The sequence below is a fragment of the Pseudoflavonifractor gallinarum genome, assembly GCF_014982855.1.
Lineage (GTDB): Bacteria > Bacillota > Clostridia > Oscillospirales > Oscillospiraceae > Pseudoflavonifractor_A > Pseudoflavonifractor_A gallinarum.
Map to the genome: position 1 here is coordinate 54,799 of NZ_JADCKF010000004.1, position 54,856 is coordinate 109,654.

At 53.2% G+C, this 54,856-nt stretch carries 68 protein-coding genes, 1 tRNA gene and 1 pseudogene (2 of these 70 running past the window's edge); 4 read left to right on the forward strand and 66 right to left on the reverse strand.

Annotated features, from left to right (window positions below):
• The 16 genes in view from INF37_RS05475 to INF37_RS05550 are tightly spaced (at most 44 nt apart) and all read right to left on the reverse strand, a layout consistent with a single transcriptional unit that may run on beyond the window.
• On the reverse strand, positions 1-279 hold the 5' portion of the coding sequence (locus tag INF37_RS05475; protein ID WP_193536972.1) for a hypothetical protein. 45 nt of this gene lie to the left of the window's left edge; the window shows 279 of its 324 coding nt (coding positions 1-279); it begins with the start codon at positions 277-279; its stop codon lies beyond the left edge, outside the window.
• Positions 269-772, reverse strand: a complete 504-nt coding sequence (locus tag INF37_RS05480; protein WP_193536974.1) for a DUF2004 domain-containing protein — start codon at positions 770-772, stop codon at positions 269-271. The genes INF37_RS05475 and INF37_RS05480 overlap by 11 nt, the downstream gene beginning before the upstream one ends.
• Before the next feature lie 13 nt (positions 773-785).
• Entirely contained in the window at positions 786-1,625 is an 840-nt protein-coding gene (locus tag INF37_RS05485) for a DUF2262 domain-containing protein (RefSeq protein ID WP_193536976.1), read from the reverse strand.
• A gap of 14 nt (positions 1,626-1,639) precedes the next feature.
• Positions 1,640-2,230, reverse strand: coding sequence for a hypothetical protein (locus tag INF37_RS05490; protein WP_193536978.1), 591 nt, complete (start codon positions 2,228-2,230; stop codon positions 1,640-1,642).
• A 13-nt stretch (positions 2,231-2,243) separates the two neighbouring features.
• Positions 2,244-2,864 carry a hypothetical protein gene (locus INF37_RS05495; protein WP_193536980.1) on the reverse strand — a complete coding sequence of 207 codons (621 nt, stop codon included), beginning with the start codon at positions 2,862-2,864 and terminating at the stop codon, positions 2,244-2,246.
• An 11-nt stretch (positions 2,865-2,875) separates the two neighbouring features.
• A complete protein-coding gene (locus INF37_RS05500) occupies positions 2,876-3,361 on the reverse strand; it encodes an SMI1/KNR4 family protein (protein ID WP_193536982.1) in 486 nt (161 codons plus the stop codon).
• Positions 3,362-3,405: 44 nt separating this feature from the next.
• Positions 3,406-3,750, reverse strand: coding sequence for a hypothetical protein (locus INF37_RS05505; protein WP_193536984.1), 345 nt, complete (start codon positions 3,748-3,750; stop codon positions 3,406-3,408).
• Positions 3,751-3,787: 37 nt separating this feature from the next.
• A complete protein-coding gene (locus INF37_RS05510) occupies positions 3,788-4,927 on the reverse strand; it encodes a hypothetical protein (RefSeq protein WP_193536986.1) in 1,140 nt (379 codons plus the stop codon).
• Between the two features lie 10 nt (positions 4,928-4,937).
• Complete coding sequence (locus INF37_RS05515) at positions 4,938-5,525, reverse strand: hypothetical protein (RefSeq protein WP_193536988.1); 588 nt, start codon at positions 5,523-5,525, stop codon at positions 4,938-4,940.
• On the reverse strand, positions 5,516-5,911 hold the full coding sequence (locus INF37_RS05520) for a hypothetical protein (protein WP_193536990.1): 396 nt from the start codon (positions 5,909-5,911) through the stop codon (positions 5,516-5,518). The genes INF37_RS05515 and INF37_RS05520 overlap by 10 nt, the downstream gene beginning before the upstream one ends.
• On the reverse strand, positions 5,908-6,120 hold the full coding sequence (locus tag INF37_RS05525) for a hypothetical protein (protein WP_055270385.1): 213 nt from the start codon (positions 6,118-6,120) through the stop codon (positions 5,908-5,910). Before INF37_RS05525 ends, INF37_RS05520 begins: the two co-directional genes overlap by 4 nt.
• Positions 6,121-6,133: 13 nt before the next feature.
• Positions 6,134-6,367: an Imm17 family immunity protein gene (locus INF37_RS05530; RefSeq protein ID WP_193536992.1), complete on the reverse strand. Its 234-nt coding sequence runs from the start codon at positions 6,365-6,367 to the stop codon at positions 6,134-6,136.
• Between the two features lie 19 nt (positions 6,368-6,386).
• Complete coding sequence (locus INF37_RS05535) at positions 6,387-6,665, reverse strand: hypothetical protein (RefSeq protein ID WP_087170179.1); 279 nt, start codon at positions 6,663-6,665, stop codon at positions 6,387-6,389.
• A gap of 31 nt (positions 6,666-6,696) precedes the next feature.
• Positions 6,697-7,539, reverse strand: coding sequence for a DUF2262 domain-containing protein (locus INF37_RS05540; protein WP_193536995.1), 843 nt, complete (start codon positions 7,537-7,539; stop codon positions 6,697-6,699).
• 10 nt (positions 7,540-7,549) lie between these two features.
• The gene (locus INF37_RS05545) at positions 7,550-8,932 is read right to left on the reverse strand and encodes a DUF6138 family protein (RefSeq protein WP_193536997.1); all 1,383 of its coding nucleotides are present in this window, start codon (positions 8,930-8,932) and stop codon (positions 7,550-7,552) included.
• Positions 8,933-8,945: 13 nt separating this feature from the next.
• Entirely contained in the window at positions 8,946-10,061 is a 1,116-nt protein-coding gene (locus INF37_RS05550) for a hypothetical protein (RefSeq protein WP_193536999.1), read from the reverse strand.
• Between the two features lie 451 nt (positions 10,062-10,512).
• Between INF37_RS05550 and INF37_RS05555 the strand changes: the two genes are divergently transcribed.
• From INF37_RS05555 to INF37_RS05565, 3 genes are all read left to right on the forward strand, one after another.
• The gene (locus INF37_RS05555) at positions 10,513-10,848 is read left to right on the forward strand and encodes a helix-turn-helix domain-containing protein (RefSeq protein ID WP_055270373.1); all 336 of its coding nucleotides are present in this window, start codon (positions 10,513-10,515) and stop codon (positions 10,846-10,848) included.
• Positions 10,849-10,975: 127 nt separating this feature from the next.
• Complete coding sequence (locus INF37_RS05560; protein ID WP_193537001.1) at positions 10,976-11,533, forward strand: SLOG family protein; 558 nt, start codon at positions 10,976-10,978, stop codon at positions 11,531-11,533.
• A gap of 168 nt (positions 11,534-11,701) precedes the next feature.
• Positions 11,702-12,037 (forward strand): helix-turn-helix domain-containing protein, encoded by a 336-nt coding sequence (locus tag INF37_RS05565; protein WP_055270369.1) that lies wholly within the window; start codon positions 11,702-11,704, stop codon positions 12,035-12,037.
• 148 nt (positions 12,038-12,185) lie between these two features.
• Here the strand turns inward: INF37_RS05565 and INF37_RS05570 are convergent, their stop codons facing one another.
• From INF37_RS05570 to INF37_RS05805, 50 genes and pseudogenes are all read right to left on the reverse strand, one after another.
• Complete coding sequence (locus INF37_RS05570) at positions 12,186-12,440, reverse strand: helix-turn-helix domain-containing protein (protein ID WP_081029064.1); 255 nt, start codon at positions 12,438-12,440, stop codon at positions 12,186-12,188.
• An 18-nt stretch (positions 12,441-12,458) separates the two neighbouring features.
• Positions 12,459-14,270: a type IV secretory system conjugative DNA transfer family protein gene (locus tag INF37_RS05575; RefSeq protein ID WP_055270367.1), complete on the reverse strand. Its 1,812-nt coding sequence runs from the start codon at positions 14,268-14,270 to the stop codon at positions 12,459-12,461.
• Positions 14,271-14,557: 287 nt separating this feature from the next.
• A complete protein-coding gene (locus INF37_RS05580; RefSeq protein WP_193537003.1) occupies positions 14,558-16,009 on the reverse strand; it encodes a DUF3991 and toprim domain-containing protein in 1,452 nt (483 codons plus the stop codon).
• A gap of 158 nt (positions 16,010-16,167) precedes the next feature.
• A complete protein-coding gene (gene mobP3 / locus INF37_RS05585; RefSeq protein WP_193537005.1) occupies positions 16,168-18,312 on the reverse strand; it encodes a MobP3 family relaxase in 2,145 nt (714 codons plus the stop codon).
• Positions 18,313-18,333: 21 nt separating this feature from the next.
• Positions 18,334-18,771: a hypothetical protein gene (locus INF37_RS05590; protein ID WP_235964230.1), complete on the reverse strand. Its 438-nt coding sequence runs from the start codon at positions 18,769-18,771 to the stop codon at positions 18,334-18,336.
• 417 nt (positions 18,772-19,188) lie between these two features.
• Positions 19,189-20,232: a hypothetical protein gene (locus tag INF37_RS05595; RefSeq protein ID WP_055270357.1), complete on the reverse strand. Its 1,044-nt coding sequence runs from the start codon at positions 20,230-20,232 to the stop codon at positions 19,189-19,191.
• Positions 20,233-20,493 carry a DUF6103 family protein gene (locus INF37_RS05600; protein ID WP_087187179.1) on the reverse strand — a complete coding sequence of 87 codons (261 nt, stop codon included), beginning with the start codon at positions 20,491-20,493 and terminating at the stop codon, positions 20,233-20,235.
• 11 nt (positions 20,494-20,504) lie between these two features.
• Complete coding sequence (locus INF37_RS05605) at positions 20,505-21,215, reverse strand: hypothetical protein (RefSeq protein ID WP_193537007.1); 711 nt, start codon at positions 21,213-21,215, stop codon at positions 20,505-20,507.
• 30 nt (positions 21,216-21,245) lie between these two features.
• Entirely contained in the window at positions 21,246-22,331 is a 1,086-nt protein-coding gene (locus INF37_RS05610; RefSeq protein WP_193537009.1) for a M23 family metallopeptidase, read from the reverse strand.
• A gap of 12 nt (positions 22,332-22,343) precedes the next feature.
• Positions 22,344-24,194, reverse strand: coding sequence for a VirB4 family type IV secretion system protein (locus INF37_RS05615; RefSeq protein ID WP_172711397.1), 1,851 nt, complete (start codon positions 24,192-24,194; stop codon positions 22,344-22,346).
• 96 nt (positions 24,195-24,290) lie between these two features.
• Positions 24,291-24,881, reverse strand: a complete 591-nt coding sequence (locus tag INF37_RS05620) for a hypothetical protein (RefSeq protein ID WP_055270349.1) — start codon at positions 24,879-24,881, stop codon at positions 24,291-24,293.
• A gap of 8 nt (positions 24,882-24,889) precedes the next feature.
• On the reverse strand, positions 24,890-25,171 hold the full coding sequence (locus INF37_RS05625; protein ID WP_055270348.1) for a hypothetical protein: 282 nt from the start codon (positions 25,169-25,171) through the stop codon (positions 24,890-24,892).
• A gap of 8 nt (positions 25,172-25,179) precedes the next feature.
• Entirely contained in the window at positions 25,180-25,728 is a 549-nt protein-coding gene (locus tag INF37_RS05630; protein ID WP_193537011.1) for a hypothetical protein, read from the reverse strand.
• A gap of 24 nt (positions 25,729-25,752) precedes the next feature.
• The gene (locus tag INF37_RS05635; RefSeq protein ID WP_408004144.1) at positions 25,753-27,432 is read right to left on the reverse strand and encodes a DNA cytosine methyltransferase; all 1,680 of its coding nucleotides are present in this window, start codon (positions 27,430-27,432) and stop codon (positions 25,753-25,755) included.
• Positions 27,374-27,748: pseudogene (locus INF37_RS15670) on the reverse strand (DNA cytosine methyltransferase); the annotation flags it as partial. The pseudogene INF37_RS15670 and the gene INF37_RS05635, both read right to left, overlap by 59 nt.
• Positions 27,748-28,137: a DUF7768 domain-containing protein gene (locus INF37_RS05640; RefSeq protein WP_193537013.1), complete on the reverse strand. Its 390-nt coding sequence runs from the start codon at positions 28,135-28,137 to the stop codon at positions 27,748-27,750. The gene INF37_RS05640 and the pseudogene INF37_RS15670, both read right to left, overlap by 1 nt.
• Entirely contained in the window at positions 28,134-29,042 is a 909-nt protein-coding gene (locus INF37_RS05645; RefSeq protein WP_055270342.1) for a conjugal transfer protein TrbL family protein, read from the reverse strand. Before INF37_RS05645 ends, INF37_RS05640 begins: the two co-directional genes overlap by 4 nt.
• Before the next feature lie 130 nt (positions 29,043-29,172).
• Positions 29,173-29,601 carry a hypothetical protein gene (locus INF37_RS05650; protein ID WP_193537015.1) on the reverse strand — a complete coding sequence of 143 codons (429 nt, stop codon included), beginning with the start codon at positions 29,599-29,601 and terminating at the stop codon, positions 29,173-29,175.
• A gap of 66 nt (positions 29,602-29,667) precedes the next feature.
• The gene (locus INF37_RS05655; protein ID WP_055270341.1) at positions 29,668-30,009 is read right to left on the reverse strand and encodes a DUF3852 domain-containing protein; all 342 of its coding nucleotides are present in this window, start codon (positions 30,007-30,009) and stop codon (positions 29,668-29,670) included.
• A 212-nt stretch (positions 30,010-30,221) separates the two neighbouring features.
• Entirely contained in the window at positions 30,222-30,695 is a 474-nt protein-coding gene (locus INF37_RS05660) for a hypothetical protein (protein WP_055270340.1), read from the reverse strand.
• A gap of 13 nt (positions 30,696-30,708) precedes the next feature.
• The gene (locus INF37_RS05665) at positions 30,709-32,406 is read right to left on the reverse strand and encodes a hypothetical protein (protein ID WP_055270338.1); all 1,698 of its coding nucleotides are present in this window, start codon (positions 32,404-32,406) and stop codon (positions 30,709-30,711) included.
• A gap of 65 nt (positions 32,407-32,471) precedes the next feature.
• Positions 32,472-33,029, reverse strand: a complete 558-nt coding sequence (locus tag INF37_RS05670; protein ID WP_193537017.1) for a DUF6550 family protein — start codon at positions 33,027-33,029, stop codon at positions 32,472-32,474.
• Positions 33,030-33,222: 193 nt separating this feature from the next.
• Complete coding sequence (locus INF37_RS05675; RefSeq protein ID WP_055270334.1) at positions 33,223-33,768, reverse strand: hypothetical protein; 546 nt, start codon at positions 33,766-33,768, stop codon at positions 33,223-33,225.
• Positions 33,765-34,160, reverse strand: a complete 396-nt coding sequence (locus tag INF37_RS05680; RefSeq protein WP_207730453.1) for a DUF4320 family protein — start codon at positions 34,158-34,160, stop codon at positions 33,765-33,767. Before INF37_RS05680 ends, INF37_RS05675 begins: the two co-directional genes overlap by 4 nt.
• A complete protein-coding gene (locus INF37_RS05685; protein ID WP_193537021.1) occupies positions 34,157-34,753 on the reverse strand; it encodes a hypothetical protein in 597 nt (198 codons plus the stop codon). Before INF37_RS05685 ends, INF37_RS05680 begins: the two co-directional genes overlap by 4 nt.
• 16 nt (positions 34,754-34,769) lie before the next feature.
• Positions 34,770-35,642: a secretion protein F gene (locus INF37_RS05690; RefSeq protein WP_193537023.1), complete on the reverse strand. Its 873-nt coding sequence runs from the start codon at positions 35,640-35,642 to the stop codon at positions 34,770-34,772.
• 4 nt (positions 35,643-35,646) lie between these two features.
• Positions 35,647-36,576, reverse strand: coding sequence for a type II secretion system F family protein (locus tag INF37_RS05695; protein WP_055270327.1), 930 nt, complete (start codon positions 36,574-36,576; stop codon positions 35,647-35,649).
• A 14-nt stretch (positions 36,577-36,590) separates the two neighbouring features.
• A complete protein-coding gene (locus INF37_RS05700) occupies positions 36,591-37,967 on the reverse strand; it encodes a CpaF/VirB11 family protein (protein ID WP_295705804.1) in 1,377 nt (458 codons plus the stop codon).
• A gap of 317 nt (positions 37,968-38,284) precedes the next feature.
• A complete protein-coding gene (locus INF37_RS05705; protein WP_193537027.1) occupies positions 38,285-39,106 on the reverse strand; it encodes a P-loop NTPase family protein in 822 nt (273 codons plus the stop codon).
• On the reverse strand, positions 39,106-39,960 hold the full coding sequence (gene cpaB, locus INF37_RS05710; RefSeq protein ID WP_193537029.1) for a Flp pilus assembly protein CpaB: 855 nt from the start codon (positions 39,958-39,960) through the stop codon (positions 39,106-39,108). The genes INF37_RS05705 and cpaB overlap by 1 nt, the downstream gene beginning before the upstream one ends.
• Before the next feature lie 40 nt (positions 39,961-40,000).
• Positions 40,001-40,123, reverse strand: a complete 123-nt coding sequence (locus INF37_RS15865) for a hypothetical protein (RefSeq protein ID WP_262394669.1) — start codon at positions 40,121-40,123, stop codon at positions 40,001-40,003.
• Positions 40,120-40,575 (reverse strand): prepilin peptidase, encoded by a 456-nt coding sequence (locus tag INF37_RS05715; RefSeq protein WP_193537031.1) that lies wholly within the window; start codon positions 40,573-40,575, stop codon positions 40,120-40,122. Before INF37_RS05715 ends, INF37_RS15865 begins: the two co-directional genes overlap by 4 nt.
• Positions 40,565-40,753, reverse strand: a complete 189-nt coding sequence (locus INF37_RS05720) for a DUF6133 family protein (protein ID WP_392392073.1) — start codon at positions 40,751-40,753, stop codon at positions 40,565-40,567. Before INF37_RS05720 ends, INF37_RS05715 begins: the two co-directional genes overlap by 11 nt.
• Positions 40,754-40,906: 153 nt before the next feature.
• On the reverse strand, positions 40,907-41,296 hold the full coding sequence (locus INF37_RS05725; RefSeq protein WP_055270319.1) for a SpoVG family protein: 390 nt from the start codon (positions 41,294-41,296) through the stop codon (positions 40,907-40,909).
• 23 nt (positions 41,297-41,319) lie between these two features.
• Complete coding sequence (locus INF37_RS05730) at positions 41,320-41,874, reverse strand: YodL domain-containing protein (protein ID WP_262394670.1); 555 nt, start codon at positions 41,872-41,874, stop codon at positions 41,320-41,322.
• Positions 41,875-41,901: 27 nt separating this feature from the next.
• A complete protein-coding gene (locus tag INF37_RS05735) occupies positions 41,902-42,627 on the reverse strand; it encodes a DUF3849 domain-containing protein (protein WP_193537035.1) in 726 nt (241 codons plus the stop codon).
• Positions 42,628-42,639: 12 nt separating this feature from the next.
• Positions 42,640-43,059: an AbrB/MazE/SpoVT family DNA-binding domain-containing protein gene (locus INF37_RS05740; protein WP_119346906.1), complete on the reverse strand. Its 420-nt coding sequence runs from the start codon at positions 43,057-43,059 to the stop codon at positions 42,640-42,642.
• Positions 43,052-43,588, reverse strand: coding sequence for a hypothetical protein (locus tag INF37_RS05745; protein WP_193537037.1), 537 nt, complete (start codon positions 43,586-43,588; stop codon positions 43,052-43,054). The genes INF37_RS05740 and INF37_RS05745 overlap by 8 nt, the downstream gene beginning before the upstream one ends.
• Positions 43,589-43,605: 17 nt before the next feature.
• Entirely contained in the window at positions 43,606-44,007 is a 402-nt protein-coding gene (locus tag INF37_RS05750) for a hypothetical protein (RefSeq protein ID WP_193537039.1), read from the reverse strand.
• A complete protein-coding gene (locus tag INF37_RS05755) occupies positions 43,992-44,837 on the reverse strand; it encodes a DNA adenine methylase (protein WP_055270477.1) in 846 nt (281 codons plus the stop codon). The genes INF37_RS05750 and INF37_RS05755 overlap by 16 nt, the downstream gene beginning before the upstream one ends.
• A 4-nt stretch (positions 44,838-44,841) precedes the next feature.
• A complete protein-coding gene (locus INF37_RS05760; RefSeq protein ID WP_055270309.1) occupies positions 44,842-45,177 on the reverse strand; it encodes a hypothetical protein in 336 nt (111 codons plus the stop codon).
• A gap of 151 nt (positions 45,178-45,328) precedes the next feature.
• A complete protein-coding gene (locus INF37_RS05765) occupies positions 45,329-46,363 on the reverse strand; it encodes a hypothetical protein (RefSeq protein ID WP_193537041.1) in 1,035 nt (344 codons plus the stop codon).
• The gene (locus tag INF37_RS05770) at positions 46,360-46,908 is read right to left on the reverse strand and encodes a hypothetical protein (protein WP_207730448.1); all 549 of its coding nucleotides are present in this window, start codon (positions 46,906-46,908) and stop codon (positions 46,360-46,362) included. Before INF37_RS05770 ends, INF37_RS05765 begins: the two co-directional genes overlap by 4 nt.
• A gap of 120 nt (positions 46,909-47,028) precedes the next feature.
• Positions 47,029-48,246, reverse strand: a complete 1,218-nt coding sequence (locus INF37_RS05775) for a hypothetical protein (protein ID WP_193537043.1) — start codon at positions 48,244-48,246, stop codon at positions 47,029-47,031.
• Positions 48,239-49,225, reverse strand: a complete 987-nt coding sequence (locus tag INF37_RS05780) for a DUF4314 domain-containing protein (RefSeq protein ID WP_193537045.1) — start codon at positions 49,223-49,225, stop codon at positions 48,239-48,241. Before INF37_RS05780 ends, INF37_RS05775 begins: the two co-directional genes overlap by 8 nt.
• A complete protein-coding gene (locus INF37_RS05785; RefSeq protein WP_235964232.1) occupies positions 49,222-50,271 on the reverse strand; it encodes a hypothetical protein in 1,050 nt (349 codons plus the stop codon). The genes INF37_RS05780 and INF37_RS05785 overlap by 4 nt, the downstream gene beginning before the upstream one ends.
• A 70-nt stretch (positions 50,272-50,341) precedes the next feature.
• Complete coding sequence (locus INF37_RS05790) at positions 50,342-51,532, reverse strand: antirestriction protein ArdA (protein WP_193537047.1); 1,191 nt, start codon at positions 51,530-51,532, stop codon at positions 50,342-50,344.
• 22 nt (positions 51,533-51,554) lie between these two features.
• Positions 51,555-52,217, reverse strand: a complete 663-nt coding sequence (locus INF37_RS05795) for a hypothetical protein (RefSeq protein ID WP_055270295.1) — start codon at positions 52,215-52,217, stop codon at positions 51,555-51,557.
• A 157-nt stretch (positions 52,218-52,374) separates the two neighbouring features.
• Positions 52,375-52,450: transfer RNA gene (locus INF37_RS05800), tRNA-Ala, on the reverse strand.
• Between the two features lie 262 nt (positions 52,451-52,712).
• Positions 52,713-53,999, reverse strand: coding sequence for an MATE family efflux transporter (locus INF37_RS05805; protein WP_193537200.1), 1,287 nt, complete (start codon positions 53,997-53,999; stop codon positions 52,713-52,715).
• A gap of 283 nt (positions 54,000-54,282) precedes the next feature.
• On the opposite strand from INF37_RS05805, the gene INF37_RS05810 reads away from it, so the two are divergent.
• On the forward strand, positions 54,283-54,856 hold the 5' portion of the coding sequence (locus INF37_RS05810) for a M20 family metallopeptidase (RefSeq protein WP_193537049.1). The gene runs 605 nt beyond the window's last position; only the first 574 of its 1,179 coding nucleotides appear in the window; it begins with the start codon at positions 54,283-54,285; the stop codon falls past the right edge of the window.

The window sequence follows — 54,856 nt, forward strand, 5'->3', positions numbered from 1 at the left end:
TGCCGTAGCCTGCCAAAAATCTCCGCAGATCCAACCAGTGGACATTCCTACATGAGTTTTGGCAAATTGATCTACATAGTAGTGTTTGCCCGGCTCCGGCAGCTCTCCGGTCAAATCCGCAAAGATGTGGAGGATTTCCTCTCGGAGAACATTGGGGGGATACGGCAGTTCCACCGCCTGATACCGCTCCTTCAGAAGCCGCCACAGGAAAGGGTCACCCCGCAGCCCCCACTGGACAGGCTCAGGCTCAAAAATACAGGCAACAAATTCAGCTTTCATGGGTAATACAGAAAATCTCCTTGTTCAAGTCAAAGTAGATTACCATCAGCTCGTCAGTGATCTCCGGGTTGAAGGACAGATCCATAATGAAAACTTGTTGATTCATCTCGTCATCTACCAGACTGCCGAACCGCTTGAGCTTCAAAAAGTCCACCATCTCGGCAAAGGACAGCTTGGCCGGGTCGGTTCCCGGAAAAAGTTCCGCCGCAATATCCGGGCCTACATCGTCCCGATGGAACTCCATGAAAAATGTCACAACGCTATGGTAGCGGCTGTCCTCGTCCGCCAGCGCCGCTTTGATGGCGGCTTTGGCCTTTTCCGCCAATTGCTCCGCCTCATCCAACATTCCTCCCACCACATCCATGGCAGCAGGATCAGCAGTCAGTTCTTCCTCTACATCGAAGATAAAGGGCAGTCCCGATTCCTCGGGAAAGTTGAAGATTTCCTCGCCGGGGGTATATGTAAAATCAATGCGTTTACAGTTCAGTTTCATAATGTTATCCTCCTTACCCCTCAATGTTGGCAGTTTTGAGGCCCTTTTTCAAGGAGCCATAGACCGTCACTGCATGGTCGGTGAACATCTCGTCGCAGTCAAACCAGGCGGTGAAGCTGCCGCCGGAGGTGACGGACAGGCTCGTCATGCTGATCCGCCGGGCCAATTCTTCCTCTGTGATGGGGTCGGTTTCCGGGTTACGGGGATTTTCTTTATCTTGGGAGAGCCAGTTGTTGGCCAGCTCGGTCAGGTTCTTGGCTGCAAGCTCCCGCATGGCTTTGTCCCAGGTGTCACAGTCAGCCAGCAGCTTCTTGGCGGCACTGCGAGCGCGGGTCCAGGAGGGCTTGCTCTCGGCATTGACTTCCAGAGAAAGGCTCACATCCTTTCCGCACCACTGGATTTCGCCCTCGAAGGTATCATAGTCCTTGTCCAGTGTCAGTTCTCCCAGCACCTGGTCCTGGATCACCACCGGCTTGTGGTACTCGTCCAGAACGGCCTGGAGTTCCGGGCAGTCCTCGTGGGCCTTGACCACCTGGGAGATACACCAGGGTCGCACCACCAGATCCTTCGCCCGTTCTTCTTTCATCCGGCGGAGCTTCAGGCGGCAGATCTGCTCCTTGCCAAAGCGTCCCCAGCCCTTGTCGCTATTGCGTTCCTCCTCGGTGACCGGCCATTCCAGCCGCTCCTCTTTGGTGCTGACCTTGCCGGTGTCACAGAACACCATACCCAGCGTCACAACGGTCATTTCCCAAAACTTGCCTTTCCAGTTATATCCGCCCCCAATGCAGCGATTGATCAGAGCGACCACTTCCTGTTCCTCGGGCTCGTACATCTCATAGAATTCTTCAAACATCGGTGCAGCCTCCTTTACAGCAGTTCCAGCACCTCGGCAGCGGGCCCCGCGAACTCTGCCGGGACTTGCACCAATCCATCCTGGTAGGCTTTCACTGCCTGCCAGGAGTAGTAATAGAAGCTGTAGAACAGGTCATCGGGGAAGACCTCGTCCTCCTCGTAGCGCATCTCATCTTCTTCCTCGTCGTATTCCTCCGACCACAGGTATTCTTCCTTCAGCAGATCGGAGAACTGCGGCAGTGCCTCGGCGTGCTCCATCTCATCTCCATCGTGGAAGCACTGGAGGATGCAGGCAAAGAAGTCCAGCAGTTCCCCGGCCAGGAAATGGGCTACGGGGTTCTGCCCGCTCTCTGCGAGGGCCTTCTCCAGAATTCGGCTCAGGAACACCATGCCAAAGGGGGTGGCGTGCCAAAGGGTACTCTGGTGCTCCATGTTGGTGGTGAGCTCGTAGAGGGACTCTTTGACGGACGCCAAATCACGCATCTGCTCCAGCACGGTCAGGTGTGCGGGAAAATCCGTCCCCCGGCCATAGGCGGTGGTGAGCCGGTGCCACGGGACATCAGCGGCCTTGAGATGGGTGATGTAGGTTCTGTTTTCTTCTGTCATGTTGCCGCCCTCCTTATTCCGTTATCTGGCTGCGGTACTCCTTCTCCAGAGCGGTGTACCACCGATTCAGCATGGTTTCCAGACTGGTTTTTCCTTTGCGATCTGTAAAAACGAGGAACTTTTGCAGCAGTCTGGGGAACAGATATTTGCCCGCTTTTGTCAGGTCCTGATTGAGATAGACCATCCGCAGGATACGGCCCTGCCGGTCCAGAGGGTTCTTTTTCAGCAGTTCCTTTTCAAAGCAGAAGCGCAGGAATACCACATTCTCGTCGTAGAAGTCCTCCACCACAGCCGCGCCAATGCTGGTGTAGGTGATGTCGTACACCAAACGGCTCCAGTCAAATTTTTCGGCATAGAGGAGTTTCAGCGCCTTCGCCCAGTGTTCCTCCGGGATCACCAGCATCCTGTGCTGGGCGGTGCTGGAGTAGCCGCGGTAGACGGGGTCCGGCTGCCCCAGCAGTTCACTCACACTGTCGGCGTAGACGAAGCACAGCTCCTCATCGAACAGGCCGCCGATGAAGTTGCCATTGCAGTACAGCATATAATTCTTGGACTTGGCTGGAGAATAAGAGAGGTTATATTCCTGGGAGTCCAGGCTTTTATGTACCTTGTTCAGAAAGTCTATGGATGTCATGGCCTTACTCCTTATTCCAAATCCAACTCGCCATTGCAGAGCATTTGCAGGAAATCCTGAAAAGAAGGGGCAACCTCTGTTGTTTCTTCAAACTCCGGTTCCTCTCCGGTGACAATGGTTCCATCTTTCAGGCACAGGGCATAGTAGGAATATCCATCTTTCAGTGACAAGCAGATAGGCAGATGTTCGTTCCAGAAAGATTTGATTTCCGCTGTCCAGCTGTTGTCTCCTTCGACGGCATCCAGACTCATTTTTTCAAACTCGTTCCAGGCAAATCCGTCTTCTCCCTGTGGGGCAAAGTCATCCGGGCAAAGCATCCACACGGTTTCTGCACTGTTGACACACACTTTCATGTTTCGGAGGAAATCTATATAATCCGTTGGAAGTGAATCATAACGCTGAGCAATCTCTGCTGGAATTTGATTGTTTTCCTGCATCTCGACTTTCCAACCCTGTTCTGTCAGAGATTTGGTCAGGCTTTCAAGTAATGCATTCATCGACTTCTCCTCATTCCTCAAACTCATCCTCGCTCATAGGTCATCTACTTTCTCTGCTTCTTTACTTGATGGGGAACAGTCCGGCCCAGCACCCGGCCCTTACCAACGACATTGGCTCCCTCATAGATCAAAAATTCCGCATTGTTTTCCAGCGGGCCGTAGTCCACAGTGTCCGGGTAGAGGGACTGAGCATTCCCCAAAGCCGTTTCATCAAATGCACAACGCTCCGTTCCATCCAGGAAGCACACCCCCAGATATTCATTGGTTCCTGTGACAACAAAATGGGGACGATACTTTCCACTGACCAGGCTGGGGGGAGCCTTTCTCTTGCCGCCCCAGAAGATGACCTCCACATGGAGCACCGCCCGGTTTTCATCTGTCCCAATCATGCTGTATCACTCCTTTGGCCAGTCCCTCTATTCTCACTTAATCGCCAAACCGCTCAGCAGCGTCTTTGTAAACCGTAATACTTTCTTCCACTCTCACTTTTTCGCTGCGAATACGGAAGTAGTCCCGCAGAATGCGCTTCAGTTCCGGGTTTTCCACCTTGCGGGGCAGCAGGCTGATGAACATTTCGTCGTAGCTTCCATATAGCACACCGCCCCGATTGTAGGTCTGCCATGTCACCGTAGGTTTGCGGCCCTCCGGGTCCTTGGCCAGATCAAAGAGCCACCGCTCATCCAGATCCACATAGCGTTCAATCATAAACCTTGTGTCATAGGTTCCATAGCTATAATCCCCCCAGAAAATCAGAGCGATCATTCCATCCGGGCCCAGGCGTTCATAGGTCCAGCCTTCCGGATAACAGCGGTAATGGAGCATTCCCAGCGCATGGAACAAATAGCCTTTTTGCGGCGTATCCAGAAGGGGCGAATAGGTTTCATACACCTGCTCCTTGGGCTGGGTGATGATCGCCTTCATAAAGACCGGCATCAGCCAGCTGCCGCCGTAGTGTTCATTCAGTTCATCAGCCAATGCTTGCAGTCGCTCATCCGGGTTGCGGATCAGGGAGGCGGTCAGCACCACAGCGGGAATTTTCTCTTTTTCCTTTGGTGTGGCATCCCAAATGCGAAGCCCGTCCGTGATCCACCAGGAGGTGCAGTCATCATCGGAATAAACAGGCGCGCGTTTCAGCTGGGCGATCCGCTGGGTGTTCTCCGCCAGGAAGCGGTAGACCTCCAGCATTTTAGGCGAGGCTTTCCCCAACATCAAATGGAAACAGAAGTTCAGTTGTTCTATATCCAGTGGCTTTGTGTCCCCCTCGTCCAGCAGCTGGGAGAGAGTCTTCAGAATAACTGGGGCAATCTGCTCCGATACACAGTCGGAGCAGGCATCCGACATGATATTGCTGCCCATCCACTTGCCCTTGACCAGCTTGGCCCACAGTGGGGCAGCAGGGGCATACTCCAGCTGCGCCAAAGCCTTCTGAGCAGCCGTTTTGCATTTGCCCTTTTCTGTATTCACAAGCTGGAACAGCAGTTCGCCGTTTGCTTCCTCCTTGCCCAGCTCCAAAATGGCCTGTTCTCGCTTTACGCCCTTGGGGGGCAGTTGTTCCAAAGTCATCATTCATTTTCTCCTATCCCACAATGGTGGTTTCCTTGACAGCCAGATTGTCGTAATCCATGGCGATCAGTTTCCCGGCGGCCTCTGGGGTACACATGAACCAGGTGCTCACGCCCCAGGCATCCATCCTTGTGACGGTGAAGAAGTCGGTTTCGGAGGGAGAGGGATTTCTGGCGTCAAGATAGCGGTCGGAATAGAGGTAGACCAGATCCACCTCCCGGTCCGGCAGCCACTTGGCCCGGCGTGTACGCGGTTTACCATTTTTCAGAGTCTTTTCCCTGGGGTTCTCAAACCACGCCAGTTCCTTGATCTTCAGACCGGTGAAGGTATCCATGAGCCGCTGGGCAATCTCCCGGTGGGTAAATACTCCACAGTCCCAGGAGCCCATCAGCCATGTCTGTATAAAATCGCCCACCTTGCTGCCAGGAGCAGGCGGCCCGTAGACGCTCTCATCCGCCCACATGACCTCTATCTTTTCACATTGATCTGGCCGAAGACAAGACTGCTTGTTGCCATAGCGGTACATGATATTTACATAGCCATAGTCTTCGCCGGTTCGGTCATGACCGACGGCTTCCACTTTATAGGCAGTTATAGACATTGCAGTTCCACCTCCTGAGCCAATACAAATCCACACAGCCCAAGGGAAGAATCAATGACAAATACCCGGATGTGCTCCCGATCCATGCGCTCCCGCAGTTCCTCGATGCTGCAACAGGCGGGAAAGCCGTAAGAGATGGCCCCGCCCAGCAGGTCTTTGTACTGTTCAAAAAAAGCGTCCACGCTGATCTCATCCATGCCGAAGAGGATGTTGTCCTGGACCACATTTTCAAACCAGTGGGCCAGCAGGCCAGTAAAGTGAACGGATACTTTCTCTCCGGCCTCGGTCTGGGTATCCATGTGCAGGATGTGGGCTTCAAAGTCAGCGTAGTAGCGCAGGACTCTGTTGTCGTGCAGACCATCAAAAGAGCAAATCAGCGTACTCATAGGGATTCCTCCTCGTCCATGAGCTGCTCCTGGACCTCTTTGGGCAGGTCATTCCATAAAATATCGTATGTAAAATCCCGAATCTCCGGGTAACACTCTCGTGCGGTCTTTTCCGCCGTTTCCCGATCCAGGTAGTGCATCTCTTGGTGGAAAAACCAGTTGAGCTTTTCCATCAGCCGATAGAGGCGGATCTGTTCTTCTTGGGTCATGGGATCGCTCCTTTTATTGCAATTTCAGCATAAATCCCCAGATGCTCACCACGATTAGAAGGACACCCAGCAGGAAGAAGATCACCCGCCGGGAGCCGCGTCCATAGCGGTGAGAATCCGGTTTGCCGGTAGGGTCGCAGAGCCAATTCCAGTTGCGGATTGCTCCAATCAAAATCACGACCCCAATGATCACTGAGGCAATATACCAATGCTCCTGTAAAAAAGCCGTGATCTGCTCGCTGTTCATTTAGGTTTCCTCCTTCCAGTCATCCTTTGCCTTTTTTGAAGTGTCCGCTGCCTCGCCAGGTGTTGACTACACAGGTGAAGATCTGACCGCAGTGCTTGCATCGAATCATGTGAGCCATAATTTCGTCTGCCCACCCATCCTCAGTCTTTACCTTCTCCAGCGGACAGGTGGATTCCTCTGCAATCAGTTCAAATTCACCTTGTTCCACCAACTGCTGGATATAGGCAATACAAGCCAGGTAGTCCTTGGGGGCATCAAATTTTCTCCATGTTTGAATGTTACGGCAGTGCTCGCACATAATGGGCACCTCCTCCCATAAACGGTTGTAGTCAGCCCTGTATCTCAGCGTCAACGGGGCCTTTTTTCAGCGTTCCATCCACAGTGATCACATGGCCCCAGAACATATCGTCATCCTCGTACCAGGCGGTAAAACGGCCGCCGGGAGATACTGTAAACTCGGTGAGGAGGATGCGCCGGGCAAACTCATCCTCGGTGATGGGGTCTTGTTTCGGGTCCCGGGCGGTCTGGTTATTGTCCGCCAGCCACTCGTTGGCCTGAGCGATGAGCTTCTGGGCAGCCATCGCTCGCAGGGACTTATCCCAGGTTTCCTGGTCTGCCACCAGTTTCTTCATCACATTGGTGACACGGGTCCAGGACGCTTTCTTTTCAATCTCCACATCCAACGAGATCCGGACTTCTTTTCCCATCCACTTACAGGTCCCCTCGAATATGCTCATCTCACGATCCAGCGTGAGGGTTCCCAGCACTTCATCCTCCAGAAGAATGGGCTTTGTGTATTCCGCCCAAATCTCCTCCAGTGCCGGACAGGGTACGCCTTCCTCCAGTACCTCAGTGACATACCACTGAGGTTCGTAGAGGGCATCACCTTTCCAGCCGCGGGCTTTGATCCGGTAGATCTGGCCCTTGGTAAACCGCTTGGAATAGTCGCCGGCATCCCGTTCCTTGTCCGTCAGCGGCCAGCTCAGGTAGCATCGACCGGAGATCGCCTGTCCGGTCTGGACATCCGCCATGGCGAGGGCATGGGTATGCGCCGCCCAGTAGGTATCCAGAAAGGTTTTGTCTGCGCTGACACCGTCCTGGATCAGTACCAGTTTTTCCTCATCTTCTGGGGCGTACAGGGCAATAAAGTCCTTGACCGTTCTCTTTTTCATGGCGTTCTCCTTACGCAAATACCTGCTGGTATTTCTCTTTCAGTTCCTCGGGCGCCGACTTGATGACCTTGCTGCCGCCGTTTTCAGAATCTTTGCCCCAGATGGCCCAGAGCAGGCTCTGCCAAGCGATAGCCCGGAATTTCGGGTCCTTATCCTCTTCCGGCAGGAGATAAGCGGAAAAGCGGCGCTTGACTGCCAGCAGCGCATCCAGGCTTTCCGCACTGGCGATCAGGCTGCGGAATTCCTTGGCAGGCTTCAGCCACTGCATGGACAATGCGCCCCGCACCAATACCCCCAGTGTCCATGGTTGAAAACCAAACTTCCGGATCAAGGCATGAAGAAATTTCTCTTGCAGGGAGGAGTGTTCGTCGTCACAGAGATCCAGATACTCCGTCACCAGCGGTGCCCATCGTTCTCCCTCCAGACCCAGGGCAAACACGGCGAAGGTGCCGGGCAGGGCGCAGATCTCATCGGAGAGGTTTTGGTACATCTCATCCTCCTGCATGGCAAGCCGGGCATAATTCTCCATCCGCACATGGAGGCGGGGGTATCGCACCGCACAGGCAAAGAGCTGGTTGACACCCTTCTTGGGCAGACCGGGGATGGGCAAGTAGATCTTCTCCGGCCCGCGGAACTCGATGGAGTAGCTGCGGGGGAACTCCGGCTGCTCCAACACCTCCACCAGATAGCTCAGCGCCTCATCGAAGCACCCCTCGGTGCAGTCCCTGGAGGTAATGCGGATGGTGGCGAAAGCGTCGTTGGCTGATGCGGTCAGGTGCTTTGTTTTCCGCTTTTGGATATTAGGCGGCAATTTGCCGGTGCCATTGGTTTTCAGTTTCTTTACCATGTCAGGACGAATCTGGGAAATCAGGCCAAGGATATGCTCGGTGGTGAGATACTCAAAACTCATTCCATACACGGTATAGCAGACCGCCACATAACAGGCGAAGCACAGCAGATTCTCATCCACATCCTCCGGGCGCAGCTCCGGCCTCACGGTACAGGGTGGAAAAGCCGTAAAGAAATCTTCCCGCTCTCCAACCTCAAAGTACCGGTCCCGCACCTGCTTTTCGATGTATTGCCGCAATGTATAGTCGATCTCCTTCCAGCCCACCAGCCGCCGCAAGGCGTCGCAGAAGGCAACCGCGTCCTCATAGGGAAAGCCCTTCAGCGGAAATTGGAACAGATACCGCTCCAGTAGCTGATCGGGGAGAAACGGCGTTCCATTGTGGTTCCGCACCACGGTCGGATAGGTGGAGTGGTTCTCCCGGGCGGTCCCGTCCAGAATGTCCTGAATACAGACATCCGCCTCAGCCAGCACCTCCGGGTAGGTATCCGGTTTATGAATCAGGTAATAACGGTCATGCACGCCGTCGCGCTTTGGTAAACTCATATCGGTTCTCCTCTCAGGTCTGCTGGTGCTGCATGGATACGATCTGGCAGTCCGGGCAGAACTCCACATAAAGCGTCCCCTCCGCACAGTCAAACACCGTATCCCACTGGATCTGGGTCAGATACTTCATGGGCTTTCCACAGTGAGGGCAGGTCGTATATTCCGCGTCCTGTACCCAGTTGGCAAAGCCGCCGATGGTGTTCACATCCTGGCAGGCCGCGCCGTAAAACAGGGGCACCGGCGCTTCGCCCAGCACAAAGGAATTTTCCGTGAGAGCCTTGTAGTCCTCGGGACTGACATAGCAATCCGTCTTCTCCGCCCCGTCAAAGAGCTCGGAGGGAAAGACTTCCACGCCGCCATCCAGGGTAAAACTGTTAAAGGCTGGACCTTTCAAAAATCCCACACAGTTGGGGCAGCAAGTGGAAGTCAGGATACCATCCAGCCCCAGAAATTTCAGCCGCTCATCCCGGCCATCCAGCACCAACATATCCACCATACGCCCGCCGCAGTGAGGGCAGGTGTCCTCCCGTGCCCGGCCAATGCGGACGGGAGATTTCTCGCCGGTGGTTCCCTTGACCATAGGATAGCAGCTATCGAAGTTGAGTTGGATTTTCTGGCCCTCCTTGTCGAAGGTCCAGCCGCCGATCTGTGCATAGCTGGATGGGTCCACATAGAGGCCCTTGCGCCAGGGCCGGGGATTTCGCTCCAGCTCCAGCAGCGTCTCCATTGCCTTGTCATCTCCCTGCATAGCAAGGCAACTCATCAGGTTGGAGGCCGCACTGGAATATTCCGCGGACAACAGCGCATGAATCAGACCATCCCGCACATCGGCGGGAGCGTGATAATAGATCTCACAGGGCCAGAACACCTCTGCGGCCAGTGCCGCCCGCTGGATCTCCGGGGCGATGGCATTATGGTAGCTAAGCAGCTGCCAGAAGTCGGTGAATTCCGGGTCTTCCATCTCCGCCAGCCGCTGGATGTTCTGAATCAGGTTTCTCTGCTTCTCTATGATTTGTTCCGGGGTCCAAGCAAGAGCAGCCTTCCGCTCCTGTTCAGATTTGCATTTCCAGCACAATCCCTCATAGCCCAAGGGTGTCCCACAGCCGGGGCAGGTGTACTTCAGGCTCATATTCTTTGACTCCTTTCCAAAGATAGAAAAACGCCCTGCGACACGCTGTCACTTGGACAGGCTGACGCAGGGCGTGAAAAGGCCGCAAGAGAGGAGCCACATCTATTTGCCGATGTGGTTTCTTCAACAGCTAAAATAATTCGTTCATATCTAAAAGCGACAAATGGCGCTATTCCATTCTGTGTGATCATACGACTACTCCACAATATTAACAGCCCATAAGATATAAGGGCATAAATTCAAATTTTATTATACCATAATCAGTTTCAGGTTTGATTCTTTTTTATGGAAATTGAGAAAATGTTTACATTTTGTTCACGGAATGTTTTTTATTTTTTTGCCTTGATTCCAATTCGCTAATACACACTCTGCGTATTAGCGTTTCTGTATTGATACCTCGCTAATACTTATACTAATTTGTATCGACACAGAAAGGGGCGGTGAAAGTTGAATGATTGATAAGCGCATTGGAGAACGAATCAAGCAATGCCGCGAGCAATTAGGTTTGACACAAGAACAGTTTGCCGAGCGTCTTGGTTTGACAACAAACTATATTTCCACCGTTGAGAGAGGTGCCTCTTTTCCGCGCTGCGAAAAATTGATTGCCATCATCAACGGACTCGAAACATCTGCGGATGCGATTTTCTGCGATGTTATAACGCATACCAGTGAGTACCGCTCTGGCATTCTCTCCGAGGAGCTGAAAGAGCTTCCGGCTGAAGAGCAGCAACGGATACTGGAAATCGTAGAATTAATGATTAAACAAGCAAAAAAGAAGATGGATTGACTCATTTCGAGGGCTGCAAGGGTTTCTTGCGGCCCTTCGTTTTATTTCGACACATTTTGCGTAGTGTATGCTATACTATGTATTAGCGATATAGCTTAATACGCTAATACATAGGAGGAGCATCAGCATGAAAATCACAAATCTATTTCGTATGTCTTCTGATAAAGGCCGAACCTGTGCTTTCACAGGCCACAGACCTCAGAACTTACCATTCCGTTTTAATGAGAATGATGATCGGTGCATTGCGTTAAAGCAAAAACTCCGCGATTGTATCGTGCAGTTGATTGAGCAAGAAGGTGTCCGGCACTTCATTTCGGGAATGGCTATTGGCGTGGACATGTACGCCGCTGAAATCGTTCTTGAACTGAAAGCAGAGTATCCTTTCATCACGCTGGAAGCTGCCATTCCTTGTGAAACACAGGCTGCAAAATGGTCCGAACCTTTGAGAGACCGATACTATAAAATCGCAGAGCTGTGTGATCATGAAACAATGCTCCAGAAACAATATACATCAGACTGCATGCAGAAAAGGAACCAATACATGGTAAATCATGCCGATATACTGCTTGCCGTTTGGGATGGATCATCGAGCGGAACCGGCTCCACTGTAAGATACGCCCGTACAAAAAATAAAGCAGTCTGGATTATTGATTCATGTTCCCTTGAGCTTACCCGTGCAGGTTGATTGTATATCGAGGTCAAAATGCAGTCGCTATTATTGGATATTATAAGATAAATTTCACCAACAATCAATACCATTAGAGTTTCCGTCAACGCTAATGGAATGTGTATTCTTTCTTGGACTCAATCTATACTATTAGTGGTACTATATACACTCGCAGGAGGTATCACGATGGAACTTGAGTCCATAGGAAGAAATATACGCAAGTTCCGTTTGATGAGGAATCTGCGACAAGAAGACCTGGCAGAGATGGCTGGGTTGAGTATCAACTATGTCGGTGCGCTGGAGCGGGGAGAAAAAATACCATCACTCGAAACCTTCATTGTACTCTTGAACGCTTTGGAGGTATCATCCGATATGGTGCTGAGTAGTCTATTGGTGGAGAAGCATCAGGCTGATGCTTCTCGTCTGATGGACCGAATGCAGAATCTTCCAGCTTACGATATAGAACGCATTCTTGCGGTAGTTGATGTGCTTATACAGTATTCAAGTATGGATCAAGAGTAAGTTATTGTTTCTTTTCTGAATTAGTGCTTCTTAGAGTGGGCACTTCTGGTTGGCTCATCATGACCCTATCCTTGGTTCACCTAAAAAGCAGACTCTCCCCCTGGCGGGAAGAGTCTGCTTTTTTGCGTTTGATTTTTCAGTGACACACTTAGGTAATCTGGTACAGGTTAGAAGTGTAGCTGCCATTTTCTCGCCAACGAGGATCTTTTCGAAGCAGTCCAGCTCTAACGAGATCATCCAACGCTCGCTTAACAGTAGAACGGGAAAGCCCAAGTTCCAATGCAATGGTCTTAATGGCCGGCCAGCAGCGGCCTTCACTGTCTGCCCGGTCCTTGAGATACATATAGACGCTCTTGGCCCGATGGCTCAGATCCGAAGCATAGATACTGCGAAATCCATTCATGTTCCTATTTCACCTCCGTCAGGGGCGCAATATTGTTTTACGGGAATTTTTCTCAGCCTGCATACCATGATTCATACCGCCGACGGCCGCAGGCACATCCTGCGGCGGCTCCTCCTCAGCCACAGTTCCATAGTGGCGGCGGATGATGGATTCTTCCAACTCCTGCTTATCTGCATAAGCCACAGCCCGCTGTGCCTTCTCCGGCACCTCATAGGGCTCTCCAAACCGGATGCCCCAGTCGAGAAACAATCGCAGTTTGACCTTCATGGGATGAACACCGGTCTTGGCTACAATAAAGCTACCCTTGGGCATGGACTTAAGCTCATCTGGCGTCATGAGGGGGCGCTCTATCATCTGGAGGGACTGGCTGGGGTCATTCTTGCCGCGAGAGATACTTCCGCTCATCACTGTGCGGCTGCCAAGTGCTTTGGACAGCTCCACAGCTGTCTGGCTGGCCGGAGCGAAACCGCCGTAAAGGTTGACCTGGCAGTTATCCACAATCACTTCAGCGCCTTCCGCACCGTAGTTTTTCTTAAGCTGACCTGTGATACTCTGTACAATGGGTACCAGCATGAGTCCTCTGGAACGAGAGGCGGAGAACATCAGCTCCAACGACTGGATGGGAGGGCAGGTGCCCAGCTCATCTGCAAAGAAGACCACTCGATTCTTGAGTCGCCCACCGTTCTCGTCGGCCACGGTGAGGATCTCACGGTACAGATTCTGGAGAATCAGGGATACCATGAAATACTTGGTCTGATCCTCCTCGGGCAGTACGATAAAGATGGCAGATTTCTCATTACAGAATTTCTCAGCATCAATGGCGGTATCAAAGCAGAGAATCTGCTCCATCTCTGAATCGAGGAAGGCATTGAGCCTGGACAACACTGTGGAGATTACAGAGGCCATGGCCTGTTCCGCAGTATTGAGAGCGGAACCTGCAAACCAGCGTGCCTTGTGGTTGGGCGGGAGTTTCTCCAGTAGAATCTGGAATTGGTTTTTCCCCTTTACCTTGGACGGGGCTAAAAGCTCCTGCACCAGCTTGAATACAGAAACGATGTGCCGTTTCTCAACCGGATTTCCATTCTCATCTTCAGTGGGCAGATACTCTGCCACCAGCAGAAACATGGCTGTCAACAGCCCCTCGGCACTGTCGTAGAAAAAGGCGTTTTGTCCATACTGGGCGCTGTCGCCGCCGCTGGTGTTGATCAGTGTCTTGGCCAGGATCTTGGAATACTTCTCCGCTTTTGCCTTTGCAGCCAAGTCGTTGGGATTGGCTTTGTAGATGTCCATATACTTGTTGATGAGATGGAGCAGGTTGTTACCATCTGACCGAGTGGGATTTCGGAGGTCCAACACAGCAATCTGATAACCATAGAAATCTTTTGCAATGCCTGCATAGTTGCGGTACAGATCTCCCTTGGTATCAGTGCAGAGAAAGGACATCCCAGACGCAAGGGCATATTCAATGTTGGGGTATAAAAAGAACGCTGTCTTACCAGCGCCGCTGGCAGCGGTGACCATGGCATGGATGTCATCAGTGTCCACCAGAGCAGTGACATGATTCTTGGGGCCTTCACATCCGAGGATGAGGCCCTGTTTTTCCGGCAGGTGCTCTCCTTTGCGCCATAGCTCCGGTTCAAAGGGAATGTGGGCGTAAGTCTGGCGAATCTCCTGCTTGGTAGCCCATCGTGCTGTCCCGTGCTGGCCATCGCCTACTGTTTTGGATTTGATTCCGTCCAGCGTATAATAGTGTGAGATAAATGCAAGTCCACCGATTACAAGAAACATGACGGCAGATACCGCAATCAGTGTGATTACTTGAGATGGCATGATTTCCTCCTTTGGTATCAGGAAGACTTAATACCAGAAGGGGGATGTTCAGGACATCATTTGTCTGCTATAATGAGAACATATCGAGGTGATTGATTTGATTTGCACGTGTGACAACTGCCACTATCTGTTTGACGCACCGGAACTGCCGGAGCAGTGTCCGGACTGCGGGAAGTGGGAGACCCGCTTGGCTACTAAAGACGAACAATCGGAATTTATCAACCGTACCACAAGCGGCAGCGATAAAGAGGAGGAATGGATTTAATCCAGTCCTCCTCTTTGCTGTTTTAGTACGATGCCATGGCTTGTGCGGCTTCCAGCAGAGCTTTTTCCTCTTTTTGCTGTCGACGAAGTTCATCTGCACAATATTTGATCGGCACTTTTGCACAGGAGATTGCAAGTTCCAGCCATGCACTGGCAGTGGCTTTCTTCTCCACTTCAGTACGAATGCCTTCCACAGCATCTTTGGCCAGCACGCTCTGGAACTCCATGCCAATCTCAGTAGCGCGGGTTTTAAGCGACCCGCGATTCTGATGCGGGTGGATATGGCTTTGCAGGAATCGGGCGCCCTGTTCCTCTGTCAGTACGGTTCCCATCTGTCGGCACTCCCGCAGTACAACAGAGAGCGCCAATGCTGACATGGTTTCCATGTGATCCATCGCTTGCTCGAAACGGCCCCAATGAAGGTCGTTCTGGTATTGCTGAAGCAAGCGCGGGATCTGGTAGGACGCCTGCTCCGGGCGAACTGCTTTACATTTGGCCCCAATCCGCTCACATATCGTTCCTGCAACAATGAGCTGAGGGTGTTCCTCTGGCGGTTGCGGTTCCAGCCCATGCTGTTCTTTCAGATCTTCGTCCCAATCTTTGTTGGTCGAACGCAGCGGAGCGGACTGCGTATAGCCATGCTTACACAGAATGTCTGTGAGCCGTCCCGCTGCCTCGATCCCAGCCGCATCATGATCCAGGCAGAGAATAATCTTTTGCAGCTTTGGATTCTGTTCCAGCATCCAGAGCATGGCGTGTTCCGCTGTACCACAGAGCGCCACATAGCTGTGTTGCTGCCAGTCCTCTGGGTACAAAGTAAGAAAAGCCAACAGATCAATAGGTGCTTCGAACACATAGAGCCGGTCACTGGCCCCAGTCCAGTGAAAGCTGTGTCTGGGATCGCATCCTTCTACATTGCCACGGTAGCTCTTGCCCTGCGTATAGATGCCTCGTTTGTGGGCGTGGCGGGCAACGCCATGTTCATCGATTCCGACGAATACGGCATTATGATACTCCTTGGTCTTATCCTTGGACAATTCCCGGCTTTCATAGATCAGCCCTTTCTGGGCGAAGGCGTTGAGGATCTCACGACTGATATGCCTCTGCTGGAGCAGATAGGCATACACCCGTCGCATTGTCTGGTTGGCGGGAGGCAAGGCAAATTCCTTCGGCTCCTCCCGTTCCTTTTTCTGCGCTGGTTGATATACCTCGCCTTTTTCACCACCAAGCAGGCGTGTCACCGCCTCGGGGTAGCTCAGTCCATAGAAGGTCTGTACAAAAGAGATAGGGCCTCCACCTTCCTCGGCCTCATGGTCGTACCACTCATTGCCGCGAACGGTAATGCTGTGATCGGATGCAAGGCGCTTGTCACGGCCGGATGGGATGAGTTTCTCACCTTGTCGCCGTAGAAATTCCACCAGGTCAACAGAGTTTGCCCGAAGCTTTTGCTCATCGGTGAAGTGGATGTAGGGCATACTGCACCTCCTACCGGTTTCTCCCTCGCAGTTTTCGATGGAATAGGACGGGCCTACGGCGGATCGGTTTTTGTTCTTTCAATTTCTGACCATTCTCTTTCTGAGTCCGCCCAGCATGGAGCAGAAATTCATTAGTGCGTTTCAAAAAATAACCTCCTTTATTGCAGACCTATCTTTGGCTCATGGTCATCTGCCTTGTGACCCTGAGCAATTTTCTTCGCTTTGATTTTTCGTAAAAGTTTTCGGTCGACAGCAACCATAATGCCACCAGAGGGCAGCTGATTCTGTTCTCGGAAAATATTGGCCAGTGAATGGAACAATGTGATAACCGCTGCAGCCGGTGATTGTCCCATAGGATCATCCATGTGCTTCAGATAATATTGAGCGTATTCATTACCCTGGTTCGCTGCCATCTGAAACCACTTGGCTGCACGATCCTTATCTTTCTCCACGCCTTTTCCAAGCAGATAGAGTTTTCCGAGAGCATACTGGGCATATTGGTTTCCATGCATAGCAGAAGCAGTCAACCAGTGGACCGCAGCAACTACATCCTTGGGAACATCCTCGCCCTGGAGCAGCAACTTGCCCAGCTGATATTGTGCGAACTGATGTTCCCGGCTCGATGCGCGTTTCAGCAGTTCCATCGCTTTGAGGCTGTCCTTCGGAACGGATTCTCCCTTGAGGTAGGCCATGGCCAAAGCATATTCCGCATGCACATTGCCTTGTTCCACTGATGCAAGTAGCCAACGAAGAGCAGAATTGGTATCCTGGGAGATGTCATCCGTTCCCTTTAACAGCAGTTTGCCTAAGTAGTACTGTGCAAACTGGTTTCCATGCTCTGCAGCGTTTGTGATCCATTTCAGCGCGGCAGCCACATTTCTGGACAGAGCGGGATCATCACTGAGATACATCTTTCCAAGAGCAAAGGCGGCAAAGCTGTTCCCCTGCATCGCCGCAAGAGTGAACAGCTCTACCGCCTTTTGAACATCTTTTTCAACACCCTGTCCGTCACGATAGATTTTACCAAGTGCGTATTGGGTGCGAGCTTGTCCAGCCTCCGCCGCCTCTGGCGGATGCGACATGCTCTGATTCATCTGCTCGTACACAAATAACTGTGCTTCTTCTGCATGTTCATCTGGATTTCCATCCCATAGATCGTCTGGGTGAAACACCTGTTGGTATTGTTCCAGCTTTACCGCTTCTAAGATGACGAGGTTCTTAATTCGCTTGAATTCTTTCTGCCCAGAGAGAGGCAGCCGCTCCGGCAGATTGTCTTTGTAGGTGCGTAGCACATCTTCCCGCAGTTCATACCACAGATTGTATGCCGCAGCAACGCGAGGGTCTTTCGCAAGCTCGTCTACAACCTCATCTACCACTGCTTTCAAATCTGCTTTCAGATACCCATATTGTTTTTTGCCGGATAAGAACCGCAGGCGGTCAGCCAGATATTGCAGGAGTTCTTCAATGTGTTTATTTTGAACTGTCCCAGACTGCATCTGGTTAATCACTTCATTGAGGACTGTCTGAGCATCCACATTCAACTCGTTTCGGCGCTGTGTCTGTTTTTGATACAGCTCCGTCAGTTCCTGACGGAAGATTTCTTTTGCCAGCCCAGACTTTATCTGCGTGATACCCTGTTTGGTCAGGAATCCTTTGGATGGATCTACACTGTAGCAGACCATGTGGACATGGGGATGATGCCCTTCATCGTGAAAAGCGGCATACCATCGGAAATCCGCCCAAGGAATCTTCATTGCCTGGGCCATCTCCATGGCATACTTGGAAAGCAACGCTTTCCATTCATCCGCCTTGTCATAACCGAGCCTGGCGGCATCCTCCCGGCGCAGTGAAATGATAGGCAGCCATACATTGCCGGGGTGCGTCGAAACCGCTTCCGCTATCTGCGCCAGCACAAGACTATCTTCCTCGCCGGTAAATAATCCGTGGGAGCCAATACGCTGTGCACGAGGACGAGTCGCAATATAGTTCAAGTAGTTATCCATTTTTGCAATGCGATCATAGTTGTCCTCCAGCGCACGGGTAATAAACTCTGATGCATTGGATCGGGTAGGTGTTGCTCGGTAGTCTTCATACTCAAACATTCCACGGCTGAGCGGAAAGTCACGGAGAATCTGTTCGATCATTTCTTTCTGGTTTATTGTAGCTGGCCATCCATTTCGACCGGGATCAATCCGGTCAACTCCACTGCGAGTCGCCATATACTGCACATAGTTTTCCAGATGTGAGCAAGCGGCAGATGTGCCACCTTTGATATAGGGACATTTGAAAATCAATCGCGGCACAAGCTGTCACCTCACTTTGCTTTATTCCTCGCCTCGCTGGTAATCAATCGCATCCTTGAAATTGATGCGGCCGTTGGTCTGCTTGACTTCACGGACAGCGCGGGCGCGGAGCTGGCGCAGATCCTCATCACTGATTTCCATACCAGCTGCCAGCACATTCATCATCATGTTGATCTCCACTGCCAGCTTGAAGAGTAGACGGGCGATTCGATTCTCACTGTCCTGAACAGTGCCGCGCATGGCTGCCACCAATGCAGGCGGCAAATACGCAGTAGCCTCCTCGCCAGAAAGATATCCCGCATAAAATTGAGCAGCTGTTTCAAGATAGTCGCTGCGGCTCTTGCAGTTATCCTGCTTCACCAGCTTATCCACGACCTCCAGTGTGGATGGATACAGCCAAACAGGGATTCTCTGCTTTGTCTCATTTGCCTTGGGAGCGGGGGTACAGTCCTTACGCATATCATTTTCTCCTCCAATCTGTAGTAAAATCATCTATGACGGGCATCTAAAAAATGTCCGCAATTGCTTGGAACACCGTATATCCTTGCATGTTCCGGCCACCTCTCACAGCCAAAAAGCAAGAAAACGGGCACCTAAAAAACGCTCCCCGACCCGCATTGCGGGGCGGTGTCAGGTGGCAGGTGGGCGCTTTGCGGCCACCTGCTTTATCCTGCATCGTTTTCAACCCCTCGGTTCACACCCCCAATACGGAGCAGAGCCCGGCCCGCATTTCAGGGCTGACTGCTATCCCTGTCGGCACACCGGCACAAAGCCCGCACACGGCGTTTCAAGCCGGTGGAGGGGTACGGATGCCAGCTCGGCGGCAAAACGCCCCACAGGGGCGCACAGCGGGCCAACAGGGCGTTATCAGGCCGGTCACATCTGCGGCGTTTCCATCGCTGTGATCTCCGATTCCATCTCTGCCGCAAACTCCAGCAGAGATTGCCCGTATTTTTCTCGGCAGTACTGGCCCATCTTGTCCAGGATCGCACTCTTTTCCTCGGCATTAAGCTGGTAAGCCATCTCGTAATCAAAGCCATCCTCACGGCAGAGGATGACTTTGAGAGCGTCGCATACCTGGCTGTTCTCCAGGTCATATTCGGCATAGATATTGAGCCAGTTGTTGTTGTCCGCCGAATCTACATGGGTTCCAAAGACCTCATCGGGATTGAAAGAGCAGTCCATGTAGAAGTTCAATCGGCCGTCGAGCTCGGAGATCTCGTCGGAGAAAATGATTTCCTCTGGACGCAATCTGCGTGAGCCGTGGAGCTCGACCGGGGCTTGCGTATGGCTGGTGAGCTGCTTGCCCTCCAGCCGGGAGAGGAAAATATTCCAGCGAACCTCCTTGTTCACATGGCCGCTCTTGTCCGCAAAGTAGGCGGCGGAGGACACATCTTTGAGCCGGAAGCTCTGCCAGCCATCCATAATATTGAGGGCGGAGAGAAGTCCTTTGTCAAAGTCGATCTCCACCAGACCGGTGACTTTGCCGAAATTCTCCAGCCTCCATGCGGCCAGCTGCTCAAACCGCTGAGGTGAAATCTCCTCTGCACCATAGATACACCGGGCGAATCCCTTTTCTTTGTCACCGAATGTGCCGCGCACATAGCGTCGCATGAGGATCGCCATATCCAAAAATTCCTGGCCGCTTTTGGTGGAGAGATAGTGTTCCTGCCCGTTCTCCGTGATGTGGAGTCCTGCATACCGGGCACTGGCTTCAGCGTTTCGCTGGCTTTCAAGCCGCTCGGCATCCAGCGCCTGTTGGATCTTCTCCTGCTGCTCCAGCGGAACACGCTGAGCGTAAAGTTCATTGAGCTGCTCCTGCATGGTTCTCTCGACGGTGGTTCCGTCTTCGGTCAGAGCCTGCTCCAGTGCGGCAAGCTGGCGCTTGTCCAGCCAGAGTTCGATAGAAACAGAGTCCAATTACACCACCTCCTCGCTCACCGCAGTGGGCGTATCGACCGGAGTGCGGGGCTGGCGTTTGATGCGGGGGCGTGGAGGTTCAGCAGGTTCCTCCATGCTCTCGATATATTCACGGGTCTGAGCCGGAACATACTTTTCGTAGAGCTTGGCGAGAAAATCCTCCAGCTCCGTTTCCAAAGTCGTTTCCTTCTTCTCTGTATAGAACCGGAGCGCCCGCAGCTTTTCCGCTTCCATGTCGATGCTGATACTTGTTTTTTTCATATACATCCTCCTCACATAAACATCTTCATGGCACTCTCTGCTCTGGCACAGTCCGCGATTGCCTGGTCATACTGGACCAACAACTGAGGGTCTACGCCAGCAAGAACCAGTTCTGTCCCGTAGGGACCGGAGCGTACAGCGGAAACCTTGGCATCCAGGAGTTCGGCAAACTGCTCCTTTCCACGGTCGCTCAGCTGGGTCAGTTCTGCCGCAGGCACCCATCCGACATCGGCAGTGGTGTGGACCAGATACACATCATGCTCCGGCAGGCCGAGTTCCAGCAGATTCCTCAGCCGGATGGCAGGCTCTTGCGCGAGTGCTTTCAGTTCCTGTTCGGGCAACGGTTTTGGAGCGAGGAACACCCTGGTCTGCGCGTGTTCGCCGCATTCGTAATCGATGCGCCGCCACTCACCGCCGCTGGCAACCTGCAACTCGCCCAGATGGCTGTACCGCCAATCACGACCAGTTTCCTTGCACCAGCGGATCACATGTTCGCTGACGCTGCCTTCCGTCCATTCAAAATTGAACAGAGTTTCACCCTGTTTTTTCAGTAGGTCCGTCCATTGGTTCCGGTCGGTAAACCCCAGACTATGCGCCACAATGGCCTGACACATGCGAATGGCCCAATCAGAAGGCTCGCTTTTGCTCTCATGTCTTTTTCTGAATTCCTCCAGCTGGGAGAGCAGTGCGAGCTGTTCAGGAGCTATATTTTTCACTTCCATCCTCCTTTCTCATCACTACGACTCGTGATTTTACCCTCCCGCTGTAGGTAGATAAGCACGAGGGTCAGTTTGTTCACCGTCCACACGAACCTCGAAATGCAGATGAGGCCCGGTGGAACGGCCGGTAGAGCCAGAGAGTGCGATGATATCTCCAGCCTCTACGGTCTGGCCTACCTGAACGAGCAGTCTGGAGTTATGACCGTAGAGCGTCGAGAGCCCATTACCGTGATCAATCATCACATAGTACCCATAGCCTCCTGCGTTGTACTGTGATACGGTGACAGTTCCCGGCAGGGCTGCCCGGATAGGTGTGCCAGTGGGAACGGCCAGATCCATGCCGCTGTGTCCTCTTGTTTCTCCGGTAAAGGGATCTCGGCGGTACCCGAACTCTGATGTCACGATGCTTTCCCAGTTTGCACCCACTGGTGAGCAGAATCCGTCTACACTGATAAACGGCACATCCGCACCAGGAAACCAATCGCCGGTCCCAGTGGCTGTGCCGTACAAAACGATGTTGTAAATGCTGTCGGCGTTACTCTGATTCTCCGGGGTGACTGTGATCCCCATAGCCGCCTCGATCCGAGCGTAGACTTCGTTCATATCAGTAACAGGAATGGCCACCGTATAGGTTTCCTCAACCTCCACTTCGTTGCCTTCCTCATCAGTGGTAGTCACTGTGCGAGTCCGCTCCTCGTAGTCTACAAAACAATCTGTAAACGCACGAATGCCACTGTCATCAGGGTGTTCTGCCGCAAAATACAGAGCATAAAAAACAGCCTTGACGCGCGTATCATCAAGGCTGTTTCCGTCCTCGCACTGGGCGTTAATTTCCTCTATTGCTCTATCCAGCTGGGCAAAGCTGCCTCTCATATCTTCGATATAGCCTCGGTACTCTGGAGTAGCACTGGAGGAAATTGTACCGCCGTGGAAACATAATTCCACGGCTGATACATTGTGCTGCGACGAGCCGGAGAGAACGGCGCAGATCAAAACCACCAGCACGATCAGCGGAGAGAGTATTGCAACAATGACCCACCCCAATGCCTTGCGGGTCTTCTCGTTTGAGAGGACTGCGACGGCTGCCTTGGCAATGGCAGCAACAGTCGCTGCGCTCATGCCGCCACCTCCTTACCGGCCGCCGGCGGAGCCGTACAGAGCTTCCTTGTAGGCAGGCGCATGCACCTCCAACAGATACCGCTCGTTGCCGCACTTGAATAGGCACACGCCGCGCTGGGGGAAACGGATGAGATTGTATTCCGCCTCCTCCAGCTGAAGCAGGTCCATATAAAACCGCTTGTCGATAGACCCGCAGTTGAAGATGAACTGGTGAGGCGGAATCGCAAACAGGGGCTTGGTCAGCTCTCGGATACCCTCTCGGTCGAAGTCCTCCAGATTCTGTGAGGCCATGATGAGGTTGGACTCTTTCTTTCGCACCCGCTTGAGGATGTTGCGGATATACTCGATGATGGTGGTTCCCACCGTGATGTTATCTGAGAGCCAGACATAGAGCTCGTCCAGCACCGCAGTGGTGTTGCCGATGGTCAGCAGGCGGTCAGACATAAAGGACAAGATATTGAAAAGCATGGCCCCGCGAACGCTGCGATTGGCCTGCAGGAGTCCTTTGACGCCGAAGACAATGAATCGGGACGAGGTCACATTGGTATGGCCGTTGAAGAATTTCGCCTCCGCGCCCTTACACATGGAGTGAAGACCGAGGAGGATCTCCTGCAGAAGTTCTGCCGTGTACAGCTGGTGAGCGTCTGCATCATACCCCTGATACTCCTCCTCAATAAGGTCATAGAGGTCGGAGAGGATAGGGTAATCCTCCGGCTTCAGGCGGCCAAAGTCGGTAGTATCACTGATGCCCCACTTTTCATACAGACGGCTGACCATAATCTCAATGGCATCGATGTGCCGGTCACTGAAATCTTTATAGGCCCGGAAGAAGTCCTTGAGGAAGGAGATGTGCTGGCTCAGGCGTGTGGATTTGCGGAACGCCTCGGGGGCGTCGGTGTCCTCTGGATCGCCGCCCTCGTCCCAGCACTTGGGTTCCAGCGGATTGATGCGGTACACGCCGCCCATCAGATCCATGAAGCAGCCACCGACCCTCTCGCACATATCCTGCTGTTCATGCTCCACATCCAGCGATATAACGGACTTTCCTGCCTCCAAAAAATTGAGCAGGAGCAGTTTGAGCAGATAGCTCTTGCCCTGGCCGGAGTTACCCAGGATCAGGATGCTGGCGGAAGTTTTGTCGTCGTCCCGCTTATCGAAATCCACCAGAATGTTGGCGCCGTACTTGTCCTTGCCAATATAAAAGCCGTGGGGATCTGTCTTTCCGCTGTAGTTGAACGGGTACAGGTTAGCCACCGAGCTTGCCGGGAGGACTCGTTCAAACTGCTCACCGAAGTGGTTCCAGCCGGACGGCATGACAGAAACAAAGCCCTCCCGCTGGCGGAGAAGCAGCCGATCCACATTGAGCTTGCTCCGCACCAGCTCCGTCAGCACATCTGTCTGTAAAAGTTTCAGGGCATCGTAGCTGGATGCGGTCAGTTCCAGAAACACAGCACAGTGGAGGAGCGGCTCACGGTTTCTGTGCATGGTAGAGACCAGGGTGACCACATCCTGTAGGTTGGCCTCGGCGGTGACTGTCTGCTGGAGATCCTCCGTGCTGGAGCGGGACATTCTGTTTCGATTGGCCGCATTATGGATGATGCGTTTTTCCTCGCTGGCAGTGACCTGCCGTGTGTAGATTCGGATGGTCACGCCGTCCATCTCACCCAGGTGACGGAGAATGGCCTGTTCGTCGGTCGAGGTGGGATATTCCCGGAGAGCCCAGACGCAGCGGTAGGTGTTGCCGCAGAGGAAGTGATCGACCTTGAAATCAATGACGGAGGGGGCGATCATATCGAGGAAGTCTTTGATACCGCCCGAGTCCGTCATGGGTGCGGGACTTCTTTTCTTTCTGGATTTATTCATGAGATACCTCCTGTCTGCGACCGTGGGAGGTATCCGCTTCCGCCAGATGGCCGTCTAAGGGACTACTCCCACGGCCAATAGGCGTTTATATAAGCGTCAGTCGTTCAGCACGATCCAACGCTCCCCATCAAAATCTTCATACTTTTCGGTGGTGGCATTTTGCTCGAAGTACACCCCCAGCATGCGCTTGGCGTCCTCTTTACCAGCAAGGCGCACCTTGAAGCCTTGGTCTTCCAGGCTTTTCTGAACCCGTGAGAGTTGGGTGCGGAAGTCGGCGTCCTGATCATCCCGGAAGCGGATCAGGACAAAAAACTCACGGGCAGTCGCCATTTGCACCTGCAACCGGTCCAGGGAACGGGCATCCGCCTCCAGCAGTCGGCTGATCACGGGAAGTTCCTCCATGGCCGCGCGTTCCCGATAGTAACGCTTGTTGTCCTCGAAGGACTCCTTAGAGTTGAGGGCCAGCATCTCGATCTCCGTCTGGCCCTTGAGGACAGTCATCAGGGCATAGATCCGTCCGCCCACCGCCTCCGGCGGCTGCACAGAGAGGTTTGTAGGCTTCACAGAAAAGAAGGCCAGCATACCGCGGGATGTCTTGAGTCCGTAATCGCTGATGTCGTTAATCCCAATCAGCTGGCGGGTTGTTTCTTTTTTCTGTGCCGCTGCCTTTTCTTTTTTTCTGCTCATACTCATAATCACCTCTGATTCTGAATTGTCTTGGTCATCCCCCAAGAATAGCTTTGCTGCTGGAGGAGAAAGTAGCGAACCGCATAACGCAGAAAGTCCAGAATGCTGGTGTCGTCCATACGAATGGAAAGGAATGCGTATGCGGCAGTCAGCACGATAGGGACAAAGAAGCCGAGTTGTGAGAGCGCAAAGACAGAGATCAAACTGCCGATACCGATGATGGCGAGATCCCGCAGCGCCCACAGCCAGAGTGTGGCTTTGGATTTCAGATTATCGGGATAAATGTACATGTTTCACCTCACATCGTCATGCTCATTCCAAACCCCTGTTCATCCTGTTCGGGGTCGAATTCCTGATCCTGCACTTCGTCCGGGCCTTGTTCCATCGACCAAGATTGGAGTTCCTGGGTCACCAACCCCACAACGAAGGCCCGTTTGGATACGCCATTGTGTGCCTCTACATACTGCTCAACGCGGTGGAAAAGAGATTCGGGCATAGCAATTGCCAGCGTCCGTTCTTTCTTATTGTCCTGAAGGGTCGCATCCTGGAGCGGTTCCTCGCCCTGCTCCCACTGGTCCAATGCCTGATTCAGAAGGCTCTGGACAAGGGCTTTTTGTGTGAGGGGCGAATGAGCATCCAGGTAGGACTTCAGCTGCTGAAACATGTCCTCTGAGATCTGGACGGCCAGAGTACGCTGTTCCTGTTTCGCTATGGTAGGCTGGTCCAGATAGGCGGTGAGTACCTTGGTGAGGTACTCACCGTTCGTCATTTCAGGGTCCTTGCCCTCCATCAGCCGCTTGTGAAGCGACTCGGGGATTAATCCGCAGAGGTTTTTCATCGGTTCCATGATTGCATCTCCTTTCATAATAATTCAAGCTGTTTGTGCTGTGATTGCCCACGCGATTCCTTGCAAAACATAGTCGACACAAGGAATCGCCACAGAGTTGCCCAGTGCTTTATAGCGCGCGGAGTCGGAGGCACCCTCGATATCAGTCCAACCATCCGGGAACCCTTGCAGGCGCTCACATTCCAGCGGGGTCAGGCGTCGGATCAGGAGAACCAGTGTTTCATTTTCTGGCTTTGAATCGTTCTGCGCCTCGCCAAGATTCATAACCAAATCGGTCGCATCCTTGTGTTGGCGTGCGCTCTGTGTGCTGGCTACATCATCGTCTTTGAATACATCCACGCGCTGTCGGCTGAACACGGCATGATGATCGGTGGCGGTAAGGGTGTAGGCTATGCCTTGTTGATACCCAATTCCGTTTCCGCCATTCATGGGTTGACGGTCTATCGCATTGCCGGTAATGCAAAAAGTGTCATCTCTCTGCGCCACGAGTGGAACATTGTTTCCGCCCGTACCGTAGCGTGCAGACATTGTCGGCGCAACCTTATGGGGACCAGTATACCGGGCGTCAATCCCATGGTTTTCAAAAAGTGTTGGCGTTTCCGCTTCCCGCTCAGCGACGACCAGAGGTTGATTATTTCCCCCCATGCCAAAGGTAGCAGATACTGTCTGCGCCGCATTGACTGGCCCCAGGAAACGGGTATCTTGGCCATGGTTATCAAAAACCAGCGGCTGATGTCCATGTTCCTGTGCGCGAAGTGTTCCAGTAACATCCTCACTGCAAGCCATCGCACTGCCGCCCTGGTCGTTAAGGCAGAGAATTGAGGGCATGCAATTTCCGCTGGCGGTTCCTTTCAGCGTAGGCGCAACCTCCTCGCCGTATCCAATACTTCCCGCTGAGGAACCTGCGCCCGCAGAAAAACCAGCTGTCAGAACACATGGATAGCCCTGTCCAGCTTGACCGCCACCGCCGCTGAGTGAGGTATGGCGTTCCGGTGAGAGGAAACAATCTCCGTTACCTTTAGCAGTTATGCCTGCAACAAAAGTCTGCTGTTTCATTCCAGGCTGCGCTCCGAGTGCAGCGGCCACATCGTGGAGATCACGCACCTCATCTCTTTGATTTGCGGCAAAGGCGACCACAGGTCCGCCTGTGACAAAAGTTTGCATTTGCATATTTGTGGTCGCCATGAGTGCGCCGGAAACTCCGTGCAAATCAATACCTTCATCTCTTTGATTAATGTGGTAGGCTTTTAAATCAGATACTTCCTGACTTACTGCCATCACTCCTGCCTGTACCTGCAAAGCCTGTTTGAGTTGGAATGGAAGTTCCTTCCCTCTGGCATCCGCTCGGCGCAGGATTCCCAAGCAGGCTGTCCTGCTCAAATAGTATTTGTGGGGCGGATCGTCCTGCAAAATCTGCGACAAGGAAGATTCTTTTGCGACGCTGGGCGACACCCCAGTACTGAGCGTCCATGACACGCCAAGCCAGGCTGAATTGATCTCCCAGAATGATTGCCCCAGCAGATTCCCATGTCCCGGAGTCAGGTCGAGGCACTGAACAGGTACTGTCTTTAACTCTAACAATTTCCTCCAAGACAATACGGAAGTCCTCGCCTTTTGGGGTTCCGCTGGAGAAGGCTCCGGGTACATTCTCCCAGCACATATATCGAGGTCGAACAGCGTGAGCTGTTCTACCGCGTCGCTCATCTGCATCCCTCATTTCTTTTACAATTCTGATCTGCTCCATAAACAGGCCGGACCGAGCCCCGGCAAGACCAGCTCTGGCCCCCGCCACGCTGAGATCTTGGCAGGGTGAGCCGCCGGTGATGATGTCCACCGGTGGCAGATCGGCGCCGTTGAGTTTTGTGATATCCCCGACATGGAGCATATCCGGGAATCTCAATCGAGTGACTTCAATGGGAAACGGTTCGATTTCGCTGGCCCACAGCGGGGTTATACCGTTATGGATCGCTGCCAGAGGAAAACCACCAATCCCATCGAAGAGACTCCCCATGGTGGGCATCAGGTCATTCCCAGTCCCTGCCCTGAAGCAGTGACCTGCTCCATCTCAGCGGGCAGCTGTTCTTTCTGAATTTCGTGAGCACCGATGTTCTTTACTGGAATGCTCAGGTGATTGGCCTCGGAAATTTCCCGTGCCATGCCGGAACTAATCCTGTCACCGCACACCCATAGTTCATCACACCGCCGCAGAAGCTGTTGTCCAAGCCGGAGACCACGCTCTCGCTCTGCGGGATCACTGTCATCCAGCATCTGTGGATACAGAAGGTGGACCGCAATCGGAATATATCCCTGATGGATTGCATAGCGGCAAGCTCTCCGTGCAAAGGCTACATTTTTCTCGATGTCTCCAGCATAAGGCGAGGCAATATAAATCAACTTGCTTTCTCTCATTTTGCCGCCGCCCCCACTGTCTGAACAACTGTCCGAGTGGTGTTGACCGCCGTCTGCGCGGCATAGACTGCCGACATGATGTTGGCGCGGGTCGAGGTATCTAAGCCAAAAGCCCCACAGATCCGAGGTACCTCACCGGCAGAAAGCATGAGTCCCAAGCCGAGGAGCGCGTGGTCTTTTAGAACCATAAGTCCGGCAGTTAGAATCGTAGCCTGTAAAAAAGTCGTGAGACACAGGCCGATGATCTGCTTACACCACTGCACAAATCCATCCATGTAACCACGAGGTACAGAGAACATATACAGTGAACCAACCGCAATTTGGATGAGCAGGATGCCACCTCGTTTAAGATTAGAAAAGAAGCACTTGATGATGGCGTAGCCCATCATGATAATGATAAAGATGACCATGATAGGGCTGGTGATACTACCGATACCACCGAAGACGCCGGAGGATGCTACCGACCCAATATCAACTTCCTGCAAAGAAGTGATGATATCTGTGGAGAGTACATCAAATCCTTCGCCATATCCTGTGATCCCAGCGGTCAAGCTGGCCTGCAAGGTAACAGAGAGTTTATAAAGCTCCACTGGCACCAGTGTAAAACAGCCCACGGCCATAAATCCCTTGATGGCATTGAGGGCGGCGTCTTTCACATTTGCTCGGCCGGTTTGACACTCGATTCCCACTTCGAATACAGCGACAACCAGACCGACGCCATACAATGCCCAGCCCAGATAAGAAAAGAAGAGAACGATGGACTGCACCCACTCCATATCAAAGAGTTCCACGCCCATGTTTCCCATAGCTGCAAAGAAATTGCCAAAAAAGCCTACGAGCTGACTGTAGATCCAGTCAATGAGTTGGTCCATCAGTCCGCCAAGGAAAAAGTCTAAAATAAACATCTGGTCGTATCACCTCTTTCTGAAAAAGGAGAGGCCGTGCCAGTGGTGATTTTTGACTCCTGACCAAAAGGCGCAGGGGCCGTGACTGAGCACGGCCCCTGTTTTTGTTTACTTCCCGGAGTTTTAGTGGTCAGCACATCTGAGGAATATTCTCCTGCGCTTCCTCCTGGTTCTGAAATATCTGCAGATACTCATCCACAACGCCAGCCAGAAGTTTGTAATCTGCCTGTTCCGGCTGGTACACATACCAGCTAACTTTCCCATAATCGTCCCAAAGATGAGGGATCACCCCATCCGAAAAGTTAGGGTTGCTGACCATTTTCTTTCCCAGCAAATCACCAAAACGGAGAATGTTGATATCTACTGCACCGTCAATCCGGTTTAACACGGTCAGTTTGAGCGCGTTGTACTGGTTGGCGATGTTCAGAGAAACAAATTCCAGCTTGGCTCGCAGCTCTGGGGCAACCTGAATATATGCGGCCCTGCCCACATAGGTGGTATGCGCTGCTTCCTTACTCTGCGAAAGGATTTTTTTCAGTTCCATCTCAAATGCATTCATGGTTTGCTTGACACCTCCACATTCCTTTTCGACCATGTCATACCGTTTTCGGACCACCTCATTGACTCACATCCCCAGAATGGTCCACACATAGGTGGGGGCGGTCAGCGTGAACAAGAGGCAGGCAAAGAGGATTGCGGGTGCTGTCCATTCGAACTGGCCATGCTTGCGGTAGTCGAAGTAGGCCATACCCAGCTTGGCGAAGAAGAATACTGCAAGGATCAGATCAATGACCGGGAAAACGACATTGTTTACAACCGTCTTGATCTGATCCGATGCATCGTTCCAGGTACCTTCAATGGCACCCGCCACATCGCCGGTGCCGGCGGCAAAGGCCGTGGTACTGAGCAGGCAAACTGCCAGCAGGAGGATCAGAAACATGCAGAAGAACTTTTTGTACTTGGACATAAAAAACCACCTTTCTTTTGGAAAGAAAGGCCGTAGAATGCAATCCAAGACATTAAATTAAGGCAGGCTGTGGAGCTGCATCCCACGGCCCGCTTTACGGAATTACATGGATATCGACATATCTTTTTCTATTTCATTCACAGCATTTTGCGTATCCTCCTTCTGATTCTGATCCTCAATCTCGGCAATCAAGTAAGTCAGCCAAACTCAGTTTACATAGAAATGGAAAGATTGACGCTCTGAATTTCTTCCGGTGCAAGTAAGGCTTTGACTTCAATGATTTCTGGCTCGGGCCAGAACTTCAGGTCGCCTCGAAATCCCAGCTTGAGATTACTGAAATTCTCGGCGGCCTTTAACAATTCCGGCGGGGTGCCAGGGGGCATTTCCTGCATCCAGCGGACCCACTCGCCGTTCTGATATCGCGGCTTCAAACGAAGAATCACATAGTCCTCCGGCTGAAATTTAGGATATCTGCCAATACTTCCGCCCAGTTTCACATAGGGTTTTCCCTCGACCATAACGGTGGCCCGCATGAGCTCCAGTGTATCGTCCAGCGTTGAACAGAACCAACACTCCGCATCTCCCATGCGTTTGATCCTGCCATCTCGAAGAATGGAGGCAAGGTTATCCCGCCGGGTGTAATGGAACAGTTCCTCGGGCCTGTCAGTTATACGGACATATCCCATGCGGCACCTCCTGTTATCGCATCGGCGCTATATGCCAGTCATCCCAGAGATTCCCGCTGATTGTGAGCGTGTCGCTGAGATTGACAGAGAGCATCCCCACCGGCGTCCAGCAGTCGATTACCCATGTGTTGACGGTATAGGCACCGTCCGGATACCAGATAGGTGTAAAATGAGTGCGCCGGTTGTAGGTACTATATTCGTTTGTCTGGAATTCCAAGCGAGAGGAGGATGAGCTGATTGAGACACGATCCAGCAGCCGCCAGAACGAGTCGTAGTTAAATTCCGGGAAGTAGCTGACCGCATTCTGAAGGGCAGTAGTTGCCGAGCGTTGGGAGCTGCTGACTCTGGCGGTGACCACTTCATTGATTCCGTAGCCGGATTTCATTGTGGTTCCGCTGGCAGTGGGGTTCATTGTATCGGGGGTAATAGTCATGGAGGCACTCAGACTGGCGCTGTAGCGGTCCAGGTCAAATTCCCACCATCCGTGGTCACACCAGTATCCGCTATCCTTGCCAGTGCTGTGCCACACCCAGTACGCATACCACCACGGTCGCCATATGCTCCACTGGGCTGATGTCTTTTCTGCTCTGGATGGTACTGCAGACGGTGAAAAGGAATCATTGCGGTCATCCGCCACTGGGTTGGGTGGTGGATTTTCATCAAGGTCAACAATCTTGCATTGGATGGTGCCTTGTGCGGAGCCTGGACCGGATACGCTTACTGTAATGGTTACATCCTGCGGCGTATCAGGCGTTGTCCACCGCACCCATGCCAATTGGGAATCTCCGTCCGGGTAATAGACATTGCTGACGGTATAAGTCGTTCCGAGAATGTTGAACCGAACGGTAACAGGATTATCGGGATCGCTCTGCCCACCACTGACTTCCACGGCTGTGATGACTTCGGTATTGGTCCGATACTCATAATCGTAGGTGGTGATGGTCGGTTCTTCAGGCTGTTCTTCAAATCGAACAATGCCAAGCCCCAATGAAGATTTGATGGCCGAATTGGTGGCATGCTGGGTTGTAGAGCCGGACCATGCGGGGTACCCCAGGTCTGCCGTTTCCAAAAACATCGAGAGTGGCAGGTTCTTGTGGGTCAGGCTGCCCATCCATGTTCGCAGGTGACCGCTGACGACTTCGTCATACATCGCTGCCTCAGTAGCCGTTGTTGCGATCATGACGCCTTCATATTTGTAGTAGGCAATGGGTTCAAGGAGAATTTTATACTCACCGCCAATGAGCGTCTCGTAATCCATTCCTGTCTGTTCGGCAATCAACTTCACAGCATACTCGGAGCAAAAATACCGTTTGATTGCTTCAATGTTATTGTTTCCATTGGTGCTGATGATTCTGGGAATTGGCTGAGCAGGGTTCTTGTAGGAATATCCACCTTGAACAGGTGACAAAGCTGCTCCACCGTTATACTGGATTTTGCTTACTTTTCCAAAATGATAAATACCTGCAGCTGGTTGCTTATTCGTTAGATCGAAAGGCGTGGTCACAACCGCATGATCACTTGCTCGGACAACGGTAATCCGGACGCCTTCATTGCCGGGATTCCAACTGCCATGGCTCGTTGCATTGCCCATGCTCCCGCCGCCACCGTCTATATTGCCAGATCCACCGGTTCCACCTTCGGCAAATGCCGGGACACAAAGGGCAGTCAACATGATGGCAAACGACAGCAGGACACTGATAATTCGTTTCATTTTGCCTCCTTTCAGGCAATAAAAAAGCACAGCCGAAGCTGTGCTTTTCTGCCATATTGATTGGATCAGCCCATTGTGCCGACCTGTTTGTTGATATCGCCATCGCTGTCGATTGTTCCGCCCTGGTTCCCACCGGCGTTGGGGACATTCTCGAAACCGGGCAACCCACCCCCAGTATTGGTGGACGGCTGCTGGGGCGGCTGGTAGTTGTCGTGGTCCTCAGGAGTAGGGGTTCCCTCGACCGGAGTGCCGTCAGGTTTTTGGCTGGCGTCGGTCAGTGTCTCCTCGTCAGGCTTCTCCGGCACCTCGGGATCTGCTTGGATGGTTTGTTCCGTTCCGCTTGAGATTGCACCGTTTCCAGCATTTGTGCCGGTGTCATTGGGCGAGGTCTGGGGATTGATGGTGAGATCATCCTCACTGATGTCAGAAGAGGCATCAGGATCGGTAGTGGGATTGCTGCTGTCCGGATCAACCACCACCTCATCCTGTTGGGAGCTACTGGTGGGAGGTAAAGCGTCAGTAGCCTTTTCTTTCGTGAACTGCTGGGCAATCACGAACACCAGGATTGCACAGATCACAAGACCGCCAGTAATGGTCAGCCACTTTTTTGTACTGTCTTTCATGGGTATCCTCCTTTTCTGTGAGTCGGCTCTCAGGCCGATTATTTCATTCGGCTAACTTGGTATAGCGGCTGATTGATACACTTGGTATCATTTTCCTACACCGTATACCTCTTGTCAACTCGAACCCTACCACAAAAGAGTGCGGAAGTCTATAATTGCATCGGTTACAAAAGAGAGATTTTTAACCGCCTGGTCAAAAACGGGGTGTGTACCCGGCGCTTACTTTTACGGTCATCCGCATGGGCGGTAAAAGCCTGCCACCAAAGGAAACTGGCACCTCCAGCTCGATTTCACAGTCAGCAATCAGCCGGTTGCCAGCACTGTCGGCCGATGCGAAGGATGCGTTCTGAAGGTCGACACTTAGGTCCCACACGCGAAACTCCATTTTGCCATCCTCTGTATATTGCACATGGTAGCCGCTCTGATTAGTCAGGTTCAAAAGGGCGTCCAGTCGGCCATAGATGTCGCCGTAGTCCAGTGATTCTTCAAAGTCTCCGGCCATAGGCTGATAAGCACCAGAGTAGCCCTCACGCACCCCATGGTACACATCGTCATAGTTGTCGTTGACGGTAGAAATGACCGCCTCCTGAACAGCATCCCGGACCCCCTGCGCCACGATGAGGAGACGGAGGTATTCACTGACACCGCACAGAAGGATCACAAGGGAAAGCGTGACGGCGATAATCAACGGAAAGGAAATGCCCCGGCGGTCCCTGATTGCTTGTTTGAATCGACTCATTTCCAATACACCTCACTTTTTCCCGTCGCCTCGGAGCGGAGGGTGATTGGAAAGCTGCCAAATCCGGCAAAGAGGCCCAGGTTGGTTTCATAGGTCAGGACGACAGTAATCTCTTGGTTGAGCTGGATGCGGCCCGTGCTGCTCCAGCTGATATCTGGGTCCAGACCTGTCTGCTCCCGCAGTGACTGAGCCCGGCGGGTGGTTTCAGTTCCTATGCGGCCATACAGCTCTGCCTCACGCACAAGCTCTGTAGCAAAGGTGTCCAGCTGCTGTTTGGCGATGTAGACAGGCATGATTTTAACAGCCAGCGCAATGACCAGCATGGCGCATATCACCAGGACGCAGACATCAATGTAGCCTTCGCCGCGGCGGGAGCGCAAGACTCGTTTCAGCACATGTTCACCTCCATTTCCGGGGGACTCTGCGTCTGCTCAGGGGATTCCGTCAGGAGATACCACACACCATTCTGCCGGTTTGCCGACTTGACCGTCTGTGTGAGGATCTCGTCGGCAGAAACCTCCATAGAAACACCCGCCACACCGGGGTGCGACTTTATGCCGTGTCCGTTGAGCAGGCTTTCCGCCTGCGCCTCCGTCAGAGAAACATAACCGCAGGGTGTCATCAGTGAAAACACTCCGCCCTTGTGTTCCATCAGGAAATCTCGGACAGTCGCGGGGGCTTGGCCTTCGCCAAAATCCTGTTGAAGCGTCCATACGCAGTGCTGAAGTTCCTCTTTGTGAGAGTTGTCCGCACCGTTTTCCGAGATCCAGCGGTCGGTGACATACCCCAGAGGATCGTCCAGATCAAGCAGGAATTTTGCGTCCTGCGTAGTAATAGCATCGTCGAGATTGTCACGAATCAGTCTCGCAGCGGCAATGGTTTCGGCGGCATCCACCAGCTGCGCCGGATCAGATGACATCCACTGTTTGACCCGCCGCTCATAATCTGCACTGATTTTTTTCTTCAGTTCATTTTTATAGTTCATGAAATGGCCCCCTTTCTTAGAACATTCCGCTAAGGGAGTTCAGAATCTGGAAGATAATGATGGCCAGATAGGTCACCAGGAAGCACATGAGCAGGATGAAGGAGAAAACCCGAATCTTGGGCGGGATCTTCATCGCCTTCGCCTTTAGCCGCTGGAGTTCCAGTTGTTTCATGTCATGGGCGAGCATTTGGAAGTAGTGGACGCCATCGTCTCCTCGCAGCACACCAATGAGTCCTCTAACCACATCGGAGAGTAGCGGCGAATTGAAGCGGGCCTCAAAGCGGGTCAGTGCTGCCTCGTAGGAACCAGAGCGCATATCTGCGGTGAGAATGTCAAGCTCGGCAGCGAAAGTGGCTCCTGCGTTCTGCTTGTAGTGTTCCACCATGCTCAGCACATCACGGCTGTTGGCCAGCTCTTGTGTAATCGTGGCCACAAATCGCGGCAGTTCAGACTCAATCTCATCCCGCTTGCCAGACAGTTTTTCATCTGCCCGGCGAATCTCCTTGAAATAGACCATTACCGCCAAAAGGATCACGACCAAGGCCAACAGCGGGAACAGAAATAAGCAAGGGATCACGCCCAGCATCACCGCTGCGGCTTTCACAATGGCAAAAGCGGTATATTCCTCCGGTGTCATGCCAAGTCCAGCGGCATTCAGCGTGTTTTTCAGACGGCTGTACTTGTACTCATCCATGTGGATATGAGGGGCCAGTTTGACAGCCCAGCCCATGAGCAGTACATCCGTGGTGCGTGCCTGCTTTTTTTCCTGGCGGCCGGCAGAAAGCAGCGCCTTTTGTGTAGCAAGACGAGGCAGCTTGAACAAATCTGCCGCGATAAAAAAGAGACCAAGCGCCAGAGAGGCACCGCACAAAATCAATAAAAACTCCATAGCGTCACCTCTTATATTCGATGGGCTGAGTCAATTTGATGACTGCGGCTGTACTGACAAACAACACAGCCGCACAAACAGCCAAGATGATCTGTCCCATCGGCGTGTGCATCAGGATATCGTACCATTCCTGATTGAGAAAATAGAGCAGTGGGATATTGCCGAGAACGAGGATCTGCATAACAATGAACTCCTTGCGGGGTTCAAAAACCATGTTTTCCAGATCGCCATTGACGATCCGCATATCGCTCAGCTTGGCGACAATAGGCGTCAGAGTAGTCTTCATACCACGATCATAGCGGCATGTCAAAAGTGCGGCCACCCATTCCCGGAAGACTGCATTGTCGATCTTGGTGCTGAGATCCCGCAGGGCGGCATCTACATCCGGATCGACCAGCTTAATTCTGGTCAGAAACTCGGCAAAGGCGTTTTTGACCGGTGGATTGAGGTATTCCAGATTCTCCTCGACTGCGGTCTGGATGTCCTCATTACGGAGATAGGATGTGGTAATGATGGAAAGTGCTGTTTCCAGTTCTGCGGAGATTGCCTTTTTGAAGTAGGCCGCAGTTAGCTTGATATACCAAAATGGGATGAACATCATTCCTGCGGCCAGGACAGGAACGAGGAAGAAGTTGCCGAGGAGAAAAGCGAAAGATGCGCCCACCAGAAAGAGCAGAAGAGACATAGCGCAGATTGCCGGAAACTTTGCCTCTCGCCCTGTCATGCGAAGAATATTTTGGCTCTCCTCGATCTCCCGGCGCAAAACAAATTTTTTCTTGCGCTGCGTGGACTCGTTGATCTCGTCCCGGAGGCTCTTGGGCTTGCTGGTAATCTGCCGGAATACCCCCTCGGTAAAATCCGAGGGGGTGATGCCCAGAAGCACGAAAAAGCCAACTACCATGCCAATGCAGGCCATAAGCTGTATGGTCGTCACACGGGTTCACCTCCTTATTTTTGATGGAATCCCGCCAGGAGCCTGTCCAGCTCCTGTTGCGGCATTCCGTTGTCGATGAAGTGTTTTTGAAGATTGGCGGAGATCGGATGGACTGGCTCATGGTGCCCATCGATATAATACTTGCCGTCCTCCAGCCGGTTGTCCTCAATCGCAAAATGATAGAGGGTATTATACTGGCGTGAGCCATCCGGCTGGATCACACATTCCATGATCTCCATGATCTTACGGCTCTTGTCCTCCAGTTGCTTGGCAAAGGCCACCACAGGAAACGCCTCGGTAACCAGATCCATGAGGGTATCATCGGACATCTCATGCTTGCGCTTACACAGCGTGACCATGCGCCGCCAAGTGGCCTGAGAGGAGTTGGAGTGAATGGTGGTCAACACACCGTGGCCAGTACGAGCAGCTTCTTGCGCCGCATACGCCTCGGCGGATCGCATCTCGCCCACGCAGATGATATCGGGGTGGTAACGCAGCGCCATATCCAGCAGCATGTCCTGATCGATGTTCTGTTTGGCGTTCTCGGACTCACGGGTGATGGTGTGGATGACGCTGTTACAGACCTTGCCGTCCTTCTCACGAACCAGATCCAGCTCACGGGAACCATTCTCAATGGTGAACACACGCTTGTTGTCGGGGATCGTGGTCAGCAGCCATCCAGCCACTGTGGTCTTGCCGCTGCCGGTGGCTCCGGCCACACAAACGGAAACACCGTACCGCAGGCAGGCGGACAGGAAGTCCAGCATGTCCCCAGTAGCGGTGCCGCCACGGACAAAGTCATCCTTTTGCATGTTCTGCGGGTTGACAATACGGATGGAGGCGGTGACGCCCACATCCTCATCGACCAGAGGAGTCTTGAGAACAGCGATTCGAATGTTCTTGCTGAGGTGGCCCAGGACGGCGGGGCTGGCGTTATCCAACACCATACCAGAAACATGAAGCATACGGCGGATCACATTGATGGCGTGGCCGGGGCTGTCAAAGTGCTCATCCAGCTTGACCATTTGGCCGTTGGAGTACAGCACTTCAATGTCCCGCCAGGAGTTGATGTTGATCTCCTCAATGCCGGTTCCGAAGATATACTTGGTAAGGAGGCCAAATTCCGCCATTTCCGTGTAGAGGGCATCCACCAGTCCATCGGCGGAATATCCCTTGACCGCAATACGCTGGTCCTGCACATACTTGGTGATATACCGCTTGATCTGACTTTTGGCATCCTCGTCCCCACCATCGGTGATCAGGGAGGAATATTTGCCGGAGATATACTCCTGCACTTCCTTGAGAACACTGTTGAAGTCCCGGCTGTCGCCCTCCGGTGCAAAGAAAAGTGCATGTGTACGGTTGGCCACCACAGTAGTGCTGGCCAGTATTCTGCGTGGAGAATCATCGGGATACCGCACATCTGAGTCCGGTGAGTTGTCGGCTATACCGGCGGGTGTATCCTGCGGTATAGGCTCGACAGGAATCGTTTCTTCTGTTTTTTCCGCAGTGGCCTCTGCTTGGCAGGCGGACGGGTCATCACTGGGAGAAGGAACAGTATCACCAGTGCCGTTGACGACAGGCCAGTCCGGGCCGAAGTACAGCGGAATGTCCTTCTTTTCACCGTCACGGTCTACGGTGATGTGCTTGACTTGCTTCTCCTCCTGGGCAGGCTGGGAGCCAAAGAGGGACAGGTTACGCTTTTCTCCTAACACCCAAACACCTCCTTGGAAATCTTCTCAATTTCCTTGCGGAAGACCCGGCTATCCTTCATGGAAAGTTCGCCCAGCAGATCACCAGCCAGATACAGGGACTCCACCTCAGCGGAGTACGGCAGTGTAAATGCCACCGTCCCCAGCGCCTTTGCCATGTGGTCACCAGCCTGCTGGGGTTTGACATTGCTGGCGGTTTTATACTGTTTGTCCAAGTCCCAGCCAGCATCCTTCAGAAGTGGGAGCTGGCTGGACAGATAACTGATAGATTTCAGGTCTGCATTTGCGAGACGAAGGACAGCGTCAGATTCCATCAGCGCAACGGCAGACAGTATATCGTTGGCAATATAGCTTCCACAATCGATCACCACATAAGGTGCGATGTTCCGCAGGCCATCGATCAACTCACGGGCCTGCACATCGCTATAGGGTGGGTAGGTGTATTCCGACTCACCCTTGACCAGCCCCAATATGGAGAGATAGTCCAACCGTTTATGGGTGGTAAGGTTATTCTTGATTAAACTGTCAGACACATGGGCGGCAGCCAAGACGCTCCCCAGAGATCCTTTGTTTTCGAGATCCCTGGGTGGGCAGATGCAGGGCAGCATGGGGGCGGACATATCGCAGAGGAGAAGAATCGTGTTTTTACGCTTGCCGGCAAGGTGCTTTGCAATCCGTGCGGCGACTGTGGTCTTGCCACTGCCGGGGCTGCCCCAGACTGCCAGCACGCCCCCCTGGTCCTCCTGCTCATATTCCTCGTAGGCATCTTCATTGCCCGCCGAACGGGAGAAGATGCTCCCTTTCTTGAAGTTCAGCATCAGACCACCTCCTCAGACTCTGTGGGAGTTTCCACCTCCGTTTCTTCAGGATTGTCGGTTCCTGTGGGAGTTTCCTCCTGCGTGGTTTCCTCCTGGGACGCTTCCTCGGGATCAGGCTCGGGAGGATAGAGCTCCAACAGGACATCATCCTGTGCGGTGAGGAACTTTTCCGCATTCTCCTTGCTTCCACGGTAGACCAGAGTCAGATGGATTGTACCTTCCTCCTCCAGTTCGGCCAGTACCTTGCTCTGTTCAGGCGTGACAAGCAGTGTGACCGTACTGGGTAGCTCTTTTCCATCCTCATCGTCGGTCTGAGCCTCCCCGGTGTTGGCATCATACCCGGTGGACGCAGTCACGCTGATCACTTCCACATACTGAAGCTCAGGTGGGATGACGGTCTGGCCTTGCTGTTTGTAGTCAGGGGCAACAACAGAAACAATATCGCCGCTCTGCAGCTTGCCCGACAGACCGTTGGCAAAAGAGCGGATTGTAACCGAGATGGCCTGCTGGCTGCCGTCAAGGTCATAGAGATAGGCGTTATCAGCCGCCGGCACATCAGAGAGTTTGGTGTTGATAATATAATCGCCTACAGCAAGGTCAGCCGTAGCATATTTGCCTACGGCATTGCCCTTCTCATGTAGAACATTGTCAGGCAGATTGTACCCACCTACCTGTACCAGCTGAACCATATCATCGGTGATCTGTTCACCAGCGCGTATCGGCTGGGTGACCCGGACGATTTCGACCTTCTGGGATACCGCCCGGTTGAAGAGCGGTGTCAGGCCGAAGCAGATGAGGACGGAGAGCAGAATACAAAACACTCCGATCACAGTACGATTTCTCAGAAAACTCATACAGGGTATAACCTCCTCGTTTTAACTGGAATGGCGATGCTTACACGCGCAACGCGTTCTTGTGACGAATTGCCTTGGGCACAATGATGGCAGCGGCAGCCAAGGGAGCCAGAATGCCGATGCACTTAATGGCGGTCTTTTTCTCAATACGGAACTTTTTCATGTCATAACCTCCAAAACATAGAAAATGGCAAAACCAATGGAAAGAAAGGGAGCCAAGGGGATGGCAATTTCGCCGATTGGTGTTGGTGTGGCAGCGCAGTGCTTTTCAATGCAGGCCCGTGCGGCAGCATAGCCGATGGCGAGTGATAGGCCCAGAATGCCTCCCCACAATGTTGGGAGCAGACCCAGAACAAAGCCTACAGAGGCAACAAACTTGATATCGCCTCCGCCAGCCCTGTCTGGAAAAATCATTGCCACCCCAAGAAATGGCAGAGCAGCAAGTGGACCAAGTATTTGCCCAACAAAACGGGCGGGGCTGATTGCAATCAGCCCCGCCACGGCAGTCAGGATACAAAAGGTGTTTGGAATGAGATGTCGCCGCAGGTCAGCGGCGGATGCCAGCGCAAGCGTGCAGAAAAACCATACGGAACGAACCGCAGCATCAGCCGGCATAGTTGAACATGTCTTCCACCCGCTGGGTCACGGTGGGCAGCACGGTGTCACCGAACAGGGTGTACAGGCCAGCCAGCAGCAGGGCGCCAAGCACCACGGCAATCAGGATCTTCACGGCGGTGTCGATGTAACCCTCGCCGCGGGTGTTGCTCAGGGCGGTGCGGACGGAAAACGCCATAGTGTTGACGGTACCAACGGCCTTGCGGGAAACGGAGTTCATGGTGTTGATCATCTTGTTATACAGCTTCTTCATAGGTTCATTTCCTCCTTGAATTTTGAATGAATGATTGGGATTGGATGATTCAGGTCAGTAATACACAGATACGGCAGGTTACATCGCCATTTCAGGCCCCGGTGCCTGCCGGACCGTAGGGTCCGGGGCAGTTCTTCCGACCTGCTGGCTCTGGGTCAGGGCCTGCTGATAGGCATCGAGAACAGCATTGTCGAACTCTTGCCGGGCCTCTTTGGTGACAGGGAAGCAGATATCCTTGTACTCGCCGTTGCCAGCGCGATAGCTGGGCATAGAGACGAACAGTCCTTTACTGCTCTCCATCACCTTCACTCCACGGATGGCGAAACAACCGTTGATGTTTACCGAGGCGTGAGCCCGACAGTTGCCGTCGAGACGGAGAGAATGGATGCGAACATCATACTGCATGGGGAGCGTCTGCTGCTGAGGGGATTCCGACTGGGTCGTGGCTTTCTGGGCTTTGGTTGCCATGGAAATATTCCTCCTTTCTGGATTTACAGGGTCATGCTCATTGACTGATCCTGACTGGGATGATCCACAAATTCTATAGGCTGGAACCCGTAGCGATCAATGTAGAAGAAGGTACTGCCAGATGCATTGTACAGTTCTACTACATCGGAGATAGCCAGCGGCTGACCGTCCGGCCCAAGAGGAGTACGGCTGAATTTGTTCCAGAGCTTTTCCAGGTCATTGTCCTGAATCCGGCCATCATAGACCACATGATACTGTTCAGGTGTGGGGCCGCCAAACTTCTGCGCCATGGCATCAAGGCCAATGAAGCGCATCTGAATTGGCGTACCGGGCTTGAGCTGCCAGATTCGGCAGGACTGTAACTCCGGCGAGCTGTCACTGACGCGAAAGCCCTCGTTGGAAAGGCGCTCATAGACGCCTTCTTCCCAGCGAGGCACGAGTCCGCGCCGTGCAAGCCAGGATTCCAGCTCCTCACGGCGGAATTGCGGATCAACGGTGACTTCGGTCTGGTTTTTGGCTTGGTATCCAATGAGGTTCCCATAGTAAACCAGACAGCCATTTTTCATTTGAATGCTCACGACGGCATTCCTCCTTTCTTGGTTTCATCAAGTCATTTTCATCACCCCCATATCGGGCTGTTCTGCCTGTAGCTCAGCCAGTTTCTCTTTGGCCCAGTCCGGGAGAAACTCCTCCCGCAGCACCCCGATGAAGTCGGTGCGATTCCACCGTGTCTGTTCTCCATCTCCAAGACAGGTGGATCGGATAGAGCGCCCAATGGCGTGGGGCGAGCAGCCAAATCCATCATGGGCCAGCCAAAGCTGGTTTTCGGGCGACCAGCAGCTCTCCTTCAGGGTGTCTGGTGAAAGCACCAACACTCGGCCTTCGTAGTCGAGGTTTTCGAAGGAGTTCGGCTCACAGTGCTGCGGCCCGAAGAGGCCAAGATTCTTGTAAGCCTCGCGCACCATATTTACGAACCCATCCAATACCGCAGGATGAGATTTGACCATTAACGAGATGTTGTGAGTACCGTCTTGCGGAATGAAGGTGGCTTTCGCCCACTCTTGGTTCTTTCGGCTGAAGCGTCCATCGTAGCTAAGCTCCTGCAGGGTATTGGCAAGGACGAAATTGATTCGCTTATACCCCCACTTATCCAAAAGGGGCTGCAGCATCGAATCATTCAGGTGAGCACCGTCAAAATGAGTGCGAATGTGCTCCTCGATGTCGCGGGCACATTCCTCGTTGGCCTGATAGCTCGCCCGCCAAAGTGCCAGCTCGTTCCTGGTACGAGCTTCGGCTGCAGAGTAGGGGTAAAGATAGATTTCTTTTTCCATCCTGAAACCTCCTTACGGCAGGCAGCACTTGTTCGGAAGCTGGATGGACAACGGACTGATGCCCAGCTCGTTGAGCAAACAACATAACTCCACCGGTAACTCCAGAAGGTCTTCGGTCGTTGGGACAATGAGCAACGCACCGTCCGCCACCAGTACGGTGATTTCCTCTCCCACAGGAATCGACGCTTCCGCCAGCAGGTCTGCCGGCAGATTGAGCTCAGGCTCCTCGCTGGTATAGCCGGCGCATCCTGCATCCCCGCAAACACGGCTTACCAGCAGGCTGTTTGCGTCACAGTCGCAGATATACTGATCCGCCGGAGTGGTAATGGGAACTTCCTCACCCGGCGCATAGCCCATCCCGCGCATAACAAAGGCCGGCAGTACCAGAGAGCCATCCTTGCGGATCTTTACAGAGGTGTGTACCTTACTCATCTTCGCACTCCTTTCTGCTACGAGTGCTGCCGCCGTAAATGATATCTCCGACAATCAGCCGCTCCTCCAGTTCGCCCAGGCAGATGCCGGAAAAGGCCATCATCTCCAACAGGTAGGGAGGAATATCCCGCAGGTCGTGATCATATCCGGCCTCGCAGACGGTAATCGTGTGATCCTCCTCGTCCACATAGAGACTCAGTTTGGCATCTGTGGGAATGCCGGCTTCTTTCCGCAGATCATCGTCCAGTTCGATCTTGTCGTACTCAAAATCCCCAAAGGGACATTCGCCCTCACACCCGCTGCAGGCGCCGCAGGTTTTGGCCAAATGGAAAGAGAGATTAATGAACAGCTGATTCAGACTGTCCAGCGCCTGGATCAGTTCCATGGCGGTCATCTGCTGCTTCATAATGACCGCTGTATTCTTCAGCGCATGGATCTCAACCTGACCGCTGTCCTCAAAACCACTGATTTTGAGTGCGGCACTGGGGAGAAAAAGGCCGCCATTCGACAACTGCTTGTTAAATTTCATCTGCTTTTATCCTCCTTTTATATCGTCTGACTCAAAGTTGGGAATGACTTTGCTTCCTGTTCCGCCAACAGTTCTTCCCGAAATGCTGTCAGATCCTCTGTCGTGGGCGTATAGCTCCTTGATTCGAGCGCAGTTAGCAGCGCATAGGTCTGACCTACCTCGGACAGCAGCGCCCTGAGACCTTCTGAGGTCATGTCCGCCCCCATCCGTCGCATCTGGGAGGAGAAGGTCACTCGATAGCGTAGCTGACCTGGAATGCTGTTGATCCGCATATCCAGCCCAAGGTAGGCTTCGTTTTCCGGCCGGATATAGACCTGTCCCACGACGCTGGGGCAAACCTGTAGGCGCCCTTGGCTCATCTCCTCAATCAGTTTCGCCGCTTCACGGAGCTTGTCCAACTCACTCACGACTTCAGCCATGCTGTATCACCTCCAGTCAGGTCAAACAGATTCATCTGAGACGGTGCTACCCGGAGCCGCTCATGCATATCGTAGTTGGCGATGATAAGCTCAGGAAATTGGGCGCCGTTATCATACCGCTGCTTGATGTTGTTGATTCGGGTGGTTTCCATCAGATAGATACCTGGCCGGTCATACAGACTTCGAATGAACTCGTCATCGTTGTAGGAAAGAAGAAACTTACCCTCAATCCGCATCAATGCATCCCGCAAACGGATATGATCCGTTTCTGTAAAGCCATCTTCGCCAATGTTTTGGTAGTAGCCCTCGGTGGCATGGTACGGAGGGTCGAGATAGAATAGGCTTGCCGGACGATCATACTGCCGGATGAGCTTTTCAAAGTCCTTGTTTTCAATGACCACCTTGGCCAAGCGCCGGTGAGCCTGCTCGATAAGGGGAAAATTGCTCCACATATCGTGGGGCTGACTTCCGAAGCTGGTCAGCCCGGCCGCATAGCTGTAACGGATCAATTCATAGAACCATGCAGCCTTCTGAACATCGCTGGCAGGACTGTCACGGGCTAATGTAGCGCGGACCACATCGAAATCCTCCCGCGAGTTCAGCACATATCTGAGTGCTTCCATCAGTTCCTGCGGCTTATCTCTTACACAGCGGTAAAGGTTGACCAGCAAGCTGTTGAAATCGTTGTACACCTCAAAATCATTGCCGGGGGGCTTATGGAACAGCACCCAACCGCCCCCGCCAAAGACCTCGATATACCGCTCATAGTAGACTGGGAACAAAGTGACGATGAGCTCTCGAAGTGCTTTCTTGCCGCCAATCCAGCTCATGAAACTATTCAACCGCATCACCGCCTTCCAATGGCAGCCGGGTCTGTGCGGTATCAAACTGCTCCAGGGATCGGTTCAGGCCGGCAATAGCGGCAGCGATTCCGCTGATCCGCCGTGTCAGATGGGCGATGGTCGCCCGCACCTCCTGCTCCGTAGCGGCGTAGAAGTACCCACTGCCACTGCTGGCGATGGGGATTCCCTTGCGGCGCAAGCGGTTGACCATCTGCCGCACTTCGATTCCCTTGATGGAGAAAACGCACTCCAACTCCCGGCTGGTGGCGGCGTTCGATTCACCGGAGTGATAGCGTTCCAATAATTCCGCCAGCCGTTCTTCCTGCATAGACGCCTCCTTTCCGGGGTGTTTTTCCGAAAAAGGGCATAAAAAAGAGGGGGCCGTTTATCCCTCTCGGAAAAACGGCCCCATTGCTATTTCTGGCTATTTATTTTTCTGTAGGATCACCCCCTTGCATCAACCTCTGGCATGCTGCTTATTACATGGACATGGTCGGGCTGCTGGGAGGCTGGCTGTACTCATAAAGGATCTCGCTCCCGTTCCAGGACACATACCCATGCTCTGCCGCCGACAGGCCAAGGTTCTTCATTTTCTGATTGGCGTAGCCCTCGGCATCAAAGCATTCAGCAAGAAGAGCATCGTTGGGATATACACCATCCTGCTTAGCCAGCAACCTGCCATACTCCGCTACCTCCATGTCACGGGGCATGAAATTGTAGCAGTGGAGGTTCTGCGCCAGATCCAATGCATAGTCCAGCTGATGACAGCCCTCCAGCTCCATGACCGCCTGCCATTTGTCCAGCCATCGGGGTTCGCCCTGGCCCTGTTCCGCCCACACATATCCGAAGTCGATAGCGTGGCGGATGAGCTCTGCGGCAGAATCATACTGGGAGAGGATATCTCTCAGCTGAGGCAGGCAGCAGTCTACATCCACAGCGATGCACTCGGTCAGCGTCTCCGCATCCAACGCATCCAAAGCAAGGAGTAATTCATCCGGGTGGGACGAGTCCATATATTCGCTGGTATCCGGAAACCCGACCCAGATGCCCTCCATATTGTTGCGGCTTGCCAGCTTGACCCGGATGCCGTAGTCGCCCCTGTCGGGAAGCATCGCCGGGTCGCTATTCTGAGAGAGATCAAGCGGCGAGGAAAGTCTGATAAAATTTCCATCGCAGAAAGTATTCCCGTCTTTTTGGCGATACGCCGCTCCTACCTTTACCGGGTCAAGAAATTCCCGAGTCTGGGAGGAAGGGTAGAAGATATGCTCCATGACGAAGTTACCCAGGGCAAAGTCGTTCCCGGCTCCATAGAGCAATTCGTAGTGCTCCAGCTGATTGGCAATCTGCATTACATCGCAGGTTGCTTGCGGCTGCTCGATCTGCATGGCCCCGCGAAACAGCAGAGCCTCTTTTGCAGTCATGTTTTCAAACCGGCGCGCCAACCACTCATACTGTGACTTGGTCATTTCAAGGCCATCCAGCAAATCAAAAAGTTTGAGATCCTGCGTACTCACTGCGGCATCATCTCCATTCCCAGTTTGTTTTCTTCATTTTCTGCCTGCTCCACGCAGTGGAAGGGACTCCATCGTCCACAGCAGGGACAGGCAATCATACCATTTGCAGATTGGTCGACCTGCTCTTGTGTCACTTCGCCAGGCGTATTACAGCATTCATTCACAACTGTAACAAGATGTGCCGTTTCCAGCACCTCCGGGCGATATTGTCGGTTGAATGGGACAAAGTGGACCCAGAGTGGGTTATCAAACAGCCTGGCTACATGCAATTGCAGGGCCTCTTTTCTGACCACCTCTTTGGAAGCGTGAGCATAGTTGTGGTTCGTCTCCCATTCAATGAGGGACTTGAGCAGAGCAGATTCTCCCTTGCGGTTGATCAATGCCTCAGCAATTTGACACCACGCTTTTTCCTCGATTTCTCCGAGGTCGGTCTTTACCCCTGACCAGGGATGGTATTTTTTGTCGCGGCCAGAGCCGCTGCTGTTGCAGTAGAACACACCATGGAGCCAACGGATATCAGGAAAGTCTATGGATGTTAAATCCACTTGCTCGGGTGCGGTGATCGTTTGCTTGAGTATTAAGAATACCTCCTTTCCGCATGCGTAGAGGTGGCTTTATACCATTGGAGGCCGGTCGTACTGATAGTCGCCTCCGGCTCTTACACCTTATCCAAGCTCCATCCCGCCCAGCTGCGGTTCCTGTTTCTGTTGCCCAATGGTTTGAATGGACTGTCCATCCCGGCGCTCCAGCAGCCCGTACTCCGTTTGAATGTTATTGCGGGACGCCAGAAGCGCTTGCCCATAGGTGTGAAGATTGATATGAGGACGGATCATCTTGGCGGCCTTCTCCGGAAGAATGAAAGCCAGTTCCTCTGCCGCTGCATCTTCAGGGGATGCGATGCTCGGAGAAAGGATATACTCGTCAAGCTGTTCTGCCAGATCCAGAGCATCTACAATATTCTGGCAATGTGTCGCTGTCATGAGTGCCTTGTAGGCAGGGAGAGCCGCGGCCGACATTTGGGCAAGTACATCTCCAAGCCGTTCGATGGTTTCAAAAGGTACTGCGTTGGTAATGTGTTCCGCCAATTGCGGGACTTTGCAGTCCAGGCAGGTACACTCAACGGCGCCCCAATCAACATATCCCAGGCAGCGCACTGCCATCTCCAATGCGTTATCTTCGGCAGGAAGCTTCAAATCCACCACATCGGTTCCGGCAAAGGGGAGATTATCATGGTGTGCAGTCAACCGCAGGTGGATTGTATAGGCCGGCTCGACAGGCTGATTCAGCGTGATTTCCGGCGCCGATTTCAAGTCGGAGTGCTGTACTACATAGCCACCCAAGCCGGAGATTCCACTGGGAACATATACGCCGCATTCGCCCATGCGTGCCATTTTCCCGACCTTCTCAAAGTCCAGAAGCTCAAATGCCGCATCTGACATTCCTTCCACTTCCGGAACAAAACCATTCTCTGCGTAAAATCGCCCTAACTGTCCATCTGATACAACCGATTCCACCACATGGCAGCAGTCCACACTTTCTGCCAGATCCCGAAGGCGTTTCAGTGTGATGGATTCTTGTTTCTGGAAATCCACCCGAACCAGTCCTTCGAAGGCGATGCGCTGAACCTCATTCAGCCTGGAGAGGCGTTCTGCCAGGTCATTCAGCTCCAGCAGGTTTGTTGCTGAACATACAAGACTGGAGCGCAGCACCTCAAAGTCACGGTAATCTGTGATCTCCAAATACAAGGAATCTCCCTCTGGGAGCCGCACCTTATCCAGCGCGTCCAGCAGTTTCCATGGGCTGGCTGGAAGATCCAGCTTGGCGTAGGCCAATTTGCTGTAGTCGGCGGGGGTCAGGTAGACGCTAAAAATTTCATCACCCAAGAGTCATTTCACCTCCATTTTGTTCCTGCTGCTCCTCATACCACTTAGGGTCTGCCCCCGGCACATCCCAACCGCACATACTGCCGGTGAGCATGGCTTGCTCCTGGGCCGGTGTAATGCCTCGCCGTTGATTGTTATAGTCGGCCAGCCAGCGGTTCTGCGCTCGATCCTTTGTACTCCAGTCGCTGGGATAGTAGCCGCTCTCGCCACGCTTGATGCAAATAAGCGTCCCTTCACCGGGGAGAACTGACCAGCACAGGTCAGGCAGGCGGGTGAGGGAGTCCGGCGAAAATCTTTCTTCTTCCGTCTGAATGCTCCAGTTGCTGGAGTTCCAAAGGCTCACATAGAGTTCTCCATCGTTCAGTTTGATGGCTCGCTGCTCGAAGCCCTCGCCCCAGCCGTCCGATGCCTGACCGGAAATGTACTCAGCAAGGGCCTCCTTTTCCTCCGGAAGAAGTGTCCCATTCACCTTGCATTCGGCCACACCCCACAACTGACCGTCACGGCTTTCCACATCCAGCATCACGGACTGGACTTTCGTGTTTACGCCGTCCGGTTTGTCATACCAGTGCATCAGACCACGGTTTTTTTCTTCAGGCATCTGGTTTTCCAGCAGTGCTTCGTGAATACATGACTGATAGTCCCTCAATTCACGCCCATCCAGGTCGTTGCCATACTCCTCCAGATCTCCCCAGTCGTCGTAAGCATAGAGTTGGGCCGTGAGTGGCATATAAAACTTGATCGTCTGGGGCTCAGGAGGCAGGATTTGAAATTGGTCCTCACCAATGATCAAGGCAAGGCCTCTGCCGTTGTCCCATTTCACATGAAATTGCCCTACATCATCGATATATTTCAGAGTGCCCATGCTGCCGGGTGGAATAGGGTGAGGATCGTTGCCCATCTTCGTCAGCCGAACACGACTTCCTTTGGGATACTGCTCCCGCAGGAATTCCAGCCATTCTCTCGAGACCTCTCTCATGATAGTCCTCCAATCGTTATGCCCTGATGGGGCGTATTTTGTTCCAGCTCCAATCGGAGCGTTTTCACTGCGGCGGCGATTTCTGGGTCGCGCTTGAAACTGTCCAGTTGCAAGTGATCCGTGAAGAAGTGCTGTTCTCCATTCAGCGACCGAACCAGATCCACTGTGGCGATACCGTCCTTGGTGACGCCCAGCCGTTTCTCTGGCCGGTCACTGTCCAGGTAGGTGCGGATGGCCTCCTCCAAGGTCAAGTCCCGGTAGATTTGCTCTCCGGGGATGTTGCAGTCGGTCATCACGAACCATGCGTAGGTGTGGGGACGGTCGGGATCGGCGGCTTCTCGGAGCGCCTGTTTCCCAGCCTCTGTCAAGCCATAATTGCAGCCTCTCCGGGGGTTCTCCTCCCCAGCAAAGTCCAGCAGAATGTCGTCCACCGCCTTCCGCACTGCGGGATCGTCCGTCAGCGTTTCATAGCGGAAGCCTGTGGTGGCTTGATATGGAAGTTCCTCCCGAATGGTGTCCAAGTATTTCTGGGCATCTGTGAAGGTCTGTTCTTCACCACTGGCGTAGGTGATCCGACCCACAGGCTTTGCCTGTTGGGCCATCCGTTGCTGGCGCAGGTCGTAGGAATAAAGGTACCCCTGATATTCCCCAGGGGAAGGGGTGCAGCGCAGGCAGTAGCGGTAGTGCTCCGTCTCCGCGATATAGCCGAAGCATCGGCCGTCCTCGGTGATCTTACCGCCGTGCTGATAGCAGTAGTTTCTCATCGAAGCCAGATTCGTAAGGGGACCATCCGACCGGAGCATATCCACAAACTTCTGAAGTTCGTCTTTGAATTCCCCCGTGTTGAACTGGTCGCCGTTGTGGGGCCACCATGTGTGGTAGAATTCTTTTCCGGAAGCTCCGAAGTCCATCCGTATATGGCCTACCGTTCCCAGCACCGCATCCTCGGCCTCGTCCATCTGGGAATAGAAAAGGCCCGCCTCCTCAATGGAAGCGGGCCGAAGCGCAAAGGGATATTCTATTGTCGTTTGTGTTTGCCACATCATTTAGTTCACCTCCATTATTTTATGAACACAATCAATACCACAACGACAGCGAAAAGTCTATCAGAAAAACTTAGGTCATCTGAAAATTAAAGCCTTGATTCCGCTGGTATTGCTCCGCAGGGTTGTCCATCATCAGTTCTTCCAGTGTGAGTACCCCATGATAGGAAACATATCCACTCTTTACGACCTGTCCTTCCTCCGCATTCATGCGCTCCAGTCCGTATCGGGCATAATCGTAGTAATCACGCAGATTTTCGTCGTACTCAAACCTGCCGGATTTCTGAATCATGTAGCGGCCATATTCCTCCACATTCTGGACACCAGGGGCATAGTCAAACTGCTCCAGATTCTCTGCCAGCTGCCTGACTTGTGCGGCGGTTTCCGGCCGTGCGTATTCCACCACCGCGCCCAGTTTTTTTATTTCATCGGTACTCAGTTGTTGAATCGCCTGGCACAGCTTGTTCAGCTCCTCCAGGCACTCTGACTCCATATCCAAAACACAGTCTACGGCATCCGGAAACTCGCTCCCCTGAAACGAGAGCCTCATATCCGCCGGATCAACGATCCCTGCCCGAACCAAGGAACGCTTGATATGGAGATCTGGCGCAGGCAGATACAACCAGGTTTTGGGAGCGTCCTTGCTCTGCTGTACCGTCAGGGTCAGCAGGGGAGGCTCATAGAAATACTGCGGAAAATGACGCCCATCATAGAGCTGCGAGAGTCGCATACCGTTGTCATAGACTACTCCGTATGGTGTGATGACTCCATTGCCCTCATCAATGAGGAGCAAGGCGGTTTCATAGCCGTCAAGGGCGTCCAGCTCCTCTTTGCTGGCGCAGCCGCCATTCAGCACCATGTAATGATCTCTGCCGACCTGCTCTAAATCAGAAAAATCTGTGATGACCGTGACCTGCTGGCAGGAAAATGTCAAGTTGATTAGGTCGGTCATGTCGGAATAGTCGTAGCTGACCGCCGCACCCTGGAACTGAGCGCCCTCCTGTGCATAACAGAAGCTGTCCAGCCGCTTGGCCAGATAGTCCAGCTCGTCGATATTTACAGGTTTTCCCTCCAGTCGCTTCAGGATGGGGTACTCACCAAGGATCTCGTCCATTTGGCAGTCCCTCGCCAGGGGATCTCCCATGTCCATCGCATTCAGCGCCTCCATGATTCCGTCATACTGGTTGTGCGGGATTGGGAGGGGAACGGTAAACTGTCCGTACTCGGGATGCTTCGGATTTGATAACACAGCATTCATTCTCATCGTATTCCTCCAATGCCGAGCCCTACATCTCCATCTGAGGGCTATAATCCTGTCTGTGTTCCAATTGGGTGTCCAGGTCAGGGACAGAGAACTCGATTTTGATTCTGGCTTCTTGAATGGCTCTTATCTGTTTGTCATTCAAATTTGGGTCTTCTGCCAACAGATGATCCGTTGCACGATAAATCTCTGTCAACTCCTCATTGGAGAAGAGACTGGCTTTGGGGATCAGACCAGAGCGGACAGCGAAGTCCCGTTTGGCTCCTGCAAAATCATCCTCATAATAGTGCCCATGGCTGACGCCGACCCTTTCATAATCCCAGATCCATGTAACGAACTCATAGCCCCGGCCGGTGCCTCGCTCTCTGCCCGCCAGCACAGCCCCGCCGAAATCCGCAAGCAGATGAAACTTATTGTCAAGACCACGAGCACGGAGCAGGGGGGTGTTTTCCATAGCCTCCACATATTCAAATACTCTGTCGGCTGCAATGGCGACCCTGTGATACAGCTCGTTGGCCTCTGGATTCTTGCTCCCGGACGGAAGCATAAATACTTCGTTCCCAGGAGAAACAGAAAGGACAGGCTGTCCATGGAGAAAAATCTCCAGCCGCCTGTCCTCTTTGCTAAGGGATTCAATTTGCTCCTTTCCGAGACACCGGGATAGTTCCTCAAAAAATTTACTCCCCACTGTAAACCTCCAATCTTGTTACTTCATTGAAAATAAAAAAAGCCCGTGCATTTTTTGCACGGGCTTAGGAACACATCTTTTAACTGAGTGTTCGTCCTCATATTCTTCTTGGATAAAACAATAACTCACACAGCATTGACTGTGTGAGTTATTGTTTTGGTGGAGATAAGCGGGATCGAACCGCTGACCTCTTGAATGCCATTCAAGCGCTCTCCCAGCTGAGCTATACCCCCATATAACCGGAAACCCTTGATTTTACTGAGTTTCCGGGGTTTTGATTAAATTGTCATTTCCTCGCGTTGAGGGGTCGTCACATGCGGTTGCTGGCGCTCCCAGCTGAGCTATACCCCCATATTCACTTGCCGCGCCGCCGGACCGGCGACTCAACGTAGGATATTATATCTGCTTCTTCTTCGTTTGTCAACTCTTTTTTCTCTTTTCCGAAAAACTTTTTTCCGGCTCCGCCCTCAGCGATGAGCGGAGCCGGAGAACTATTTACTGAAACTCCAGCCGGCGGTATACCGTGACATACATGGTGAGAATACAGGCCAGGCCGCCCACCACGTTGGAGATGGGCTCCGCCAGGAAGACGCCGTTCACCCCCATGCCAAACCAAGCCGGCAGGATCACGGTCAGGGGCGCCACGATAAAGGCCTTGCGGAGCAGGGAGAAGAAGATGGCGTTTTTCGACCGCCCCAGCCCCACAAAAATGGACTGTCCGATCATCTGGAAGGACATGAACGCGAAGGTGGCATAGTAGATCCGAAAGGCCGGGACACCGGCGGCGATAAGGGCCGGGTCGTCGTTGAAGAGCCGGATCAGCAGCTCCGGGATGGCCAGTGTCACCAGCCAGATCACCACGGAATAGGCCATGGTCACCTGCACGGAAAAGCGGATGCCCTCCCGCACTCTCCCGTACTCCCGGGCGCCGTAGTTGTAGCCCAGCACCGGCTGGCTGCCGTTGGTCAGCCCCGTGATGGGCATGGTGATGACCTCCCGGATGGAGTTGATGACCGTCATCACGCCCACGTAGAGATCGCCGCCGTACTGCTGGAGGGTGGCGTTGCACAGGACCTGCACCAGGCTGTTGGTCATGGACATCATAAAGCCGGATACCCCCAGGCTGAGGATCCGGGCCACCCGCTCGCCCTTGAGGCGGAAAGCGGACCAGCGCAGCCGGAGCAGCGTCTTTTTCCCGGTGAGGAAGAGCAGCACCCACACCGCCGAGCAGGTCTGGGAGAGCACGGTGGCCAGAGCGGCGCCCCGCACACCCATATGGAACACAAAGATGAAGATGGGGTCCAGCACGATGTTGACCAGTGCGCCCAGCGCCACGGTACCCATCCCGATCCGTCCAAAGCCCTGGGAGTTGATGAAGGGATTCATCCCCAGGCCAATCATCACGCAGATGGTACCCAGCAGGTAGACGGTCAGATACTCCTCCGCGTAGGGAAAGGTCACGTCACTGGCCCCGAACAGGTAGAGGATGGGCTCCCGGAACAAAAGGCACAGGGCCGTGAGCACTGCGCCGAAGAGCAGCAACAGCGCAAAGGAGTTGCCCAAAATAGCCTCCGCCTCCTCATCCTCCCCCTTCCCCCGGTGGATGGCGCACAGGGGCGCGCCCCCCATGCCGCAGAGGTTGGCAAAGCCGATCAGGATCGAGATAATGGGCAGGCACAGACCCAGGCCGGTCAGGGCAAGCCGCCCCTCCCCCGGGATCCGCCCGATGTACATGCGGTCTACAATATTATATAGGATGTTGATGAGCTGGGCCGCCGTCATGGGCAGGGCCAGACTCAGGATGTTGCGGGGGATGCTCCCCTTGGAAAAATCATTTTTGGACTGCTGCGTTTGAATCTCCTCCACTTCTGGAGGTTTGCCACTTGAAAAAGCCAAACCATCGTATTATAGTGTCTACGGAACCCATCGCACCTCGGTCCGCGGACATGACACTTTGTTATTATAGTACGTTCTGCCCCGCTCCGCAAGAAAGAGGTTGCGTAGGAAACTATTTTTCGGTTTCCCCCATCTGATATTCCGTCTGTTGGAAAGGCAGGTCTTTTTTATGTCCGAACTTCTCTCCCGTGCGCAGGAACTCTCCCCCACGCTCAAAGCCATCAAGGACGACATTCACCGCCATCCGGAGCTCTCCTTTGAAGAGCGGCGCACCACCGGTATCATCCGGGAGCGCCTTACCCAGCTGGGGATCGAGCTGATCGATCTGGGTATGGAGACCGGCGCGGTCGGCCTCCTCCGGGGCGGCCAGAGCGGCCCCACCGTGGCTCTCCGGGCTGACATCGACGCCATTGAGCAGCAGGAGCCCGCCGACAACGGCGTGGTCTCCGAGTGCCCCGGCGTCATGCACGCCTGCGGTCACGACTTCCACACCACTTGTCTGCTGGGCGCCGCCCAGCTCCTGGCCGAACGGCGGGAAGAGCTGTGCGGCAATGTGGTCTTCCTCTTCCAGCCCGCGGAGGAGATCACCCAGGGCGCCGCGGCCATGATCCGTCACGGCCTGTGGGACAAGCTGCCCCAACGCCCCGAGCGGCTTTTCGGCCTGCACACCCGCCCCGAGATCCCCTGCGGCCAGGTGGGCGTGATCCCCGGGGCCGTCATGTCCGGCAAGTCCCATTTCGTCA

Excerpts from the sequence above, each read along its gene's own strand:
- INF37_RS05480 (WP_193536974.1), bottom strand. The coding sequence starts at position 772 with ATGAAACTGAACTGTAAACGCATTGATTTTACATATACCCCCGGCGAG.
- INF37_RS05485 (WP_193536976.1), bottom strand. The coding sequence starts at position 1,625 with ATGTTTGAAGAATTCTATGAGATGTACGAGCCCGAGGAACAGGAAGTG.
- INF37_RS05490 (WP_193536978.1), bottom strand. The coding sequence starts at position 2,230 with ATGACAGAAGAAAACAGAACCTACATCACCCATCTCAAGGCCGCTGAT.
- INF37_RS05495 (WP_193536980.1), bottom strand. The coding sequence starts at position 2,864 with ATGACATCCATAGACTTTCTGAACAAGGTACATAAAAGCCTGGACTCC.
- INF37_RS05500 (WP_193536982.1), bottom strand. The coding sequence starts at position 3,361 with ATGAATGCATTACTTGAAAGCCTGACCAAATCTCTGACAGAACAGGGT.
- INF37_RS05505 (WP_193536984.1), bottom strand. The coding sequence starts at position 3,750 with ATGATTGGGACAGATGAAAACCGGGCGGTGCTCCATGTGGAGGTCATC.
- INF37_RS05510 (WP_193536986.1), bottom strand. The coding sequence starts at position 4,927 with ATGATGACTTTGGAACAACTGCCCCCCAAGGGCGTAAAGCGAGAACAG.
- INF37_RS05515 (WP_193536988.1), bottom strand. The coding sequence starts at position 5,525 with ATGTCTATAACTGCCTATAAAGTGGAAGCCGTCGGTCATGACCGAACC.
- INF37_RS05520 (WP_193536990.1), bottom strand. The coding sequence starts at position 5,911 with ATGAGTACGCTGATTTGCTCTTTTGATGGTCTGCACGACAACAGAGTC.
- INF37_RS05525 (WP_055270385.1), bottom strand. The coding sequence starts at position 6,120 with ATGACCCAAGAAGAACAGATCCGCCTCTATCGGCTGATGGAAAAGCTC.
- INF37_RS05530 (WP_193536992.1), bottom strand. The coding sequence starts at position 6,367 with ATGAACAGCGAGCAGATCACGGCTTTTTTACAGGAGCATTGGTATATT.
- INF37_RS05535 (WP_087170179.1), bottom strand. The coding sequence starts at position 6,665 with ATGTGCGAGCACTGCCGTAACATTCAAACATGGAGAAAATTTGATGCC.
- INF37_RS05540 (WP_193536995.1), bottom strand. The coding sequence starts at position 7,539 with ATGAAAAAGAGAACGGTCAAGGACTTTATTGCCCTGTACGCCCCAGAA.
- INF37_RS05545 (WP_193536997.1), bottom strand. The coding sequence starts at position 8,932 with ATGAGTTTACCAAAGCGCGACGGCGTGCATGACCGTTATTACCTGATT.
- INF37_RS05550 (WP_193536999.1), bottom strand. The coding sequence starts at position 10,061 with ATGAGCCTGAAGTACACCTGCCCCGGCTGTGGGACACCCTTGGGCTAT.
- INF37_RS05555 (WP_055270373.1), top strand. The coding sequence starts at position 10,513 with ATGATTGATAAGCGCATTGGAGAACGAATCAAGCAATGCCGCGAGCAA.
- INF37_RS05560 (WP_193537001.1), top strand. The coding sequence starts at position 10,976 with ATGAAAATCACAAATCTATTTCGTATGTCTTCTGATAAAGGCCGAACC.
- INF37_RS05565 (WP_055270369.1), top strand. The coding sequence starts at position 11,702 with ATGGAACTTGAGTCCATAGGAAGAAATATACGCAAGTTCCGTTTGATG.
- INF37_RS05570 (WP_081029064.1), bottom strand. The coding sequence starts at position 12,440 with ATGAATGGATTTCGCAGTATCTATGCTTCGGATCTGAGCCATCGGGCC.
- INF37_RS05575 (WP_055270367.1), bottom strand. The coding sequence starts at position 14,270 with ATGCCATCTCAAGTAATCACACTGATTGCGGTATCTGCCGTCATGTTT.
- INF37_RS05580 (WP_193537003.1), bottom strand. The coding sequence starts at position 16,009 with ATGCCCTACATCCACTTCACCGATGAGCAAAAGCTTCGGGCAAACTCT.
- INF37_RS05590 (WP_235964230.1), bottom strand. The coding sequence starts at position 18,771 with ATGCGTAAGGACTGTACCCCCGCTCCCAAGGCAAATGAGACAAAGCAG.
- INF37_RS05600 (WP_087187179.1), bottom strand. The coding sequence starts at position 20,493 with ATGAAAAAAACAAGTATCAGCATCGACATGGAAGCGGAAAAGCTGCGG.
- INF37_RS05605 (WP_193537007.1), bottom strand. The coding sequence starts at position 21,215 with ATGGAAGTGAAAAATATAGCTCCTGAACAGCTCGCACTGCTCTCCCAG.
- INF37_RS05610 (WP_193537009.1), bottom strand. The coding sequence starts at position 22,331 with ATGAGCGCAGCGACTGTTGCTGCCATTGCCAAGGCAGCCGTCGCAGTC.
- INF37_RS05615 (WP_172711397.1), bottom strand. The coding sequence starts at position 24,194 with ATGAATAAATCCAGAAAGAAAAGAAGTCCCGCACCCATGACGGACTCG.
- INF37_RS05620 (WP_055270349.1), bottom strand. The coding sequence starts at position 24,881 with ATGAGCAGAAAAAAAGAAAAGGCAGCGGCACAGAAAAAAGAAACAACC.
- INF37_RS05625 (WP_055270348.1), bottom strand. The coding sequence starts at position 25,171 with ATGTACATTTATCCCGATAATCTGAAATCCAAAGCCACACTCTGGCTG.
- INF37_RS05630 (WP_193537011.1), bottom strand. The coding sequence starts at position 25,728 with ATGGAACCGATGAAAAACCTCTGCGGATTAATCCCCGAGTCGCTTCAC.
- INF37_RS05635 (WP_408004144.1), bottom strand. The coding sequence starts at position 27,432 with ATGAGCGACGCGGTAGAACAGCTCACGCTGTTCGACCTCGATATATGT.
- INF37_RS05640 (WP_193537013.1), bottom strand. The coding sequence starts at position 28,137 with ATGAGAGAAAGCAAGTTGATTTATATTGCCTCGCCTTATGCTGGAGAC.
- INF37_RS05645 (WP_055270342.1), bottom strand. The coding sequence starts at position 29,042 with ATGTTTATTTTAGACTTTTTCCTTGGCGGACTGATGGACCAACTCATT.
- INF37_RS05650 (WP_193537015.1), bottom strand. The coding sequence starts at position 29,601 with ATGAATGCATTTGAGATGGAACTGAAAAAAATCCTTTCGCAGAGTAAG.
- INF37_RS05655 (WP_055270341.1), bottom strand. The coding sequence starts at position 30,009 with ATGTCCAAGTACAAAAAGTTCTTCTGCATGTTTCTGATCCTCCTGCTG.
- INF37_RS05660 (WP_055270340.1), bottom strand. The coding sequence starts at position 30,695 with ATGGGATATGTCCGTATAACTGACAGGCCCGAGGAACTGTTCCATTAC.
- INF37_RS05665 (WP_055270338.1), bottom strand. The coding sequence starts at position 32,406 with ATGAAACGAATTATCAGTGTCCTGCTGTCGTTTGCCATCATGTTGACT.
- INF37_RS05670 (WP_193537017.1), bottom strand. The coding sequence starts at position 33,029 with ATGAAAGACAGTACAAAAAAGTGGCTGACCATTACTGGCGGTCTTGTG.
- INF37_RS05675 (WP_055270334.1), bottom strand. The coding sequence starts at position 33,768 with ATGAGTCGATTCAAACAAGCAATCAGGGACCGCCGGGGCATTTCCTTT.
- INF37_RS05685 (WP_193537021.1), bottom strand. The coding sequence starts at position 34,753 with ATGAACTATAAAAATGAACTGAAGAAAAAAATCAGTGCAGATTATGAG.
- INF37_RS05690 (WP_193537023.1), bottom strand. The coding sequence starts at position 35,642 with ATGGAGTTTTTATTGATTTTGTGCGGTGCCTCTCTGGCGCTTGGTCTC.
- INF37_RS05705 (WP_193537027.1), bottom strand. The coding sequence starts at position 39,106 with ATGCTGAACTTCAAGAAAGGGAGCATCTTCTCCCGTTCGGCGGGCAAT.
- cpaB (WP_193537029.1), bottom strand. The coding sequence starts at position 39,960 with ATGAGTTTTCTGAGAAATCGTACTGTGATCGGAGTGTTTTGTATTCTG.
- INF37_RS15865 (WP_262394669.1), bottom strand. The coding sequence starts at position 40,123 with ATGAAAAAGTTCCGTATTGAGAAAAAGACCGCCATTAAGTGCATCGGC.
- INF37_RS05715 (WP_193537031.1), bottom strand. The coding sequence starts at position 40,575 with ATGCCGGCTGATGCTGCGGTTCGTTCCGTATGGTTTTTCTGCACGCTT.
- INF37_RS05720 (WP_392392073.1), bottom strand. The coding sequence starts at position 40,753 with ATGGCGTTTTCCGTCCGCACCGCCCTGAGCAACACCCGCGGCGAGGGT.
- INF37_RS05725 (WP_055270319.1), bottom strand. The coding sequence starts at position 41,296 with ATGGCAACCAAAGCCCAGAAAGCCACGACCCAGTCGGAATCCCCTCAG.
- INF37_RS05735 (WP_193537035.1), bottom strand. The coding sequence starts at position 42,627 with ATGGAAAAAGAAATCTATCTTTACCCCTACTCTGCAGCCGAAGCTCGT.
- INF37_RS05740 (WP_119346906.1), bottom strand. The coding sequence starts at position 43,059 with ATGAGTAAGGTACACACCTCTGTAAAGATCCGCAAGGATGGCTCTCTG.
- INF37_RS05745 (WP_193537037.1), bottom strand. The coding sequence starts at position 43,588 with ATGAAATTTAACAAGCAGTTGTCGAATGGCGGCCTTTTTCTCCCCAGT.
- INF37_RS05750 (WP_193537039.1), bottom strand. The coding sequence starts at position 44,007 with ATGGCTGAAGTCGTGAGTGAGTTGGACAAGCTCCGTGAAGCGGCGAAA.
- INF37_RS05755 (WP_055270477.1), bottom strand. The coding sequence starts at position 44,837 with ATGAGCTGGATTGGCGGCAAGAAAGCACTTCGAGAGCTCATCGTCACT.
- INF37_RS05760 (WP_055270309.1), bottom strand. The coding sequence starts at position 45,177 with ATGCAGGAAGAACGGCTGGCGGAATTATTGGAACGCTATCACTCCGGT.
- INF37_RS05780 (WP_193537045.1), bottom strand. The coding sequence starts at position 49,225 with ATGAGAGAGGTCTCGAGAGAATGGCTGGAATTCCTGCGGGAGCAGTAT.
- INF37_RS05785 (WP_235964232.1), bottom strand. The coding sequence starts at position 50,271 with ATGATGTGGCAAACACAAACGACAATAGAATATCCCTTTGCGCTTCGG.
- INF37_RS05790 (WP_193537047.1), bottom strand. The coding sequence starts at position 51,532 with ATGAGAATGAATGCTGTGTTATCAAATCCGAAGCATCCCGAGTACGGA.
- INF37_RS05805 (WP_193537200.1), bottom strand. The coding sequence starts at position 53,999 with ATGACGGCGGCCCAGCTCATCAACATCCTATATAATATTGTAGACCGC.